This window comes from Pseudanabaena sp. UWO310, from assembly GCF_006861605.1.
GTDB lineage: Bacteria > Cyanobacteriota > Cyanobacteriia > Pseudanabaenales > Pseudanabaenaceae > Pseudanabaena.
In genome coordinates, this window is record NZ_SELU01000019.1 from 1 (window position 1) to 57,671 (window position 57,671).

Annotated in this window: 41 protein-coding genes and 1 pseudogene (1 of these 42 running past the window's edge); 8 read left to right on the forward strand and 34 right to left on the reverse strand. The window is 41.7% G+C overall.

The genetic code is table 11. From position 1 onward, the window contains the following. Nucleotides 1–128: 128 nt before the first annotated feature. From PseudUWO310_RS23250 to PseudUWO310_RS08195, 6 genes and pseudogenes are all read right to left on the reverse strand, one after another. Nucleotides 129–326, reverse strand: a pseudogene (locus tag PseudUWO310_RS23250) (transposase); the annotation flags it as partial. A 379-nt stretch (nt 327–705) separates the two neighbouring features. Continuing rightward, nucleotides 706–999: a hypothetical protein gene (locus PseudUWO310_RS08175; RefSeq protein WP_142600192.1), complete on the reverse strand. Its 294-nt coding sequence runs from the start codon at nt 997–999 to the stop codon at nt 706–708. 135 nt (nt 1,000–1,134) lie between these two features. Next, a complete protein-coding gene (locus PseudUWO310_RS08180) occupies nt 1,135–2,277 on the reverse strand; it encodes a ricin-type beta-trefoil lectin domain protein (RefSeq protein ID WP_142600193.1) in 1,143 nt (380 codons plus the stop codon). Nucleotides 2,278–2,367: 90 nt separating this feature from the next. Beyond that, on the reverse strand, nt 2,368–4,089 hold the full coding sequence (locus PseudUWO310_RS08185) for a GspE/PulE family protein (RefSeq protein ID WP_142600194.1): 1,722 nt from the start codon (nt 4,087–4,089) through the stop codon (nt 2,368–2,370). Nucleotides 4,090–4,103: 14 nt separating this feature from the next. After that, entirely contained in the window at nt 4,104–4,457 is a 354-nt protein-coding gene (locus PseudUWO310_RS08190; protein ID WP_142600195.1) for a hypothetical protein, read from the reverse strand. A gap of 74 nt (nt 4,458–4,531) precedes the next feature. Next, nucleotides 4,532–5,287, reverse strand: a complete 756-nt coding sequence (locus PseudUWO310_RS08195; RefSeq protein WP_142600196.1) for a CHAP domain-containing protein — start codon at nt 5,285–5,287, stop codon at nt 4,532–4,534. Between the two features lie 321 nt (nt 5,288–5,608). Between PseudUWO310_RS08195 and PseudUWO310_RS08200 the strand changes: the two genes are divergently transcribed. Next, complete coding sequence (locus tag PseudUWO310_RS08200) at nt 5,609–7,054, forward strand: hypothetical protein (RefSeq protein ID WP_223805579.1); 1,446 nt, start codon at nt 5,609–5,611, stop codon at nt 7,052–7,054. A gap of 2 nt (nt 7,055–7,056) precedes the next feature. Here PseudUWO310_RS08200 and metG read toward each other — a convergent pair whose 3' ends face one another. The 16 genes from metG to PseudUWO310_RS08280 all read right to left on the reverse strand — a co-directional run bounded on the left by metG (nt 7,057) and on the right by PseudUWO310_RS08280 (nt 28,487). After that, nucleotides 7,057–8,622, reverse strand: coding sequence for a methionine--tRNA ligase (gene metG / locus PseudUWO310_RS08205; RefSeq protein WP_142600198.1), 1,566 nt, complete (start codon nt 8,620–8,622; stop codon nt 7,057–7,059). 70 nt (nt 8,623–8,692) lie between these two features. Then, nucleotides 8,693–9,904: a methionine adenosyltransferase gene (gene metK, locus PseudUWO310_RS08210; RefSeq protein WP_142600199.1), complete on the reverse strand. Its 1,212-nt coding sequence runs from the start codon at nt 9,902–9,904 to the stop codon at nt 8,693–8,695. Between the two features lie 273 nt (nt 9,905–10,177). Further along, complete coding sequence (locus PseudUWO310_RS08215; protein WP_142600200.1) at nt 10,178–11,515, reverse strand: hypothetical protein; 1,338 nt, start codon at nt 11,513–11,515, stop codon at nt 10,178–10,180. A gap of 186 nt (nt 11,516–11,701) precedes the next feature. After that, nucleotides 11,702–12,472 (reverse strand): hypothetical protein, encoded by a 771-nt coding sequence (locus PseudUWO310_RS08220; protein ID WP_142600201.1) that lies wholly within the window; start codon nt 12,470–12,472, stop codon nt 11,702–11,704. Beyond that, entirely contained in the window at nt 12,472–14,622 is a 2,151-nt protein-coding gene (locus tag PseudUWO310_RS08225) for a response regulator (RefSeq protein ID WP_142600202.1), read from the reverse strand. Before PseudUWO310_RS08225 ends, PseudUWO310_RS08220 begins: the two co-directional genes overlap by 1 nt. A 106-nt stretch (nt 14,623–14,728) precedes the next feature. Beyond that, a complete protein-coding gene (locus tag PseudUWO310_RS08230; RefSeq protein ID WP_190315949.1) occupies nt 14,729–16,288 on the reverse strand; it encodes a hypothetical protein in 1,560 nt (519 codons plus the stop codon). 45 nt (nt 16,289–16,333) lie between these two features. Continuing rightward, nucleotides 16,334–17,053, reverse strand: a complete 720-nt coding sequence (locus PseudUWO310_RS08235) for a hypothetical protein (RefSeq protein ID WP_142600204.1) — start codon at nt 17,051–17,053, stop codon at nt 16,334–16,336. Beyond that, entirely contained in the window at nt 17,041–18,456 is a 1,416-nt protein-coding gene (locus PseudUWO310_RS08240) for a hypothetical protein (RefSeq protein ID WP_142600205.1), read from the reverse strand. The genes PseudUWO310_RS08235 and PseudUWO310_RS08240 overlap by 13 nt, the downstream gene beginning before the upstream one ends. Before the next feature lie 51 nt (nt 18,457–18,507). Further along, complete coding sequence (locus PseudUWO310_RS08245; RefSeq protein ID WP_142600206.1) at nt 18,508–21,171, reverse strand: methyltransferase; 2,664 nt, start codon at nt 21,169–21,171, stop codon at nt 18,508–18,510. Nucleotides 21,172–21,177: 6 nt separating this feature from the next. Next, nucleotides 21,178–22,356, reverse strand: coding sequence for an ABC transporter substrate-binding protein (locus tag PseudUWO310_RS08250; RefSeq protein ID WP_142600207.1), 1,179 nt, complete (start codon nt 22,354–22,356; stop codon nt 21,178–21,180). 48 nt (nt 22,357–22,404) lie between these two features. Beyond that, nucleotides 22,405–23,955 carry an ATP-binding cassette domain-containing protein gene (locus PseudUWO310_RS08255; RefSeq protein ID WP_142600208.1) on the reverse strand — a complete coding sequence of 517 codons (1,551 nt, stop codon included), beginning with the start codon at nt 23,953–23,955 and terminating at the stop codon, nt 22,405–22,407. Nucleotides 23,956–24,097: 142 nt separating this feature from the next. Continuing rightward, the gene (locus tag PseudUWO310_RS08260; protein WP_142600209.1) at nt 24,098–24,997 is read right to left on the reverse strand and encodes a branched-chain amino acid ABC transporter permease; all 900 of its coding nucleotides are present in this window, start codon (nt 24,995–24,997) and stop codon (nt 24,098–24,100) included. Beyond that, nucleotides 24,994–25,863: a branched-chain amino acid ABC transporter permease gene (locus PseudUWO310_RS08265; RefSeq protein WP_142600210.1), complete on the reverse strand. Its 870-nt coding sequence runs from the start codon at nt 25,861–25,863 to the stop codon at nt 24,994–24,996. Before PseudUWO310_RS08265 ends, PseudUWO310_RS08260 begins: the two co-directional genes overlap by 4 nt. A 128-nt stretch (nt 25,864–25,991) precedes the next feature. After that, a complete protein-coding gene (locus PseudUWO310_RS08270) occupies nt 25,992–26,336 on the reverse strand; it encodes a tyrosine-type recombinase/integrase (RefSeq protein ID WP_142600211.1) in 345 nt (114 codons plus the stop codon). Nucleotides 26,337–26,339: 3 nt separating this feature from the next. Further along, nucleotides 26,340–26,933 (reverse strand): tyrosine-type recombinase/integrase, encoded by a 594-nt coding sequence (locus PseudUWO310_RS08275; protein ID WP_142600212.1) that lies wholly within the window; start codon nt 26,931–26,933, stop codon nt 26,340–26,342. 12 nt (nt 26,934–26,945) lie between these two features. Next, entirely contained in the window at nt 26,946–28,487 is a 1,542-nt protein-coding gene (locus tag PseudUWO310_RS08280; protein WP_142600213.1) for an ATP-binding protein, read from the reverse strand. Between the two features lie 519 nt (nt 28,488–29,006). On the opposite strand from PseudUWO310_RS08280, the gene dpdA reads away from it, so the two are divergent. After that, nucleotides 29,007–31,121, forward strand: a complete 2,115-nt coding sequence (gene dpdA / locus PseudUWO310_RS08285; RefSeq protein ID WP_223805580.1) for a tRNA-guanine transglycosylase DpdA — start codon at nt 29,007–29,009, stop codon at nt 31,119–31,121. Between the two features lies 1 nt (nt 31,122). After that, on the forward strand, nt 31,123–32,886 hold the full coding sequence (locus tag PseudUWO310_RS08290) for a hypothetical protein (protein WP_142600215.1): 1,764 nt from the start codon (nt 31,123–31,125) through the stop codon (nt 32,884–32,886). Nucleotides 32,887–32,893: 7 nt separating this feature from the next. Here the strand turns inward: PseudUWO310_RS08290 and queD are convergent, their stop codons facing one another. The 4 genes from queD to PseudUWO310_RS08310 are packed head-to-tail and all read right to left on the reverse strand — an operon-like array spanning nt 32,894 to nt 34,571. Next, nucleotides 32,894–33,274 carry a 6-carboxytetrahydropterin synthase QueD gene (gene queD / locus PseudUWO310_RS08295; RefSeq protein ID WP_142600216.1) on the reverse strand — a complete coding sequence of 127 codons (381 nt, stop codon included), beginning with the start codon at nt 33,272–33,274 and terminating at the stop codon, nt 32,894–32,896. A gap of 59 nt (nt 33,275–33,333) precedes the next feature. Continuing rightward, on the reverse strand, nt 33,334–33,603 hold the full coding sequence (locus PseudUWO310_RS08300) for a DUF4926 domain-containing protein (RefSeq protein WP_142600217.1): 270 nt from the start codon (nt 33,601–33,603) through the stop codon (nt 33,334–33,336). A 4-nt stretch (nt 33,604–33,607) separates the two neighbouring features. After that, nucleotides 33,608–33,940: a DUF6883 domain-containing protein gene (locus PseudUWO310_RS08305; RefSeq protein WP_142600218.1), complete on the reverse strand. Its 333-nt coding sequence runs from the start codon at nt 33,938–33,940 to the stop codon at nt 33,608–33,610. Nucleotides 33,941–33,992: 52 nt separating this feature from the next. Beyond that, nucleotides 33,993–34,571, reverse strand: coding sequence for a bacteriophage CI repressor (locus PseudUWO310_RS08310; RefSeq protein ID WP_142600219.1), 579 nt, complete (start codon nt 34,569–34,571; stop codon nt 33,993–33,995). 116 nt (nt 34,572–34,687) lie between these two features. Here PseudUWO310_RS08310 and PseudUWO310_RS08315 point away from each other — a divergent pair, with 116 nt between their 5' ends. Genes PseudUWO310_RS08315 through PseudUWO310_RS08335 form a run of 5 tightly spaced genes read left to right on the forward strand, consistent with a single transcriptional unit; the run spans nt 34,688 to nt 42,412 of the window. Continuing rightward, nucleotides 34,688–37,081 carry a DEAD/DEAH box helicase gene (locus PseudUWO310_RS08315; protein WP_142600220.1) on the forward strand — a complete coding sequence of 798 codons (2,394 nt, stop codon included), beginning with the start codon at nt 34,688–34,690 and terminating at the stop codon, nt 37,079–37,081. After that, a complete protein-coding gene (locus tag PseudUWO310_RS08320; protein ID WP_142600221.1) occupies nt 37,078–38,391 on the forward strand; it encodes an AAA family ATPase in 1,314 nt (437 codons plus the stop codon). Before PseudUWO310_RS08315 ends, PseudUWO310_RS08320 begins: the two co-directional genes overlap by 4 nt. A 2-nt stretch (nt 38,392–38,393) precedes the next feature. Next, complete coding sequence (locus tag PseudUWO310_RS08325) at nt 38,394–39,104, forward strand: HNH endonuclease (protein WP_142600222.1); 711 nt, start codon at nt 38,394–38,396, stop codon at nt 39,102–39,104. Continuing rightward, nucleotides 39,101–40,015: a tRNA-guanine transglycosylase gene (locus tag PseudUWO310_RS08330; protein ID WP_142600223.1), complete on the forward strand. Its 915-nt coding sequence runs from the start codon at nt 39,101–39,103 to the stop codon at nt 40,013–40,015. The genes PseudUWO310_RS08325 and PseudUWO310_RS08330 overlap by 4 nt, the downstream gene beginning before the upstream one ends. Before the next feature lie 51 nt (nt 40,016–40,066). Continuing rightward, nucleotides 40,067–42,412, forward strand: a complete 2,346-nt coding sequence (locus tag PseudUWO310_RS08335; RefSeq protein WP_142600224.1) for a DEAD/DEAH box helicase — start codon at nt 40,067–40,069, stop codon at nt 42,410–42,412. A 182-nt stretch (nt 42,413–42,594) separates the two neighbouring features. On the opposite strand, the gene PseudUWO310_RS08340 is transcribed toward PseudUWO310_RS08335, so the two are convergent. The 8 genes from PseudUWO310_RS08340 to PseudUWO310_RS08375 form a co-directional block, all read right to left on the reverse strand. After that, nucleotides 42,595–43,275, reverse strand: coding sequence for a hypothetical protein (locus PseudUWO310_RS08340; RefSeq protein ID WP_190315952.1), 681 nt, complete (start codon nt 43,273–43,275; stop codon nt 42,595–42,597). After that, on the reverse strand, nt 43,268–44,377 hold the full coding sequence (locus PseudUWO310_RS08345; protein WP_142600226.1) for a hypothetical protein: 1,110 nt from the start codon (nt 44,375–44,377) through the stop codon (nt 43,268–43,270). Before PseudUWO310_RS08345 ends, PseudUWO310_RS08340 begins: the two co-directional genes overlap by 8 nt. A gap of 147 nt (nt 44,378–44,524) precedes the next feature. Beyond that, the gene (locus PseudUWO310_RS08350) at nt 44,525–45,712 is read right to left on the reverse strand and encodes a PD-(D/E)XK nuclease family protein (protein ID WP_190315953.1); all 1,188 of its coding nucleotides are present in this window, start codon (nt 45,710–45,712) and stop codon (nt 44,525–44,527) included. A 9-nt stretch (nt 45,713–45,721) separates the two neighbouring features. Further along, nucleotides 45,722–51,151, reverse strand: a complete 5,430-nt coding sequence (locus PseudUWO310_RS08355) for a DUF3883 domain-containing protein (protein WP_142600228.1) — start codon at nt 51,149–51,151, stop codon at nt 45,722–45,724. A gap of 81 nt (nt 51,152–51,232) precedes the next feature. Further along, nucleotides 51,233–53,581: a UvrD-helicase domain-containing protein gene (locus PseudUWO310_RS08360; RefSeq protein WP_142600229.1), complete on the reverse strand. Its 2,349-nt coding sequence runs from the start codon at nt 53,579–53,581 to the stop codon at nt 51,233–51,235. Nucleotides 53,582–53,711: 130 nt separating this feature from the next. Continuing rightward, complete coding sequence (locus PseudUWO310_RS08365; RefSeq protein WP_142600230.1) at nt 53,712–55,460, reverse strand: hypothetical protein; 1,749 nt, start codon at nt 55,458–55,460, stop codon at nt 53,712–53,714. A 33-nt stretch (nt 55,461–55,493) separates the two neighbouring features. After that, nucleotides 55,494–57,317 carry an ATP-binding protein gene (locus tag PseudUWO310_RS08370; RefSeq protein ID WP_142600231.1) on the reverse strand — a complete coding sequence of 608 codons (1,824 nt, stop codon included), beginning with the start codon at nt 57,315–57,317 and terminating at the stop codon, nt 55,494–55,496. 9 nt (nt 57,318–57,326) lie between these two features. Further along, nucleotides 57,327–57,671, reverse strand: the final stretch of a protein-coding gene (locus PseudUWO310_RS08375; protein WP_142600232.1) for a hypothetical protein. 873 nt of this gene lie beyond the right edge of the window; the window shows 345 of its 1,218 coding nt (coding positions 874–1,218); its start codon lies beyond the right edge, outside the window — the gene reads right to left on this strand; the stop codon is at nt 57,327–57,329.

The following is a 57,671-nucleotide window of genomic DNA, read 5'->3' on the forward strand; positions in this document are numbered from 1 at the left end:
TACATTCTTGCAACAATTCATCGAGCAGTTCTTTGCGTATATTCATCTGTTTTGGTGTTAGTAGTTGTGTGTCTAGATTGTCTCTCTGTATATATCCCAGACTTTACACAAAATACTCTACACTCTCGCATCACCCACTTTTTCGAGATATTCCACATTGCCAAATAAACTAATTTGAAAGTAGCGTCATCGGAAGAAAAAATCTGTTGAGATTTAATCACTTTCTGTAACCTGCTATTCATCAACTCAATAGCATTAGTGGTATAATAAATAGCCCTGCGAATCTCAGGTGGAAAAGCAAAGAAAGGGATAATATTCGCCCAATTCGTGGCTCAGCCGTAATGCTCTGTAATTCTCCATTCTGTTCTGAGCTTTAGAAACTGCTTGAAAAATTTTGGGCGTATTTAGATGTAGATGAAAATCATGTTTTATCTATGTTTTTATCCTTTTGCTATGTCACCATAGGGCTGAAAGTATTACATTTAGCCCTATGGTAGTGATTGAGTTTATCCACCCAAACTAGAATACGAGTAAACAACTAACAAATTACGCCTAAAAGTCGTAATTTGTTAGTGCGAAAACTTTTCAAACAGTCTTTTAGATAGAAATTATCAAAATTAGCGCCTAAAACCACTGCCAGAAAAGGCTTTGAAGAGATGTGTCCTTCTCAGACACGAATCGTTGTCACACATTTACTTGCTCCCCTTATTGAGCAGTAGAAGGTGGTGGTGTAGGAGTAACGAAAAGCGTAGGTGTAGGAGCAATATAGGGTGTAGGTGTAACATAAGGTGTAGGTGCAGTAACAGTTGTACCTTTTCCACAGATACTACTCAAATCTAAAACTCTACCACCTGAGATTTCAATGTAGCAAATCGGCTCATATTTAAGAGATTTACTAATTTCTGGATATGGATAACGAGCCAATGATGGATGAGTGAAAGCGCTTAAACTTATTAAACTAAATAATCCAATCCTTAATAAACATTTTGCATTTTTCATGATCTGAAGCAAGATAAATCGAGGTTAAATGAAGCTTTAAAAAACCAATAAATGGCTAATAATAGGACTCACGCAAAAAGACCTGAAACCCTAATTTTCCGTAGGGGCAATTCATGAATTGCCCCTACGGAAATCCTATTTGATAGAAAAACCCATGTCTTTCAGAACCGCTATAGTGAACTTTAGATCGTTCTCTGAATAATCCTCAAGTGTAGCTGCACTCATCAAGTCTCGTTTTAGTTTTGAGTTTCCTTCCCAAAAGTGTCCAAATCCATACGTGCGTTCAGAAACAGAAAATCGCGGGACTTCCACATCTCCTTGTAAGGGAACTGAAACAACATTCTCGTATGGGAAAGTGGAATTATAGACCGCAATGATATTGTTACCTGTTAAATAACAATTTGTGGAATTTGGACATTTAACATTATTGTAAAATTGTGGGAAACGTTGCTGTCCAAATCCCATATAATGCGCTAACTCATGCATAATAATTTTCTTCTGGCGAGCAGGAGTAAATCCAAAAAAATAATCAGGATTAATTCTAAGTGTTGGAGCACCAGTTTGTTGATCGTAGTCAGAACGTGCATAGATATTCTTACCAATTGTCCTGTCCTCAATAACACTGAAAGTAAAACCATTTTGAACAGGACTACCCAGAGGACCACTCTGAATCTTTGACATCCATGTATTTACTGCATCGGTAGTAGCAGTTCGACCAAGAGCAGACTTGGAACTATTAGAGAGATAGTTCCAAGTAATAAGAAAAGTAGAATTAGCAGACCACTTTTGAGCATTCGTTCCATTACAACTATAAATTTGTACAGGAGTACCAATAGTACCAATCCACCCATTTCTGACATCCAAACATTTCTGACTCACAGGGTTGCGGATCTCACCTGAACTGTTAATAGTCCACCTCTGAGCATTTGTGCCATTACAGTCGTATAGCCACACAAGTTGTCCATCTGTGAAAATTTGTCCAGATTGAATATCTAGGCACTTCCCAGCAGCATTTCTAAGTGTTTCTCCAGAAACTTGCCATTGTTGTGCTGTAGTGCCATTACACTCCCAAATCTGTGTAGCTGTGCCATTGGTATAAACATAGCCATTTTGAACATCCAAACATTTCCCGCCAACGTTTTTGATGGCATTATAAGCAGTCTGAGCTTCTACCAGTGAAGGAGAAAACATTCCCAATACTGAGCCAAAAACTGAGAGTACACCCAATACAGATAATGGAACGAGGGAAAGGCGGGATTGTTTCTTTTGTGATTGCATTAGTTTGAAATCCTTAGTTATAAAAATTGTCAATCAAGACTTGAACATGATGGGGATGCATAGAAGAATTACAAGCAAAGTTCCCAAAGCTCAACTGGCATTGAGCAACTTAATATTGTTGTGAATTTCTTTAGACAAATTCCGCTTAGCCAGAGCAGAACGAGGCAGCACCCGCAAAACCTCAGCGATCGTGGTGATGCCAGACATAACCTTCGCGATCGCTGCTTGGCGAAAAGACTGGAAATCACTGCTATGGAGATAGCGCGTCAATTGCGTCATCGACCCCTCATAAATGATTTGCCGAATAGAATCATCAATCTCCAGCAATTCGATAATTGCTTCTCGACCTAAATAGCCAGTATCAAAACATTTAGGACAGCCCTTACCCTTACGAAAGTTTTGATGACTCACCTCACCCCGCACCAAACCGATCGCCTCCAACTCACGATCAGATGGCCCATAGGCACTAGAACAATGGGGACAAACACGACGCACAAGGCGTTGAGCCACCACACCCAGCAAAGCATCGCTTACCAAACTAGGATCGAGTCCCATATCCTTAATGCGAGGAATCGCGCTAGGTGCATCATTGGTGTGCATCGTCGTTAACACCAAATGCCCCGTTAGCGCCGCCCGAACCGCCGTTTCCGCCGTTTCTGCATCGCGAATTTCACCAACCATAATGATGTCTGGATCTTGACGAAGAATCGCCCGTAAGCCAGAGGCAAAGGTCATGCCCGCTAACTCATTAACTTGAGTTTGGGTAATATTGGAGAGGACATACTCCACAGGATCTTCCACCGTCGTGACATTGACATTTTCCGTAGCGATCGCCTGTAAGCTCGTATAGAGAGTACTAGTTTTACCCGAACCTGTTGGGCCCGTGAAAATAATCATCCCTTGTGGTTGACTGAGCCAGTTTTGATAAGTATGGCGCGCCTTTTCCGTAAAGCCTAAATCCGCAATATTGGTAAAGGGATTTTCTTGAGGCAATAGCCGAATGACAATTTTCTCGCCATTGACACAGGGCAAAGTACTCACCCGCAGATCCAAATCCTTCGCAATGTTATCTTCAGCAGTGTACTGCTCACCAATACGACCATCCTGAGGGCGGCGACTATCAGCAATATCCATTTCCGCCATGACCTTCAGCGCCACGATTACTTTGCGACTCACTTCTAGCGGTAAAGTTTTGATATCGCGGAGAATGCCATCAATACGGAACCGAATCCGCAACCCCTTATCGGTAGGCTCTAAGTGAATGTCACTAGCCCGACATTGCAAAGCACTAGCGAGAATCGCTTTGATTCGCCCGATTTGGTCTGTGGCTTTAGCTAACTTTAACTCGGCGGTTTCTGCGATCGCCATCGGTTCGAGATCGTCCCCAAAGGGTAAATTTCCCTCACTAATAGAGATATCAGAAACACTACCAATACGGATATTTTGTTTGCGAAACCAATCACGATAACTCTTTTTGCTAATCGCAATTATTTCCACATTCATTCCTAATCGCGAACTGAGACTCTTAATATCTTGAACAGATAATTCCTCTGGGGAACCCAGAAAAAAGCGCCCTTGCCATAGTAGCAAAGGAATAATCGCAGGTAGTCCCACTTGATTACCAATCTTTTGAAAAAAGCGATCGCTGACTTCAGGATCGAGCAGATTAACGGCAACTGTACCATCAGAAAATACCAGTTGGGCTAGGGCATCTTCGCAGGAGATTTTGCCCGATTTCATCAATTGCCAAGGACTTGTCGGCGTGGCAAAGGGAATTGCGGAATTAGCTGAATTAATAGTTTGAGAATTCATATTAACCTTGAAATTTAACCTTGAAAGTCAGAATTAGCATCAGGTAAACCTGCGGGTTGTTGATCGCAAGTACCTGTTTGTTCGCATCGTTGATTCTTTTTGCAAAATTCCGAAAGTACTCGTGTCTTTTCAGATGCTTCACCTAATTCGACATTACAAATATTCGGGCTGCGAAACCCACAGATAGATGAGAGGTCTAGTGCCTGATTAGGAGAGAGCTGAGCAAAACAGATCGGCGGGTTGTTATCGAGAGAAGAAGGGGAAATATTGGGGAATCTCGTTAATAATGGTTCTGCAAAGCTAGGACTTGCGAATAGAAGCGGGACAAATGAGGCGATCGCTACTTTGTTGGGAAGTTGTGTAAACATGAAAACCTACAAATTTTCTAAGAAATATTAGCTATATGTACGGCGCAAAGCGCCGCACATATAGTCGTCAGAGGTTATGGCATTGGGCGAGAGCCAGGAGCATTTCCATAGACAACAGCACTGGAAATCCATTGATTAGTACCTGAGATGCGATACCAACGAGCATCTGGTGTACCCAACCACAAATCTCTCTCAGTAGTGCCGTACTGCCAAGCATCAAAGTACACTCTTTGATTACCGCCAATGCGTCGGACAACCCCGAAGTTTGAACCAGGGCCAGAGCGGACATTGATGCCGCTAGAAGCACTAGTTCCAGAGAAGCTGACGTAACGGATCGGATTGGTTGGAGGTTGGGGAGTATTCCCTTTTACCCAGTAAGAGACATCAGAACGCCCGTTTACAGGAGTTCCAAAATCTACTATGGCAACGTTGGAGCAGTTAGATTCAGTGAACCAATTTCCACCTTGGTTAGCCCCCCGCACAGTCAGATAAGTATTGCCACTGCGGACTGAAGTTCTCTCGACAATTCCCACATGTCCGTAGGTAGTGTTAGCACCACGAAAGGTGGGTTGCATAATTACAATTGCACCAACTTGAGGATTACTGATACGGGTGAATCCAAGATTGGGCAGGCTGTAGATCATGTCTTTGGCATTACCTACGGAAACAGTGATGCCAAAACGGTTCTTGACATATCCAACACATTCGCAAGTGCTGGCAGCTTCGCTAGGACTTGCAAATATTTGAGAGAGCATAACACTACTAGGAACAGCAACAGCTAAGCTAAGGAATGCTGAAACTGCGGTCTTTTTGATATCGACAAACAACATTTTGTTTTCTCCAAAGAATACTTATTTAGAACCTGACATTGGTCGTCTATAAATAATGGTTTCAAGCAATTCTTCGTTATTTAAATAACTGAAAAATGTAGTAAATGGAGTCCTTTTACTAAAAACATTCCAGTTACCAAGTTACAAAGTGGTTTACTTGAAAGTCAAATAGAAACTTTATTGCTCGACCTGATAGCAGTTTATAATTTGGCTTTGGAGAGATTGCGCTACAAATGTACGTTATTTGTACCTAATTTGAGCTAAAATTCAAAAATCAACTGAAATTAATGAAGCAGAACTTAGTAAATGTTACTATTTAAATTGACAGAAGAAGGACTTAAAACAGCTAGGGGCGCTTTAAAGAAATGGGGGAGTATAGCTAACTTTAGTAAATTTAAATACCTAGACAGAAAAAGTGTCACTAAGGTTCTTGGCAATACAAAGACACCACCTCAACCAGTCAGTGCTGAAACTATGAAAACTATTGGCATTAAATTAGAGATTCCAAGATGGCAAGATAATTGGATGGAATTTTGTGAGGCAGTTCAAGATAAGACTCTCCAAATCCATGGTGATTTTACTCATAGCATCATTAAACAGAATGACGATTGGGAAATAGATAAGGTTGATTGCTCATCAACAAAGCCTTTATACTGCCAAGGCAATGGAAACCAGAATTATTGTTCCTATTGCTCTTCACTTATTACTAGGGTGCAAGAATTTGTGATCAATGACCAAACGGATGTTGGTAGTTGGGGTAAAAATAGAGCAAGATATTACAAGTTTTGGTACAGCAAATTAGAAAATGAACAAGCGCAAGAAGCACTTTTAAAAGACTTTATGTCTGAAGGTAGTATATTTGGTCTTTACCAAGTTGTACGAGGTCTAGTGGCATCAGGAATTAGGCTTAATCGTTATGACGGTGTAGGTAAGAAGGTTGTAGATTTTTTGCTTGATCGTCAGCGAAAGGGCGGGGGGATTGGGCGCTTTGTGTCTATAGCATATTCCAAAGAGATTCATACCTCATTTCGCTATACTGCTTATGGTGTAATGTCAATGGCTTCCATAGAAAATACACCTAGAGAAGCCATTAGAATTGGTCTAGAATTTCTTAGCCGATCTAAGCTTCCTGAAGATCTGGAAGATGATCCTGCTCCTTCAGCAGCGATTGCTATTTTTCTATCTTTACACCAAAGAGCCATAGAGGAAAATTGGGAAGATAACTATTTAGGGGGACATTCTGATTATCGATTACAGTTCGCAGCTATGCTAAATAATAGTAATCTTACTAAAGTATTAGAATTTTTAGGTTCTGATAAGAAGTATATTATATGGAAACCTTACGCAGAAGCATCTCGACTTGGATTCACTACAGCTCTGGCAACCATTGAGCCACTTGTACCTTTCTGCGATCGACCTACGGCTTGGCAGCGATTTGTTGGTACATTAGCATATATTGCTCGCTTTGCGATTGATGGAGCAATTCCATATAATGAACCGCCAGAGTCAAATAATCCAGAACTTGATATATCAAGTAAGCAGCCTGACATCGGTATTTCCGCTTATTTTGTATACTTGTGTTCGACTCCATCAATACGATCAAAGTTGCGAGAACACCCAGACGGCAAGCAAATTCTAGGTTTAGCAGATAGCTGTTTTCAATTTGTTGTAGAAGCTTCAAAAGATTTACAGGACAGACCGATCTCGAGTGACACTCTCTCGACTGTCCTGCATATGAAAGGATGTCCTAGTAATACAGAAAGATAGTCTCAGTCCTGAATAATAATACGTTGAAAGATTGGTTTAGCTCTCGGCAAGAGTTGACCACATGGCAATAGTCCCCATTCTGCCTCTTGCCATGTAAAAAATGCAGCGCGATCACAGTGATCCTCTGGGTAACCAAGATGGATGTAAATTTTACTTGCCAATGTAGGAATAATGGGGTACATCAAGTAAGCATAGAGGCGAAGTGACTCTAGCACTGTGTAGAGGATTTCGTCAACTTGTGGACGATCACCTGTCTTCATTAGTTCCCATGGAGTTAACTCTGTAATATAACGATTGCTAGCATCAATGAGAGAGAAGCATTCTTTGCAGGCTTTAGTAATCGCGATTTGTTCATACAGAATTGAAATTCTATCACCCAAATCCTTACCAATTACTTTCAAAACATGATTTGATGAAATCTCTGCGGGTTTGAGTGTAGGAACTTTTCCGTCACAGTACTGATGTATCATATTGACTGTACGACTGAGTAAGTTCCCTAAACCGTTGGCTAAATCAGCATTTAGTACATCAACGAATCGATTTTCAGAGAAGTCACTATCTTTACCAAATTCGATCTCCTTCATAAAGTAGTAACGTACTGCATCTGCTCCAAAGCGATCAATCAAGTCATAGGGATCGATTATATTACCGAGGCTTTTACCCATTTTCTGACCATCTTTAGTCAAAAATCCATGCCCAAAAACTTTTTTGGGTAATGGCAAATCAGCCGACATCAGCATCGCGGGCCAGTAAATAGTATGAAACCGTAGAATGTCTTTACCAACGATGTGGAGATCGATGGGATAAAACTTTGATGTTGCATTCTCTAAAGTTGGTTCATCTTCAGTTTCTAATAGGGATGTGATATACCCTAGCAAAGCATCAAACCAGACATACAAACTATGCTCAGGATCTGTCGGTAAAGGAATACCCCAGTCTAGGTTGATTCGCGAAATAGAGAAATCTCGTAGTCCTTGAACAATAAAATTTAGAACTTCGTTGCGACGGCTTTCAGGCTGAATGAAATCAGGATGCTGTTCGTGGAATTCTATCAATTTCTGCTGATATGCCGATAGGCGAAAGAAGTAGTTGGGTTCATCGCGCCAGTCGCAGGAACGATTGGTATGAATGGGGCAGATATGATCTGGTAGCAAATCTTTTTCGCTCTTAAACTCCTCACATTGCACACAGTAATAACCCTGCTGATTTCCCAAATAAATATCACCAGCAGCATCAACACGCTTGAAGAATTCAATCACGATCGCTTCATGCTTGGGTGAAGTAGTACGAATAAAGCGATCGCTCTGAATATTCATTAACTTCCATAGTTTTAAGAACTCTTCAGCCATTTGATCGCAGTGATTTTGGGGCGATAGTCCATGCAGTTGTGCTGATTGCTTCATCTTTTGACCATGCTCATCAGTACCCGTAATCATCAGAACTTCTTTGCCCATTTGCTTTTGATGCCAGGCGATCACAGCAGCAGCAATCGCTGGATAAAGACTACCCATATGGGGTTTGTCATTGGGATAAAACAAAGGTGTTGTAACGGCGTAGGTTGTTTTCATAGTTTACCTCAATAAAATTTGCAAGGAGAATCTAATCAAGGGGAGTGAAGAAAACACTCCCCAAATCGATTCAGAGCAGAGCATTCTGCAACGCTTCAACCTTATCTAGGCGTTCCCAAGGTAAATCCAAATCGCTACGACCGAAATGACCGTAGGCGGCAACATCTTGGTAGAAACGACCGCGCTGTGCAGGTAAGTTGCGAAGGTCAAAGGTTTTGATAATGGCGGCTGGTCGCAAATCGAATAGGTCACGGTTTTCGATAATCTGACGCAGTTTAGCGTTATCCACCTTGCCAGTGCCGAAGGTTTCTACAAAAATGCTGGTGGGTTCCACTTTACCGATCGCATAGCTCACTTGTACTTCGCACTTATCAGCAAGCCCTGCTGCAACAATGTTTTTGGCAATATGACGGGCAGCATAGGCAGCCGAGCGGTCAACCTTAGATGGATCTTTACCAGAGAATGCACCACCACCATGGCGAAAGTAGCCGCCATAGGTATCGACGATGATCTTGCGACCTGTCAATCCAGAATCGCTTTGAGGTCCACCGATGATAAACTTGCCAGAAGGATTGCACAGAAATCGCTCCATCGATGGTGGGCGAATGCTAAATTTTTCGCATACAGGTTTGACCAACAGTTCAAAGAGATCGGCTTTGATTCTCTGTTGTATTTTAGAATTGTCGGTGACTCCATCAATTTTATCGGCATGGTGTGTGGAAATCACAATAGTATCCACACTGATAGGCTTGCCATGCTCGTCATAGTTGACAGTGACCTGGCTTTTTCCATCTGGGCGTAGATAGGAGAGCATGTCTTGATGACGCAAATCTGCCAAGCCATGAGTAAGAGCGTGGGCGATCGCACTAGGAATGGGCATTCGCTCAGGAGTCTCATTGCAAGCACCACCAAACATCAAGCCTTGATCACCTGCACCAATCGAATCTAGATCTTCAACTCCTTGTTTAAACACGCCATCACCAATATCAGGAGATTGCTGGCTAATTTCGAGTTGGACGCGGACAGTATCGTAGGAGAATCCTTCGATGTTCACATAGCCGATTTCATGCAGCTTCTTACGGGCAATTTCCTCAATGTTAATCGTCGCTAGTGTTGTCAATTCACCTGTGACAACTAAAATATCAGTTTTATCGAGGCAGTCGATCGCTACCTTGCTTGCAGGATCTTGAATAAGACAGGCATCTAAAACTGCATCTGATACTTGATCGCAGATTTTGTCAGGATGCCCTTCGGTTACAGATTCGGAAGTAAATTGATACATATTTGGTGATTCCTTTTAGTTAGTAAAGTTGGTGTGCGTTCGGCATACAAAAATTGTCTCTCGACAACCCTATTAATTTGTTTGCCAAATGTTCTAGATTTGTCCGTTGTTTGTACAATGTGTGAATGGGGTTGATGTAGCTCCTAAATGCAACTCTAAAAATAGGGGTTGCACAGATTGAAAAAGAAAAGGCTTCTGCGATAAAAATATGCAGAAGCCTTGATATAAAAGGAGATTAGTACGTGTAACTTTCGTAACTGAGTTTCTCTGGAGTTATTTTTTAGCGATCGCTTGAGGAGTTACTTCCCGATCAACTGGGTAGAGAATGATACCTGTAATAAATGTGGGAACGTAGATAACACAGGCTTTCCCAGTTTCACTGTCAATTTCAGTTTGTAGTTCGAGTGTTGCTGTTTCTTGAGTGTCTTTTTTAAGGTAGGCTCTTGCTCTTGTTACAGGCAACTTAAGCTTTGATTGCTCTTTGACAATCTCGGCTTTTTGTTTGCGTCTACCACTAGATTTGTCAAATTCATAAGCCATGTCTTCAGCGACATAACGTTGCATTTCCTCATCTAGCTCAAAGGAAATGTCATCATTGTCGTCAGAATCATCGATCGCTCCATAAGCATCTGCGGCTGACTGATTGAGGGAGTACTGACTGATACCTGCCCCAAGATTAGATACTTGTCCTCTACGATCTTTATATACATAGTCTTCTTCGCGAATTAAGGGTGACTCTCCTTTTTCGGCACGATAAGCCAACATAAAAAAGACACGAAACTCAGAACTGCCAACCTTTATTGGTGATGGTAACAATCTTGCGGAGTTAGGCTTGCGGATAAATGTACAGATATACTTGACTGTGCCATGATCTAAATTTCGCTCGGGCTTTTTAGAACCTGTAGCTTCTTGAGCCAATACTTCGAGAAACTGTTTCACACCTTTCCCAAATGCCTGTTCTCTTAGGAATTTATCCACATATCTAGCGCGATCGCTGCCGTATTTCTCACATAACTTGTGCAAGCGAAATTCATCACCTTTTTTGATTTCCGATACTTTTGCTAAGTCTTCGTACTGAGAGCGTTCAAGACCCAGACCGATAAATAGTGCAGGCTTGATATTAGCTTTAGGTTCACCTAGAGCCAAGCGAATCTTTTGAATGAGTTTTTTATATTCCTCAATTGAACTACTTGGATTTCTTAAACCAAACTTATCAAACATAGCAATTACATTTGTCCCGCCGCTAAGTTGCCCCCTTTTTTCCAGCGCAGTGATCGCAGCCTGTTCGGGGTCACTATGTTTCTTAGCTTCATCCAGAGGCATCTGGGAAATGACAATAAATTTAATATCGGGTCTAATTGCATAAATAAGCTTGCGGACATCACTTCCTTGAAGGTGCTGGCGATCGCCGTCAGGGACATCGGGTTCTAATAACAGTTCATCAGCCAAGACAATCTTGATTTTATGTCCATGATCTTGACGTACCGTCTCGACTGCGACCTCACCAAACGAGATGGCAGTACAGTCTAATCCTGCATCCGTTAGTACTTCCCGCAGTTCGCCTCGCCATCGCCTTTCGTCATCCAAGATTAGTATTGAGGTTTTTGCCATATAATTTTATGCTCAAGTCTTTATACTTTAGGGAAGCATCCTATGGACTAGATTGATAAAATTGATGAATTATGCAATGAAATCCAGATGGGGATACGATTCTGGCTATAATATTCTTTGAAACTCAGTTTTGAGTTATTTTAGCTCAATCTCTTACAGTTAGTGCAAATTAGTGATTGATCTGGTTTAGTCGCTCTTGAAACCAGCTAAACCTTCTACAGTTCTGTAAGCGCGATCGCGCCATTGTGTGAAGACAAATCTGAGATCTTCGGCTTGTTCGGGTTCGCAAGATTGCTTTGTTTTAATGTCTTGTATGAGAGATTGGAAATGAAAAGAAATATTTTGGGGATTGTCATCACGGATTTGAATTTGATGATGACGTGCATCTGAGTTATTTGCTAACATTGCATTAAATGTATTTTCGAGCTTATCAAGTTGCAGTTTAAAATCTAGGTCTTTTGCTTGAACAAGACGTTGCAGAGTTGGTAGTAAAACTTCAGTGAATTGAGCATCAAGGTTATTTAAGATCTCTTTTAGATGATTCTGAAGAGCTTCTAGATTACCGTCTTGTAAGTACTTGATTTTGATGACTTTATCTAGTAATTCGACAACCTGCCAAGGATAGCCCCAGACATTGTGAGAATCGGAACCACCATATTTAAGAATCCGAAATTCTTTTTTTAAGTCGTCAAAGGAGCGATGGGTGAAGATGATAACGATAACTGCACCGCCAAAGCCTTGTAAGCGTAGGAAACCAAGATGATTGATAAGTTGGGTTTCTGTTAAGAGAATAACTGAGTCTCGTGGCAACTGTTTTGTTGTCGCTTCATCTATGCGATCGCAAGTAATTTTCTGCATATCCAGAAGAGTTCCTATTACTTGGGCGGCAGCTAATACGGGTGGTGCCTCGGAGCTATCAGCGATCGCTATTACTGTTTTGATTTGTTCGTCTGGCATTACAGTAACCTTCCGCGTATAGGAATTTCTTGGAGGAGGACAACATCCTCTCCTGCTACTTGTCTCAAGTAACGAATTACTGTTTTTTCAATAAACTGCTTAGCCATGAGAGATGATTTGGCACAAAATTCGATCATAATGACTGTATCGTCTATCTTTTTGGCTGTTGCATCATACCAACTACCTCTTATACCCAGTTCATGGCAAGTGACACCACCAAAAACTTGCGTTAAAGGTTTAATAATTTCTTCACTAATTTTTTGACTAGCCTCACCGTGAGCTTTCATACAATCTACTAAGTTTAAATATTTATCAGATTTGTTTTTTAGAAGACTAGCAATCGGAATTAGTACTTGATATTTAGTGTCATAGTCATTAAGTCGTTTGAGTTGATGAACGATCGCACCTCCTAATGATAGATCTGGATGTAGGTTGTCAGTAATCCACATTGGTTTTCTGAGTATCATGTCAGATCCGTCTTGAAGATTTAGTGGTAATTTTCGGTAGTAGCCCGCAAAGGAATCGTTGATTCCCTCAGCAATTGGTAGTATGACTAAAACAGAGGCATGAGGATTAAGATGAACTACTTGAGAAATTTTTTCAATCAGACAAGTTAGATTGTTTTGTGGCTCTGATTGATTAACAGATGATTGGTCAAGATCGATGATGATTACATCACTTTCACATATCCTTTCTTTGTTGCTGTCAATATCTTCAATTATTTTCAATTCTATTCTCCGATTTTCAAGCCAATTGTGTAATTGACGTTGGATATGTTCAAATTGGAATGTCTTATCATCGGATGTAGTTGGAAGCAGACTGCTATAGTCAGTCTGAATATTTCGAGGACATAGCCATGTGACACGATGCAATATGGAGGCTTCTTTGATTTTTTCTTGAAGACTTTCTGTTGTGAAAGGTTTGAGGAGATAAGCACTACCGCCTGCTGTATAACTTAGTAACTCTTGAGAGCGAAAACCTGTAATTACTAGTCTTGGTACATCAGGATGTTCTCTGGCAGTACCATACAAAATCCAATGTCCGCCAAAACAGTTGTTTACAATTTTAGGCAATGTTTCAGATGGACTGCCAAGATCAAGATCAAAACAAGTTAAGATTTCCGCAGGAGAAACTCCTTCTTTTTTAAGCTGCTTGAGCAGATCGTAAGGTTCTTTTTCACCTTTCTTAAATAACCCAAAGTGTTCCCAGCAGAACTTTACATTGAGAGTCTCAACAACAAATTTAGAATCAACTAAGTCGGTATTTCCTACTTTTTTAAATTCTTCTTCGAGTACTTTCTTGAAATTTTCGTTGTCATCCAAAATGATTATTTTTTTAAATCTTGGTGACTCAAGCTTGCTAGACTCTACTAAATTGTCTTCAATTGCAGGGGTATAGAGGGCTTGAGCAAGTCGGTATGTTTGACAATCTAGTGCGGCAACTTGCTGAGCAAGAACTAAACGCTTTTTCTCATCATTGTCAGTAGCATTTAACTTTATTCCCTTTATCTCTTCAATTTTTGCATACAATTGACAGCGATCTGCACAGGGGAGACCTGAATGACTATTTTGAACTTCTTTTATTCTAGACTGCATGGATGTAGAGGTTGTGCGATCGCTGTTTGGATCTTGCATTTCATCTCTGTTACCGTGTCCCACTGCATTCTGGATTGCTTTTGCAAATTGATGACATTTTGCCCATTGAAGGTGTTTGGCTGCATCAGTAAAGTTATATTTTTCTAATATTGTTGGCTTTGTAGTTGAGAAACAGGCACGGAGAACATCAGTGTGATTAGAAAGATCTAGAAGATTGAAATGGCGAAAAACTTTGCGCTCAGGAGGGCTAAACCAAGGTAGGTCAAATAGATTTAGTCCTAGCTCTTGATATGAGTAGGAGATCGCTTCACTCTTACTAAATGTCCCCGCAACACAAATGGGTTCTTGGCGATCGCCTTTCAAGAAATCAAGCAGTTTCTGAAGATCGATGGATGTTAATGGGTAAGGCTCAAGTGGTAGATGATTTTCTAGATCTGGCAGGAGTTGGAATACTTGCTCGATCGCTTTAATGACAATACTGGCTTCGCCTGATGTTTGATGAGGAATTTGCGGGAAACAGAGGTATTTGGGTTCGAGGCGATCGCTACCGAGCATAGTTATTTTTGGGCGTGTTTAGGTCTATCTTGGCGGAAAAATAGCAGATTAAATGGCAGAGCAGTCCGACCTTTGCTTTCATTAAATATGCCGAATTTAATCGCAATTAAGACTTGTTTTTTAGATCTATCAGTTCTGGTAAAGTTATTTCATGGATATCGATTGCCCTTTCAAATAGTTCCCAGACTGAATATCCTGCTTGTAAAGCTTTCAGAGCACTGGTATCAGTAACATACAGATTATTGTTATCTGCACATTTTAACTCATTATCATGTACAAGATCTTGTGATGCTCGAATCATCAACTGCATCTCTTTAGACTTAAGTAACCCCTTACTTTTTAGGCGGTGAGTAATTTCTGGTTCCAGATCTCCATTAATTAGCAAATGTTGCAGTGAAAAAACTGAAGTCATTAGCTTACGATGATCGCCAAACCCTTTTGGTAAATTAGGGATAATTTCAAATCGATCTCCAGACTTCTTCAAGCCAATGCTATTTGCTACATAACAAATTGGTGAAATAGATGAAGACTTAATTACTCGAATAAGCTCACGAATGGCACAACTCACAGTAAAGCTACTTTTTTCTAGTAGTTGGAATAATAAATTTGGATCGCTGGGAATTGGAACATCCCATTTATGACCACATCCTTGACGAAGCAAAACTGTTCCCAACTCATTTCGGAATTCTCTTTTCGATTGAGAACACTTTAAATGAATTATATCAAGTGTCTTATTAAACTCTGGATTAATCACTCGCTTAGAACTTTCACCACAATTAGGGCAAGAAAAGGAAAAAGTCCAAGGTGTTTTACTTTCTAGTAATTTCGATAATATTTTCATGCTTTTTGGATTATGCAGCGCCGATATGACCTGCAACACATCACTATTTGCCCCTAAAAACATCAACTCTTCTTTAGGTACAAACTGAAAATATAAGCGAGATTTAGAAATTTCAATACCTAACTCTGCTAGTAAAATCTGACCAGTCAAATAAAACTGAATAGCTTTTGCCTCTGGCAAAGACTTAGACGACTGAATAGCTTGCTCAGCAATACTTTGATCTTGGCTAATCCAGTAAATATCTTTTAAACTAGTATCAATTTCAGAACTAAGCAGATCGACTTGAGATATATCTGCACATCGCTTTTTCATGGATTCTTCATTCAGTCCCCACAATTGATGTTTCACGTATCGATAAGGCTCAATATCTGTATCTAAGTCACAAATAATACTAATTACTGGTGCTTCAATGCCATTTTTAAGATCCACCTCACTCAGTTGTAAAAGCTTTTGGACGATTTCTGCACTAGAAAAATCATATTGACGTTCTGCATATGGACAAAATCGATCAAGAAATGCTGTGCCAACCCCCGCAAGAAATAATCCTCGAAAAATAGAGGATATTTCATATAAGGGGGAAAATGAGTTAGAGACTTCTCCACCAATCAATACGGCGTAGTTATTAATCTTTTCATTTACATCACAAACGGTCAAAGCGACCGAATCACCTTCTTCCACAACCTTGTAAAGATGCTGAAAGTTAATTTCTCCGTCATGTTGAAGTAGTCTGTCAATAAAAGCAGCAACTCCATCGATGTTCTGGCTAACTAGTGACTGAAAAAATCCCATCATACCTAACCTACAAAAATATTTAGTGTTTGACACACTGTTAGGCAAAAATTTTGAGGGCATTGAAACCAAATAAATTATCTACACTTTTAAACATTGTAAACAAATCTGTCGTAGTTTTTGTTCATTGGCTACTATAGAACGATCAGACTGCTGTATTACCTCAATTAGTTCCCCAATTGGATTATTCGGTATTTTTGTATAGTGAGTAAAGTAACGTTGCAAGTCTTCTATAGTATTAAAGGGGCAAAGCCACCAGTCTCTTGTGTTCACGAGATCGCGATGTTTAGGGTTAACTATCGGATTATCATAGACCTCTAGGTATCCTTGGCAGAGCAGTTGTAAGGCTATTAGGGCAGGATCGAACCAGCGAATTAAACTCGGTAAGCTGTTCTCTGATCGACTTGGATCACAAGCCCAGTCCCATAGTTCCCTTATTTTCTCATTTGTTAGTACAGTTGCCACATTATCAACATCTAATTTTGATAGTATGTGATAAGCAAAATTTGAGTTGGATTCCCTCCCAAGTCCTCCAAATCCTACAGAAATTTCTGTAGAAATGGTAGGCTTATAGCCTTTATCATCATCTCGATAGTGCCACAGAGCTAGCTTTGCTGGTTCGACTGGTAAGGGTGAGGGTTTAAAAAATTCGCTATCAGATTGGTAATAGAAGCACTCGTAGGTTTTCATATCACGAGATAAACATCTGTAGATTTTTATTTTTGGTAGAGATTTTTGACATTTTTTAGTAATTTCAGTACTACGTGCCTGATTACTGTCAATAATTATTAGATATGACATACTTTAAGCCTCAATATAGTTTTCGTGCCATCAGTACTAGGATAAATCTTTATGCCATTATCTTTAGGGAAAATTTCATTTGTAGACATAAGGTCTAATCTTCTGTCTTGTCCATTAGCCAACCAATTAAACGTATTAAAAATGATTGAAAATTCACCAGTTGTCATGGAGTTAGTCTCAGGAATATCAGAAACTTCAAAAAGATCGGGGAATCTTTCAACAAGGATATTAAAAGGGATACTTTTTATGTAAGCGTTATTTAGTAGTTGAAGAATAGTTTCGCCAGTAGTCTTATCACTTCTCCCAAAGATATTAAGCCCGTCAAGTGTAATTGTCATACCTTTATCACAAAGTTTAATTGAGCTAATCATCAATTCTTTTGTTTTCTTGTGAATAACAATTTCCTGAAATAGTCTTTCTAGCAACATCATGCTTAATTTAGCAATTTTCTGTGATTGAAGAGGTAGAACTGGGTTTAGCAAATAGCCAAAGCCATTATGGGAAGTTGCAAATTCACTGACATATATAATTTCAGGTTTTACTTTACTGGCAAACTGAATGTCTTTTCGATTAATTACACCTAGCAAAATAAAAAAAGAACCAAATAAGGCTAAACAGTTACTACCATTACCGTGAACACATGCATCAATTCCTGATAAATGCTTTAAACATTCCTCAATCAATGTGCCTTTATCTGGCAAACTATCAAGAAAGCTCCTATCTGTTACATCTAAACCTATAAGGTCTGACAGATCATTAAATCCATTTTCTTTCTTAGAAATTCCATGCCAATTAACAGTTTCGGTTTTTGTCAAAAATTCTTTGAGGGTTATGGATTTACGGAGAGGGGGAGGAGGCAAAATAACTTTTCGTAAGTTATCATAATTGAAAGGATTGTTGTTCTTATCAAATCGATGAGTAAGCTTTTCTGGATCATCTAACAAATCCACCAAGGAAGTCTCAAAAGTATGATCTCTTCCTTTAATAACAATTAAGGAAATTTTAAGCTTATAAACTTCAGCAATATAAACCATCCAAAAAGCTAGTTTATATTTTTTATGTAAATCATATCCGCAAAATTTTTGGTATTTTTCAATAAATTTTTCATTGCAAATTTCTTTGATTTTCTGATGCTCTTGTAAGAATTGGCAAATTTCATCTACTTCCTCATAAAGCAAAAAATGTGAAGATCCTCCTGATTCACCCAGATGAAGATTGATACAAATATAAGGGTGCTTGTCCAAAAGGAATTGTACCCAATCTGTAACTTGGCACTTTATATTTCCTAATTCATATGAATATGGGTAATATTCTAAACCTAGTTCTGTTGCAATTCTAATAACAGTATTTAAATTTTGATTATCAGAATCATCAAGCAAAAGAATGCTACGCACCTGTGACATAAGAATTTACCATTGAGCCTTTCTTTCCTATCCTTTTAATTACTTATTCTCTCAAATATCAAGTTCTAGTGAAATAGGTATCTGAGTCAGCCAGAGTGAACTGCATTTCAATTCCTCTGTGTTATTGAAATGGGGGTTCCAAATACTGGCTTCTCTCTCTAGTAAATCAGAAGGAGTAATCTGACCAAAAATAAAACTACTCGAAGCATCATTGCCCAGAAGACTGCATAACTTTCTGAGTATTGAATGACTACGATTTCTTATATCTTCTGAGGATGTGGGAATATAGTTGTTAATCAGCCGTACTCGATTGTTTTCAATTAAGATAGTAACCTTCTGATCTAACCTTCTAACACTAAATTTATCAAGAGCATTGTTAATAGTAGTAAGAATTAACTTGATAGATACTGTAAAATTTTTACTGCCAGTAATACAAACATTTCTAAATGTATCTTCAGGATTGTAAATAACTGTTATTCTGCTTTTTATTTGCTCTTGCTCATCGAGGATCTTTGCAAAAATCGTATTATTCTGAAAATTCCATTTATCACTATTCTTTTCAACTGACCTTCCAACTGTGAAAAGTGTAGAGGCAAAGATTAAATATTCAATCAGTTTATCTAAAGGTTTAGAGATAAAAGATTTTAGGCGATCAGTTGGAATTGCCACAGAACTTTCTAGCTCATAGGAAGTAGATTGAAGATAAACAATATCTTGAATAGTATCAATAATTTCAGGTGTAGCTTCATAACGAAATTCAGAACGAAGTAAAGGCAAGAATCCTTGAATTAGATAGGTAATATCTTCACGAGATTTGTGAAATTCCTTGTCACTTGCACGATGATAAGCATAAGAAGTAATCAATGGCATTAAGTCCTTTTGAAGATCCAAAGACAAATCTCGCAACATCAGCCATAGTTCTTCCTTAGATATATCTGGTAAAAGTTCACCAAACATAATCAATGCACCTACAGCAATATATTTTTCTTGCTCAATGTCAAACCTTTTAATATCAGGATCTCGAATATAGATAGGAATAGTTATCGCAAAAGTTTCATTTTCAAATTTGCCTAGTTCATGTAAAAAATAATGTGCCTGATTTGTCACATCAGGAACAACATTATTCTGCCTTTCAGGATCAAATCTTTTTGGAATATAGCTTCTTGGATCATAACAAAAGTAAATACTATCTGATGACTCTACGTCAGATTTGGCAATTTCAGGCTTCAACGAAGGGAAATAAGTTGGGAGAGGAAATTTCGGTATTTCATCACTAAAACTGATTAAATAACTATCCTTATTCATGGGAGTATTATTATCTCTAGTAACATCATTACGCGGTGGTAACCACTGATTAGTGTTGTTAGCACGGAAAAAATTGGGTGCAAAAAAAATACTGCTTTCTTCGTTGTATATTTGTTGTACAAGGGAGTAGTAGTCATTAAAGAAGGACTGTACTTTCTCTATTGAAGAATTCCCAAATTGGGATAGCAATAAAGAAAAGGTGAACAATTCTCTTGGATTATCTCTATCGGCTGGACAGAATAGCGCTAACTCACAAAATAAAAAATCTTTAAAATACTCACACAAATACTTAGAACTATGCACTCCATAATAGGAATTGAGCTTGTAGTTTATATACTGTGAAAAAGGAGAAATGACAGTTTTTGACAATACTTCCTTGAAAGCCTCTTCATTTCTATCTCCTCCAAAGGCATCTTCAGCCTCAGCGAAATTAACTTTGGCTAGGGGATTTTCGAGATTACTGACTGGGTTGGCTAATGTGGTGCTATGTAAAAATATTCTATACTCCCAACTCGGATTGTACTGCTTAAACTTGGGATCAACTTCTGCAAGAACTTCCCCCAATCCTCCAGTTTTGCTAGCTTCAAAATAAATAAATGCTAGATTTTGGTAACTATCAGAAACTTTATTTATCCAATTAGATAGCTTTTCTTTTTCTTCAGAGCAAATGAGTTTGGCATAATTAGCATACTGCTTCTCCAAAAATTTCTTAGTCTCATAAATGCCGTCATTAATGTGAATGTATCGAACACTTGATTCAGAACCAAGAACTTGAGTTAAATTTTCTACTGCAATAACACTGCCATCACGCACAGGAGATAATATGCAACCAATGATCAATCCATCAGAACGAATGTGAACCTGTGCAGACTTAATCCATCTATCAAACCAGTGCAAGCAAAATTCATCTGTACTACCCCAATGAACAACCTGCCCATGAAGCCTAGGATATGTGGGATTAAATGGTGGATTCATCAGAATGACATCTTGAGACTCTGGGGTTAATGAGCTCACAGTATAAAGTTGTCTTTCTAAGAATTGGATGGATTTACATTGATTATCTCTAGCGTTATTTCGTGCAATCTCCAATGCTATTTCTAACTTATCCAGCAAATATATTGATGAAATTTCTCCATCAGTAGAATTTAGCAATCGATCAGCATAAATACCGAGTACTCCCGACCCTGTGCCAACATCTAAGACTGACAGACCTTTTCCCCTAGCGTCTCGCAATGCCATGACAGATTCGGTCATTTGCCGACAGACAAAAATTTGCTCCTCTGGGATAACGGGACAGATACCATCTAAATCTAGATATTTCAAGCTACCACACTTGATCAGCAGACCATCAAAGAATGCATATCCTGCTGTTAAATCAATAACTGGTTTAATATAGTTCTGCCCTATCATTTGCTGTTACTCCTTCTCTGGAACTAGTTTACCCTTCCGAAATACCCCAATCTCAATAGGAGTCTTTAGATCTTTATCTTGATCAAATGATAATGGTCCTGTGACACCTTCTGTATTAGTTGATTTTATAGCCTCAACCCACTGTGCTGGTGACGCAGGTTGCTTTACTCGCTTCGCCACATCATTCAACACAATCGTCATATCATAGGCATAAGCATCTGGGTGAGAGGGCTGGCGACCAAACTTAGTTACAAACCGCTTGCTCCAATCTAGATATTTTTGAGTAGGGCGTAGCATATAGGTAGGCGCAACCACTCGAATACCCTCCACCTCATCTGCCCCCAAAGTGTCCCCTGCATTGATCATGTCATAAGTGCCGATAGTATTGCCATCTTTAATCACACCCAGAGGGCGTAATGCTCGCACCGCACTTACCAACGTAAACGGAAATCCATTCAGAATCAAAGCATCAGGCTGAAACTCTTTGACTTTCAGGGCCAAATCCTTAAAGTCTTTTAAACTAACTTCATAGGGCTCTACCAATACATCTTGTACGCCCAAAGCTTTTAATTCAGGCACAACAATCTTATTGATCTCCTCAGCTCCATAGGATACATTCGCATACAAAATCACTACCTTTTTGGGTTTACGAGCCTTGATAAATTCAAAATAAATAGGTGGTTCAATCTTGTAGTTAATCCAAGTCCTGAAATTCGTCTTTGAGTCCCTAGTTATAAAAGCATCAAACGCCCACACAATATGAGGTGTTCCCTTGGCTTCAACAAGCGAGTTAATCGCCAACGTTTGCGGCGTAAAACCCGATACATATACATTCGGCTGATCTAAAAATTGTTTTTGGAAGACCGTTACTGCTTTCTTAGGATCTCCCGCATTATCTTGCCAGTCAAATTTTAACGTTGCTGCCAACTGGTTCGATGCCTTCAGGTCATCTCGTGCCATCAATGCACTATCTTGAAGTCCCTTACCATAAGCGCCTAGTTCTCCCGTCAAAGGTAAATTTACACCCACAGTTACCGTTTGAACTGTTGCACTTGTGGGCGTAGTCGTCTCTGGAGTGTTTGGCGTTGATTGGAATAAACTACAGGAAGATATTCCCACAGTCATAAATGCCGATGCTACACCTAAGCTCAACCCAATTCCTAATCGTTTTGATAATAAATGCATTATGTTCTCCTATACATATTTTAAGACAAATTTTAGTTTGTGGAATAGTTACAGACCCATCGGTATCGCAACTAAACATCCTATCTCACTAAGCTGTTCAATTAATTGAGATTGTACATATTCCAGTGACATCGGGTCTAAAGCTAAAAAAGGTTCATCTAACATTCCTACTACAAAGGGGTTTCCCTTCATAGCACAGGTCATTGCCACCCTCTGTCGCTCCCCACCGCTCAACTCCGATACTCGACGCACAAAAAAAGTTCTTAATTCTTTTGGTACTTCACGTATCTTCGCTAACCGTAAGCTTTCAGAAACTCGTAAACCTGTAAATACATTTTTCTGCGACTGTAAAAATGTTATGCCCAACTGCACTCGCTCCCAACTCTTTAGTTTTAGTACTGATCTCCCGTTCAGAAAGATTTTCCCAGACTCAACTGGCAATAACCCTAATATCGCTTCTATTAAAGTCGTCTTACCCCAACCATTAGGGGCTTGCAACAACGACAACTCACCCTTTCGCAACACAAACGACAAACCCTTCACCTTACCATCATCACCCTGCACACCCACAACCAAACGCTTACCACGATACACCACCAAATCCTCAACCTCAAGTACCACCTCACCCACCACTCCCGCAGGCGCAACCGTCGTTAACAAAGCCCCACCCACAAGCCAGCGATCCTCAATTTTTCCATCAGTACCAGCCAACTCCTGCAACCAACCATGAATACCATCAGATACCGATCGCTCAAGTTGCAACTTAGCCCATTCAGGCGTATCAACCCGCAGCTTACCACCCTCCAATGTCCAAACCGTCGTCGCCAGTTCCAGTACACGGGGAATATTAAACACATGCTCCACAATTACCAGCGTCAGCCCCGACTCGCGTACCAATTGCGCCAGAGCATCCATTACTTCCGCAATTCCCGCCGCATCTAGCCCCGCCAAAGGCTCATCCAAAAACAAAATCTCCGAACCTGCCTGAAGCGTCCGCGCGATCGCCACACGCTTTGACTGTCCTAGAGACACATACTCCGCCAACGAATTTTCACGCCCCACCAACCCCAAAGACTCCAACCGCGCCACCGCAGTCTTATCGTTTCGGCGTGATTGCTTACCGACCGCCAAAGGTTGAGCCAGCGATCTCAAAGGATTTTCACCAATCTGGTTAGTAGCAGCCACCGCCACATTATCCAGCAAACTTTGCTTCAGAAACAGCCGTACATCCTGCCACATCCTCCCAATCCCCAGAGAAGCAAGGCGCTCAGGCGTAAAATAGCCAAACAAATTTAAACGCTGCCGCAATGACAGAGGAAATCGAAACTGTGCCTTGCCGCGATCGGTTGACACATCGATCTTTCCTGCATCAGGTTCCTGATTACCCGTCAGAATATTTAACAACGTGGACTTGCCCGAACCATTATCACCCCGCAAAAGGGCGACCTGACCGCGACACAATGACAAGGAAACTTCATCCAAAACTACCTGACCGCCAAACGATTTACGCAGATGCTCGGCACGCAACACCACATCGCCGTCTGTAGTACCAGACAAACCCACAACAACTCCTGTTTGTAAATGAATCGACATTATCATAATTAACTGGAGATTTTACGCGAAGCAACCTAAATACAATTTATAGAGTTTCAGAAAAACACATCAGCAGTAACAAACACTCAAAATCTCTGTAAACCTTACCACACAGGCATTATTACTATTTTGTCTCTGAAACCCAGTTTCAATCAATGCGGTAATCCCCAGCAATCCCCTGTGGACGAAACTGCATCATCAGCACCAGTAGCAACCCATACACACCCAGCCGAATATTTGCCGCCACCGCATCGGGAATCGCCGCAAAGCGCAATGCTTCAGGAATCGCCAACAAAATAAACGCACCCACTAAAGGTCCGCGAAAATTTCCCACTCCGCCGACCAAAACCATACAAGTCATCAGAATCGACTCATCCAACGAAGCCGTACTCGGATCGATATAGTTTACATAAGCTGCATATAAAGACCCAGCTACAGCCGCCATTCCACAAGCGATCGCCACAGCTTGCATCTTTGCTAAGCGTGTATTCTTACCTAATCCCCTTGCTGCCAGTTCATCATCTCGCACCACCTTAAGCAATCTCCCCCAAGGAGAAATCAGCAACAACCACACGATCAAGGCACAAAGCAAAGCCGTGACAAAAGCCAATCCTGCCATACTGCCAATCGAATCCAACTGCCAGCCAAATAAATTAGGTCTGGGAATTCCTGAAATCCCAAACGGCCCATTTGTCAGATTTTGCCACGTACCAACCTCAGCCTCAGGACTAGACCAGTTATACAAAAGACTAAATAGCAAGGTCTGCACAGCCAGCGACACCAACACAAAAAAGTCCCCCTTAAACCGCAAGGCAGGAAGAGAAATCGCCAAACTCATCACCGCCGCCAATAAAACTCCCAATCCCACAGCAGGGAAAAATCCCCAACCCAATTTTACCGTTGCCAAAGCATAGGCATAGCTACCCAAAGCAAAGTAACCCGCATGAGCCAAGGTCAATAAACCGCAGTAACCCATCACTAAATTCAGACTCAAAGCCACGATCGCATTGATATTGAAGTAGATAAAAAGATGTAAGAAATAGTTCATGACTCCGCCTCCAATCGTCCTTTTTGTCCCAAAATACCTTGAGGACGCACAAACAGAAAAATTGCTAATAGCAAAAATGTCACCGCTTCTTGCCAACGTGCCGATAAGAACCAGACTACCTGCGATCGCAACACACCTAACAAAACTCCGCCCAAAGCTGCACCCAAAAATGATTGTCTCCCACCAATAATTGTCGCTACCACAGCCAACAGCAAAGCTGACAAACCACCTTGTGGATCGAAACCAATATCATAGGCAACTAATAAACCGCTAAGCGATCCGAGCAATCCCGATATGCCAAAAGCAATCAGCCTAAGCGATCGCGCATTATAACCCTTCAGCATAAACTCTTTAGGATTATCAGCCAGCGCCCGAAACTGTAAACCCAATTGGCTAAACTTTAACCAAACATAAAAGACACTCAGCACCAAAACCGATGAAATTGCAGCGATTACCTGCGCCTGTGTAATGATCGCGCCCACTATCGTATATGTTGCATCCAATCCCATGCGTAACACCTTAGTTTCATTACCCCAAATTATCGCGATCGCCTGCACAATCATGATGTACAAACCCAAAGAAGAAACTAAATGCGCTCCCGAAGAAGCCATCTTGCGATCGAGGGGCGCATGATTAAGCCACTCACAGATCAAAGACAGCAAAATTCCTATACCTATAGAAAACATTGCACTCCAGTACCAAGCCCATCCCCACTGCAAACTCATCCATGACAGAAAAGGCGCGATCGCATAAATCCCTGCTAACGCAATATAAAAAATGTGTGTTGGCAAGTAAACCACTGTAAATGCCAGAGCCATGACAGCGATCGTCAAACCAGTAACTAGACCATTTATAAGAATCTGCACGCTTTCAATTCACTATTCACGATCAAAACTTTCTTTATATTGTGAAGCTTTTATGCAATAAAACATGACTAAATCTACCAGTCAATCAATATTTTGCCAATTTTTAGTTTAATTGTCTCAAACTCACATTAGTCTAATTTTTCGACCGCCTTCAGAAAAGCCAGTTTCGCGGCAATTTTGTTCTTACGATTTGTATAACGCCTAAAACTCCTGACATCACGATATCGCGTCAACTCCATCGCCAAAGAAGGATCTAACTCATACTTCACAATCAAATTCGTAGCAAACGTATGTCTACCGCGATGCAAATGCAAATCAATCCCCGTCTTCTCAGCCAAATTATCCATCACATGACGAATCCCCCAATAGGTCAACCGCTTACCCTGACTACGATTAGAACAAGAAACAAATAAAGGACTATCAGGTGATAACTCCCCTTCCTGCTCCCGCCGCCAATCCAAATAAGCATCCAAATCCTAAATACCCAACTTAGTCAAAGGCACTTCCCCATTACTATCCCACTTTGCCTCCTTAATCACCAACTCCCCTTTCACATAATCCTCAACATTGAGCCGACAAACCTCCTCCGCAAGCAACCCATACAACAAAACCGAAAACAACGCCCGATCGCGCAACATCACATTACTTGATGAGATAGCCTCATAAATCCGCAAGACCTCCTCATCCTCCAAATCCTTAGCCACAGGATCGGGCAATCGCTCTTGCTGAATGCCAATCGTCGAATCGGCTGTCACATATTCTGAGAGCAACATCCATCGATAAAATGATTTAAGAGTCCGCAGTACCCGATTCACCGAACTCAGCGCCAACTCACGTTCCTTTAGCAAAAAAGTTTTAAATTGTGTGACTTTGCGCCGACTCACATCCACACAAGCCAAATCGCACCAATCCATAAATATCCGCAAGTCAGCTTGATAAGCCTTACGACTTTTGGGTTGCAAAGATCTTGATGCTAAAAACTCATCAACCCTTGCTTGTCGTAAGTCTGTAGTGGCGATCGCTTTAGGCGGTTCACCGTAAATAACTAAAATTGTCTCTGATATTGACATAGCAAGCAGTCTTTAGCCTCGAATTACAATTATTTCCCGACCTGCGGGACTAATGACATTCTCCGTCGTAGTCCGATCGCTTAGCGGCGGCAAACCCTTACGGCGATCGAAAATCACTAACCATCCTGTATTCAAACTCAAACCCGACAAATATTTATCTAACTGCTTCAATCCTTCCTTGATTGGATCTGGTCTTTTATCAGCCCAAACTTTCAACTCCATTCCCAAAGTTACCTTACCATATTTCAAACAAATATCCATCCTTCCCGAACCAATGGCATATTCCCTTTCCAACGTGCCACCACCATTCACAACACGGTGCAAAAATGCCATCAATACAATATGAGGCGCAATCTCTGGATAGGGCGTACTTCTAAATAATGGTTCTCCATGCTGTCGCCAGAATAATAAGAACGCTTCCAACAAGCGATCGGGCAAAAATTCACCTTGCTCGCTAAGCCAGACTGGTTGAAGATACCCAATAGAGGCAGTCGTTACATAGGCAAGCACTCTAGGAAGTACTTCCTGATAAATAGGATTAGCGATCGCCAAACCATTTTCGTTAGTACAAAGCCCTAAATCTAAAACGTAGCGAATATCATCCTGTGGCACATCTGGCAGTTCCTGCCCCGCAAGAATAGGTTGAATCACTGCTCTCACTCTATCTTCTCTTAGTCTTTCCGCAAGGCTATCCAGATGCGTATCCTGTCTCTTAATCAGTATTTCCTTCGCTTGATTCACCAAGTCAGCAGTAATGGGAATAGATGGATCTTTCGTAATATATTCGACAATTTCCTTAGCGATCGCATTGACCAACCAAGGCTGTCCCTGCGTCAAATGAAAAGCCAAATCAACCGCTTCAGGAGTAAATACTTGTCCCGTTGCATCCGTATGCTGCTGGTAGAGCTTTCTCACATCCTCAAGGGTAAAGTTACTCAAGGTAAAGGAGCGCACTTTGATATTAAAAGGGCTGGAAGTATTCAGGCGATCGCTTCCCCCTGATGCATATTTATAATCCCGCACATCGCGCATACCTACCAAGGCAACTGACTGTGGAAATCCCTGTGGACGACGTGGGAATCCATCCCTTAACTGTCGTAATACCGTCATCAAAGTTTGATTTTGTAGAGAATCAATTTCATCTATGAATATTACCAATGGTCTTGATGAAGCCTCCGACCACACCTTTAAAAAATTACCAATACGCTGTAGCTGATTTAGCTCTTGGGTGGGTGGTTTCAGTTCGTCTGGCAGCCAGAAATCAGTCGCATCTCGCCATGCTGCTAAAATTACTTGTTCTGCTTTTTCAGGCTCATCGGGGAAGGTTGACCCCACTTCTGCGGATACCATTACCGATGTATATTCACCACTAGCTGTGAGTTCCTGCGCTAGGGTCAACATTGCTGTAGTTTTACCCGTCTGACGTGGCGCATGGATAACAAAGTAGTTACGCTGGTCAATCAGCTTCTTTATCTCAGGCAACCGCTCTGTGGCTGGCAACATGTAATGAATATCAGCTTGACAAGGACCAGCAGTATTAAACCATTTTTGCATAACGACAGCTAACTAACGGGCAGATACCCCTTCAATATATAACAACGCGCCAAGCAAAATCCTGAAACCTTGAATTTACGTTGGCAGTAATGAGTATTTATACTTATTCATATAAATTTAATGGCAAATAAGTGGCAATTATTTGCTCTAAGATTACTCTATGACAACTACTTAATTTGTCATAGAGTAATCTTAACTGTTCCGCTCATATGGGTAAGTAGGTGAAGTTAGTTAAAAAGGACAACTGAGTTCCTTATATTTAGTAAATGGATTTTTTAAGTAAAATCAAACTTCACCTAATTCCCTACATGAGCGAACTGTTTTTTGACTAAGCGATCGCACAAAGCATCGTCAAGTTTGAGATTTTGTATAGCTAACACTTAGAGATCCGTAAGTGGCTAAATGATTCGCGTAGTCCTATTCAAAAAGTTGTTGAAATGATTAAAGGGCAGTGTAAGCTAAGAGGCTATGCCAAAATCTACAACAACTAAATACAAGCATCTGGACAACTATTGACCAATGAGTATGAAAAAAAATAATCAACCTCGCATCTTAGTGATTACTTCCTGTACGGGAGAAAAGGTTTTTAAGCCTGATGAGCAACTAGGGGTTAAGGACTTTGAGAATAGGACTCAACTTGCTATTGAGGAGAAGAAGCTGGCTCAATATATATGTTCTGCATCTGAAATGTATACGGGGATGCAGCATTTGCGGTTGATGGAGGGGATAGGTTTATTTCGTAAGTCTCTGGGGGAAAAGTCTATAGATGTGAACATCCTTTCTGCTGGTTATGGGTTGATTGCTGCGGATCGAGCGATCGCACCCTATGAAGTGACTTTTAACAATATGAAGGGACATGAGGTTGATGCTTGGTCAAAGCTGTTGGAAATTCATGAAGACTTTGAAAAAGCGGTTCGAGATTACGATCTGGTGTTTTTATTGTTGGGCGAAAACTATCTGCGATCGCTAAATCTCCCTGTTATTACTAGACCAGACCAGACGTTTATATTTCTTGCTTCGCAAAGTAGTAGAAAGTGGATTAAGGGATTGGATGCGAAAACCTATGTGTTGGGGCTATCCAATGCCGATGCAAAGAAGTATAGCTATGGATTAGTTGGTTTAAAGGGATTTTTGTTTAAAAAGTTTGCTGAAGTGGTTGTGCAGCAACCAGAATTGCTAAGCAAGCTTTATGTAAAGCCTGAAGAGTTTGCACTTTTGCTGGAACCTAAGCAGGAAAATATTGACCAGTTGGAGTTGACGCTTGGCGTGCCTAGTGTGGCTGTAAAGTCGTCTAAGAAAAAGGGTAAGTCGGCGATCGCGGAAGGTGCTGAAGAGGAGGAGGAGAGTTCGGAGTTTTTGCCAATTCCTGATTTGCCCCCTGCACCGAATTTGCATTTGGGAATGAAGTATTTTATTCCTGAGTGGGATGATCATGTTGATCCGACTTATAATTTTTTGACGGATACGCTTACGCCCGATCGCGATCCCCATGAGGATGAAGTGTATGCCCACGAAATTTATCCAACACCTAACTATGATGCGATCTTGGTGTCAAAGGTGGTTGTGGAGGCTAGTAAGAAGAAGCGGCAAAAGATTGAGGAGATCGGGATTCACAAGTTCATTCGCTTTCAAGGGGAGGTGATGGGGGACTGTGGGGCTTTTGGCTACATTAAGGAAGATGTGCCACCCTATAACACGATTGAGATTTTGGACTATTACGAGAAGCTAGGTTTTAACTATGGTGTGAGTATTGACCATTTGATTGTGGGACCTTTTGCGGAGGTGGGGGTGCGGGAGATGCGCTACGAGTTGACGCTTAAGAATGCTCAGGAGTTTATTGAGCAGCATCGGTTAGGGGGATATACTTTTACGCCGATTGGGGCGGCGCAGGGTTGGAGTCCTGAAACCTATGCGGAGGCTGTGAAGCAGTTGATCAATATGGGCTATGACTATATTGCGCTGGGTGGTTTGGCTCGCGCCACGAGTAAAGAAATTATTGAGATTTTAAAAGCAATTCATCCACATTTACAGTCCCATGTGCGGATACATTTATTTGGTGTGGCGAGAATTAGTGCGATTCCTGTATTGCGTCATTTAGGGGTGACGAGTTTTGATTCGGCGAGTCCGTTGCGGCGGGCTTGGTTGGGTTCGGGCGCGAACTATCATACGCTGGGAACCAAGATGTATAGTGCGGTGCGGATTCCGCCTGTGAGTCGGCATGGGGTCAGGATTAAGCGTGTGATTGAGGCGGGAGTCTCGGATAGTGAGACTTTGCAAAAGTTGGAGCAAAATTCTTTGCAATTGTTGAGGGAGTTTGATAAGGGTTTAAGGGGATTGGAGGAGACGCTAAATGTTTTGCTGGAGTATGATGCGCTTTTGGAGTTGCCGAGGGATGGTTTGGTCGATCCTGCTTTACAGGCAAAACGGTTGGATAAGCATCGGGAGATGTATGCGGATTTGTTGATTGACAAGCCTTGGCAGCATTGTGATTGTGTAATTTGTAAGGAGGTGGGTGTAGAGGTGATTATCTTTAGGGGTAACGATCGCAACCGTCGCCGAGGGTTTCACAATACTTTTGCTTTCTATAAGCGTTTTCAGGAGTTGTTGGCTTCTTTGCAAGGTAAGGATTCTTAATATGGCAAATGAAACGAGAGGAATTTTGTTTGAAACGATCGCTGAGGTGGCTTTGCGAAAGGCTGTCGCGATCGCAGGGATTGCGGGGGAGGTGCGATGGAATCAGAAGCCTGAAGGGATGAGTATTATTCCTGATTTTACGATTGGTGTTGATAATACTTGTCTTAGTCATGTAGTTCTAGTTACTGCAAGTGGATCTTCTAAAAACACAGATATGAAATCTTGGCGCAACTTAGGAGAATTACAGGAGGTTAAAGCTCAAATTTCCACTATTCCCGCAGTTATCAGTCTCTACTTTAAATCAGAGTTTAAAAAAGGTCTGCTTACGGTAGGAGAAGCTCTTTATGATGCAACTCTTCATATTGATCGACAACCTTACTTTGTTGAGATAGAAAAATGGGTGTTATCTCTTTCTCAACAAGGTAAAATAACAAGAGAAGAAAAACAGTTATTGCTCGACCATGCAATAAGTAGTAACTTATCTCTCAAGCAATCCATAGAAACACTGTCCGAAGATCTAGCGCAGGCTTTAACGCAACGTAATGCTAGTCTTGATCCTCTTTGGCATCTTATGGCTGAAGATTATGCAAAACCTCATCATCCGCCTACAGCAAAGACTACAACCTTGCGGCGAGGATTGGGTAAATTGTTGGTTTTAGAGCCAGTTTTGCGGCAGATGGTCTATGCGGGTTATACAAAGACAACTGGAATTCCTAGTCAACACTTGCCAGAATATGTATTTGATTTGGGCTTTTTTACAAAGACATTGGGAGGAGGAAAACTCACGGATGATGAAATGAAAGGCGCGATTGAGTTACTCGGTGCAGAGGCTTGTGAGGCAGTTTTACAAAAAGCTCCTGCTCCTATGCAACCATGGATTAATGAATTACGCCAATTAGAGAATATTCCAAAATTTTTAAATTTTTTCACTAGAGAATTTGATCAAGTTTCTCATCCAGAAAAATTAACGGAAATGCTTTTGCAGTGTCATCGAAACCCTGAAGAGTTTGCCCAAAAATATGAGATTTCATTTGTAGGTAATTTAAGCCGCAACTGGCTATTTACGACTCTAATGGACTTGGTAAAAGCAAGTACAGGAAAAGTACAAGGATTTGGTTATGCACAGTTATCTACTGAAATAGGAAATTCAGAGCATATTTCATCTGGTTATCTGACAATTGCAGATTGGGCAAATCGGGTTAGAAATACAGAATTACCGACAGAAGTTTTGCAAAATGTATCTAATGTCCTAGCTTTGAAAATTCGCAATATGCAAAAGTTAAAGATTCTCAGTTTACAAACTCAACTGATAGAAGCTACCAGAAAATCTGTTATGGAAGATAGACTTATCCCATACTTGAATTTTCAGCCATTGCTGTGGTTACTGGAAACTGAGCTAGACAAACAGGGTAAACCCTACGCTAAGAAGATTCCCTATGAGGGTTGGGTGAATGAATATGCCAATGTGGGCAAGAAAAGTGCAACTACTCCATTTGTAAAAGTTGGTACAACACTCATTCACTGGAAAAGTAGCTATGCTAGTCATCCCAACGACAAAACCAAAGAACTCTCAGCGAGAGCAAGAAGCATCAAATATCAATACCATCCCACAACCAAAACCTTCTCGCGTCGCCAAGGAGTAGATCGTCTTGCCCTGATCGTTGATGGCGATTGGAAAGACAATCACCTCCAAACCCTTACTAATTCTGGATGGGACATCATAGTTTATCCTGACGAGATCGCCAGCTTGGTGAGCAGATTGTAGAAACTAACTAAGCTTCATCTTCACCAAAATATATGCAACTTGATGTACAGGTTTCCTGAATCTCCACAGAATACAAACCCTCTAGCCCATCTTGTTTCAGGTAATTGAAAATCCATCTAGCCAACTCCTCACTAGTTGGATTTTCAAGCCCAGTTGATTCATTGAGGTAATGGTGATCGAGATAGCGATCGCGCATTGGTTCTAAGTACTTCTTTATAATTCCATAGTCGAGAACCATACCCACCTGCGAACCCTCAGATTTGAGGGAATCGCTTTTGATCGAGACTTTCCCCACAAAAGAATGACCATGCAACCTTTGACACTTACCATCGTGATGCGGGAGCTTATGCGCCGCATCAAATCGAAATTCCTTAGAAATTATCCACATATAAAACTTAATCCAGATCGGGATCGATACCCATTGAGCGTAACTTCGCAGCAAGTAAGTCAGGCAGCAACAAGCTCATACTGAAGCACAATAAATTCATTCGCTTTTAAGTATGCCATCGCATATTCACATCCATAGGAATCCGCAAACTCAACTAAGTAGTAATTTTCATTATCTTTTGGGCGTATTTCCACAATTGTTCCCACTAACCCACTAGGCAAATAAGAAGCTGATTGATAATCCGATTCAAGAAGTGTAAGCCTCTCAGCAGGGATGGGTTTAAGAATAGCCACAGGGTCGAGTAGCTTTTTAGTATTCTTAGTATTCATTGTTCTATCGCCTCACAAAAGCAGTGATCAATCTTGGATAATCAGTTCCTATGGCAATTTCCCAAGTGGTACGGAGTTCCACTCCCTCAGAGTTAGGGATTATCCAGTCCACTTTGTATTGTTGCCCAAATGCAGTAGTACTTTGTTGCACAACTTCACCTTCTACAGCAGCTACTTGAATAAGTTGTAAAAGCTGCTCAGTATTTTCCATTGTAATTCCTAGCTTAGCTTGAAAAACTCTGGCTTTGTCCTTACCTTTAGGGTGGTTAACATTTAAGCAATAGTCAATCAACTTGCGTATAGGAATATCGGCGCGATCGCCATTAGGTAATTTCATACTGGATTAGTTTTGGCTAAGGGTATTATTACCTGTTTTGTTTGCTGATAGTTTACTCCTCCGCCAATAACTTTTCGAGAGCAGGGAAAAGCCGATCTAACTCGCGATCGTCGATTTTACCAATACGCTCTTGGAGCCATTGCTTTTTTTCATCTATGTTAGTAGGACTTGACAATAAAAAAATTGGTTCTTTTTCTAAATCTACACAACTAGAAATTTTAAAGAATTTTTGAATTTCCTCTTTGTGTTTCTTGGCTGGAATGTGTTTACGCTTTTTCCAATTAGAAATTACTTCATCACCAATATTTAGGCGTTCAGCGAGTTCACCTTGCTGCCCATACCTTAAAATTTCATTGAGTAAGTACAGTATATTTTCCTGCCAGATATTATATTGACTCCTGTATTTCTCAAATAAGTCACCAAGTATTAGAACTTCTAAGTCATCCTTACTTATTTCAATATGTTTTCCGAGTTCTTGTTGCTCTTTGTCAGATAGCTTTTCCCCATTGAGTAGCTCTTTTGCTCTTGTCTCACTACTGTCAATCCAAGTGGCAAGCACTTTGCTCCACTTTGAACGTGGATGTTTTTGACTCCATAGTAAATAGCATAAATTTTTCGATTGATCGTCCATACAACTTTTTTTGAGATTGAAAATCATCAACTCAGATTTTTACTTTTAGTGTTTTTGTCAATAAACACTAAAAGTAGTGCTACACTTTTAGTGAGAAGTAATGCTTGTTGATAATTATGTCCAAAAGTTTAGCAGTCTCAAGCCGTAAAACTAGCTGCACTTCGCCTGTACAACAGCAAATCCTCGATAGCGGCATTTTGACATCGGGATTTAGTTGTATTTTGCAAATGCCCACAGGTAGCGGCAAGACATGGCTAGCCGAACAGGCGATCGCCCACACGATCGCTAGAGGCAAAAGAGCAATCTACCTTGCTCCGCTAAAGGCTTTGGCATCAGAACTAACGACAAAATGGCAAACCACCTTTGCGCCTCATCTTGTTGGCGTATTTACGGGAGACTATGAAAACAGTAACTATCCCGTGCCTTACGAAAAAGCGCAACTGATGGTAATGACTCCTGAAAAGTTTGATGCTTGCACACGCAACTGGCGATCGCACTGGGCTTGGATTCCTGATGTCGATCTGGTAGTGGTAGATGAATTTCACTTACTAGGCGATCGCCATCGTGGGGCAAAGTTAGAAGCTGCCTTAATGCGATTTTTGCGTTTAAATCCCTTTATCCGCATTTTAGGATTGTCCGCAACCTTGGGCAATCGCCGAGAGCTTGCCGACTGGTTAAATGGGGTCGAGTTTTACGCTAGCGATCGCCCCATTCCTCTGACTTGGAAAATCGCTCATTACAAACGCGCCCAAGACAAACCAGAGCTACTAGTCCACGAACTTGAGCGCAATTTGGCAGTGGGTGGCAAAAGTCTAGTTTTTGTCCAAAGTCGTCGTCGCGCCGAGTTCCTATCGAAACTATTGCAAGAACGCGATTGGCAAGTTGCCCATCACCACGCAGGAATAGAAAAGCAAGAACGCAAAGAGATCGAGCAAAATTTTCGTAATGGCAAATTAGAAGTTCTGGTGGCAACGGCAACCTTAGAAATGGGACTTAACCTACCTGCCAGACAGGTAATTCTCTATGACCTGCAAGGGTTTGACGGAATCGACTTTGTGCCGCTACAGGTGAATAGTGTGTGGCAGAGAGCAGGACGAGCAGGACGACTAGGACTCGATCTCGAAGGTGAAGTCGTATTGTTAAGTCCCTCTTGGGATAGTCATGCCGATCAGTATCCTCAAGGGAAATTTGAGCCGATTAAGTCGGGCTTAGCAAATGTGAATGCTCTCGCAGAGCAGGTAATTACAGAAGTTGCCAGTGGATTATGTCGCACGGTGACACAACTGCAAGGCGTATTTGGGCGATCGCTTGCGGCAAAACAAGGGACTTTGCCCTCGGTCGAGAAAGTCGTGAGAGATATGCTAAAAGCCAGAATGCTGGAGGAATGGAAATCCGATGAACGCACCTATCTCAAAGCCACTAAACTAGGCTATGTAGCGATGCGCCATCTCCTATCGCCCCAGACCGTTTTGCTATGGGTGAGAGTCTTGCGATCGCCTTTGCAGTTAAACTTTTTCGATCTGATCTTGCTAGTGGCAAGTTGTCCCGACTATCAGCCTCTCATCCCTGTCGATTACGAGCAGCTTGAAGATCTAGGCGAAACTCTCTCCAAAGAACCATCGGTTTTGCTGGGATGGGAACGCGCAAAACTGCGATCGCTTTTGGGAATTGACGGCAAACAACTCTTAGCAGCAATTCACACGGCTTTAATTGCAAGGGACTGGACGAGATCAGGTGATGGAGTGGCGATCGCTGAAGCAAGAGGTTGCTATGCCTTTGAGGTGGAATGTGTTCGCGCCGCAATGCAGAGATTGTTGTTAGCAATGGCGAATATCTGTACGACGATCCAATCTCCAGATTTTGAAGATCCTGAAGTTATCCCTTTGGCAGAAAAAGTCAAAGTATTAGAGCGCATGATCTCTGGTGGCTTAGATGAAAGCACTGTAACCCTGACATCAGTTTCAGGTATTGGCGCAAAATTTGCTAAACGTCTCAAGGAATTGGGTATTCATGATCTTGAGGATTTAGCACTTACAGAGTCCTCAGAAGTTATTACTGAGGGTATATCTCAGAAACGCTTACAGAAGTGGATTGATGCGGCGAATGAAATGGTAGGAGATCGCTTTTCTGCTTTTCGCTATCGAGAAGAAATTACAACTAATACGATTGTCTCTAATACTTTCCCTGATGCGATCGATCCTTACCGCTTGCGCCGAGCCTTAGAATTGCGGGTTACAGGCAATGAAGGTAATGTTTATCGGGTGGTTGGTGGGCTAGATCCGCATCTGGTCACTTGTCATCAGAATATTTATGACTGTGATTGTCCTGATGCAGCTAAGGGTAATGTTTGTAAGCATATTCTGGCAGTCCGCATCTTTCGTCATGACCAGTTTTTGCTAAGCTCATTAAAAAGTATTAAGCAATCAACCGAGGGGCTTGACCTCAAGGGGTTGTGGTATGACTACCCATCTGATGTAAGCAATAAGGCGATCGCGCGAGGACTAACATGAAAATCCGCCAGCTCGAACTAAAGAATTTTCGGTGTTTTGACCAGAAGACCTTTGAGTTTTCCGATCAATTCAATGTCTTCATTGGCGATAACGGCAAAGGTAAAACGACTTCTGTAGAAGCATTAGCATTAATAATTGGTGCATTCGCTTCAAAGCTTTATAGAATATATGAACCAAATATGTGGCTCAGTCGGATTCAAGATTCAGATATTAGACAAGTTAGGAATAATGGGAGAGTTGAGAATAAATTACCTGTTGAAATAGTTTGTAAATCTGTAATTAATGAATTTGAGATTAAGTGGTCAAGTTCTCTCAAGGCTGTGTATGGAGCTACTGCACGCTCTACTGGTCATGTTCCCTCACTATCTTCAAATATTACTGAATTTATAGATAATTTAAATAGACAAGTGGAAGAAGTTAGAGATACACCGCTTCCCTTAATAGCATATTATGGAACACGTAGGCTCTGGGTGGTGAGTAAAACTCAATCAGACTTTGATAACATGAAAAACGCATTAGCAAGGGAATCTCGCTTTTGGGGATACACTGATTGCCTTGAACCTAGATCCAATTTAATCCTTGATTGGTTCAAGTTTGAAGATGTTCAAATCTTAGAAAAGGCAGTTAAAATTCATCAAGCAATTTCAAATGCCCTATCGACTTCTCAAATAGATGGCTGGGTTGAGATGAATTATGATGCTAATGAAGATACTTTAATTGTTAGATCGCTTGATGGTAAGTCGCAACAATTTGTAAAATTGAGTGATGGTGTTAAAAATATGATTGGAATGGTTGCGGACATTGCATATCGTTCTATTGTTCTAAATCCTCATCTAGAAGCTAATGCACCCAAAGAAACTCAAGGAGTAGTTCTGATTGATGAAATTGATTTACATCTTCATCCTAATTGGCAACGTCGAGTTGTTGATGACTTAAAACGTACATTTCCCAAAATCCAATTTATTACAACTACTCATTCTGAGCATATCATTCAATCTTTGAGAGAAGGCGAACTAATTGACCTCAATAATCCTGACTCTATACCAGCAGCAGAATATGAGAATAAAAGCATAGAAGATATTGCTGAAAATGTTATGCATGTTCCTCAAACGCACAGAGCTGATCGTTATCAGAAAATGATGGATGTAGCTGAAAGATACTATCAAATGCTAGAAAATACTTCCCAAGCATCTCCAGAAGAAATTGAAAGACTGAAGATAGAGCTAGATGACCTCATTGAGCCATATAGTGATAATGTTGCGTACTATGCTTTTTTAAAGATGAAAAAGCTTGCAGCATTGGGAGAGTAAATATGCGTCCAGTCGAACGTGGCAGTGTACCTACTAATCCAACAACAGGAGTCCGAATATCTTTTAAAGAACATGGTGATGCTAAGCCCGAACTTTTACAAAGGATAGGGAGATACTGTTCTTATTGTGAGAAACCGCTTACACAGTTAATTGATGTTGAGCATATTTTACCAAAAACACATTTCTCTAAATTAGAGACTAATTGGCATAATTTTTTGATTTCATGTAGAGTTTGTAATGACATTAAAGGACATTCTAAAATAAAGAGAAAAGATTTTTATTGGTCTGATGTAGATAATACCTTCAGGATTTTGGAATGTCATTTGAGTAGTGGAGCTATAAGTGTTAATCTTTCTCTATCTATTACAGAACAAGTAATTGCAAAAAATACAATAGACTTACTTGGTTTAGATCGAAAGCCTGGACACCCTAAATATAAGTATGGATCAGCAGATGTCCGTTGGCAAGAACGTCTTACAGCTTTAGAGATAGCTCAATCATCCTTAAGAGATTTGCAAAATAATGACACACCTCAAATGAGAAATCAAATTGTGCGTACTGCTCAAGGACAAGGTTTTTGGTCAATTTGGATGACAGTCTTTCAGAATGATCCTGATATGTTAAACCGTTTGATAGCTGCTTTCCCTGGAACTTGTAAGAGTTGTTTCGATCCACAAGGGAAACCTATACATCGTCCAAGAGGAAGAATATGAATATAGAAAATCGTAAATTACAAACTCGTAAAGGCGCGATCGCATTTCCTGCCTATATCCCTGTCACAACTTTTGGACAGAAATATCCACTCGACAACTTAATTCGTCCTTATTTGCCGAGACTTGCTCCCGCAGTGATGGTCAGCCATTACTATGCCAAACAAATGACTGCGGCTCAGTTGCCTAACTTGCCGATGTTGGTTGATTCGGGAGGATTTGCGGCTTTATTTGAGAATGCCAAGATCGTCAAACGCGATCGCTTAGGCATACTGGAAATCAAAAATGTGGAAACTGATGAAGTAGAGGTGATCCACCCAAAAGCCGTATTGGAATTTCAAGAACAAGTTGCCGATGTTGCCTTTACCCTCGATTTTCCGATTCCGCCTAAATTAGACAAAAAGGAAGCAAAACGAAGACAGGAACTAACAATCGCTAATGCACTATGGGCAATTAACAACCGTCGTCGTCGCGATCTTCCCCTTTATGCTTGCGTGCAGGGCTGGGATATAAAGTCGGCGCGTGCCTGTGCTAAGGCTTATGTCGGGCAAGGATTCGATGGTATTGCCATTGGTGGGCTAGTGCCGCGATCTCAGGATTTACCCTTAGTTTTGGCGATCGCCGAAGCAGTTCGCGAAGAGATTGGTGACTTGCCTCTACATGTTTTTGGATTAGGTAAACCTGAATTAGTTAAGGAGCTTTTTCGAGTTGGTGTGGATTCGGTGGATAGTAGTTCCTACGTGAAGTATGCTGCTGATGGGAAGTTGTGGAGCAATCCTAGTTTGACCTTGATTGAACCGACTCCTACCGATCGCTTGCATTTAGCACTTCATAACTTAGCAACGGCAACGGGAGCTACTTTACCTTTAGCAGCATCTGAGCAGTTATTAGGCTTGTTTCGTTCTTTTAGATAGGGGTTGTGATCCTCAACTCTCAAGGAAATTAGAAAATTAATTGTGCGACAAATGCAACAAATTTTTTGCGGTAAATCAGGTGAGTCGCTTAGTCCTAGAAATGCTGATTGGCAATCTCTCAATCTCGATCCAGTTTGGCAAAAGGCGATCGCGATCTTAGCGCCCAATACCACTCCCCGACAGGTGCAGATAAAGGCTTTGGGAGAGATGCGAGTTTTAGAATCGCGCCGCAATCTGATTGTTTCATCTCCGACCAATAGCGGCAAAAGTTTGGTGGGTTTGCTAGTTCTCTTAGAGGCAATCCATAGCGATCACCGAGCGATTTTGATTGAGCCACTAAGGGCTTTAGCTAGAGAGAAAGTGGATGAATTAGAACTTACGGCTAAGCGATTAAGTAAGGTCTTCGGGAAAAAGATAGCAGTGCGGATTTCGACAGGAGACTATCGCATTGAAAGTGAGTTGCCGAGCGATCCGCCTGTAGGTGGTGAAATTATTGTGGCGACTCCTGAGCGGCTGGAAGCACTTTTGCGAAATCCTGCTCATGGTCAGTGGCTGTCAACGATTGGGGCTGTATGTGTTGATGAGGCGCATCTGATTGGTTCCAAACACAGAGGAGCAACTCTGGAGTGCTTAATCACTTCTCTATTATGTTTACCGATGCCACCGAGATTGGTTTTGCTATCGGCAACCTTGGGCAATCCTGAGAAGTTGCAAGCTTGGCTTAGCCCTTGCGATATGGTGTCGGTAGCAAAAAGACAACCTCCTCTTGCCAAATGGGTATTGGCATTGGAGAAGGAAGAGGATGCGAATATTGTTGTGGCAGATTGGCTGGAGAAGCATTTGCAAACGCCTGAGTCACAAGCTTTAGTTTTTGTCTATCAAACCAAATCGGCGGAAAAGTTAGCGACATTTTTACAAACGGATCGGAAGATTATTGCGATCGCTTACCATGCCAAGATGAGTCAAACCCAGAGAGAAAAGTCTCGGCAACAGTTTGTGACGGGTGAGGCGAAGGTAATTGTGACGACTACAGCTTTGGCTATGGGGATTAATTTGCCTGCGACCCATGTGTTAGTTAGGGACAGCACTTTTCCGATGGAAGGTGCTGTGAGCATTGCCGATCTGTTGCAGATGATGGGTCGCGCAGGACGAGGTAATCGTGAAGGTGTGTCTGCCGTTGTGGTGCGTGAGGGTGAGGGTTGGACAGCAGAGACGCTCACCACAGCTTTGCAGAGTGAAGAATTACCTGCGATCGCATCGGTATTTGAGCAAGATCGAAATATTGGCTTCAAGAAAAGTGTCGATCGGGAGAAGACAAAGACCGCACCCACGGCAACGGCTTTTTTAGCTGCTTTGTTGTCTCGATGGGACGATCGGGGAGCAACCCTTGCTCAACTGCAAGCATTTTTCGGGCGATCGCTAGGCGGACAGCAGTTGGTCAGTCAAGTGCCGATCGCCTTGCGTTGGTTGGAGGGACAAACCCTTGCCTATGGCGATCCAGAGTTAAAGACCTATCGCCTCACTGTGTTAGGTAAAAAGGCAACCTTAGCAGTGCTACCTTTACCTGTGGCTTCTGCCTTTGGGCAATTAATTCGCGACTTGCTGACGGTTGATCCTGCTGACGAGTTGTTGCAAGCGTGGCGATCGCTTGATTTTTTACTTTTGCTCTATCTCCTATCCGAGCGATCGCCAAGTTTGCGTAGGTATAGTGTGAAGTTGGTGGAAGCGGTTGATAGTTGGTGTGAGGCTAATCCAAATTTGGTTCCATTGTTGTTTCGCAAGTGGATGCAGGGCAAGGTGGGATTTTCCAAAGCAAATGAGGTTTTAGGTTCGCTGGGATTATATCCGCCGAAGTCGGGTAAGTCGGGGGATGAATGGGCTGTGAAGTTGTGTTACTCAGCGATGTTTCATGCGATCGTACTGTGGGAAAGGTCACAGGGTTGTGGCATGACGGATATTGAGCGACGGTTTAAGGTGGAGGGTTTGGAAGGAATTGAGGAGCGTTGGCGGGATGAGTTGTTGTGGTTGCTGTCGGGGATCTCGAAGTTGTTGGATGTGCGGACGTTTTACTATCATTTGCGGGAGGAATGTCGGGCGGATAGCGATCGCATTAAGTTAGTAAAGCGTTGTTTTGCGATGATGGAGATGCAGGTTTACGAGTTGATGGAACATCTGAAGTATTGTTCTCCTTTAGGGGTAATGTTATGCGAAATGCGCCGACTTGCTCCGCAAGGGAAGCTAAAAATTGGGGTGCGATCGATTCGGAAGTTGGAGGAGTCGGGAATTGAGAGTTTGAAGGATTTGGCAAGGTTGAGTGTTGAGGAGCTTGTGGGGTTGGGTATTCAGCGCAGGGTGGCGGAACGGTTAAAGGGTTATGCTCGCAAGCGAAGTTTGTAATCTAGTGGCATGGGTTAGCAATTACTTCTCCAATCTCTTAACTGAAATGGCAGTCCCTAAAACCTTTTTATGCTTCTGCGTAACATGAGTTAGGATCTTACGAGTCCTTGAATAATCAACCCAAGTCTAGTCTTAATTTTTGTCTCATCCAACTGTAACTTCCTTTAGGTTGCTAAATAGTTTCATCGATCTATGGATTGCAAAATCAACTTAATATCAAACAAAGTAGCAATCACCGTAGAAACCTTGCCAACAAGATTTATATACTCTTCCATATCCACCTCACGCTCATTCCCATCCAAAGATGGATGCGCCGCCTTGTTACGAATCTGTAAAAGTTCGTCTACCTGTGATGATTCCATGCCTAGCCTTTTCCTAATCGCATTCCTATCAAAAGTTCCATTATTTTCTGGCAATCTTCCAATTTGCTCCTGAAAAGCTTTGTAAAGTTGTCGATTTGGCAAAGGTCTTTCACGAGATGCAGCAATACTTTGTTGAGAGTTATTGGATTCAACCAACAGATCTACAGAACGTACTAAATCACTGATGCACTCCAGTAGTTTTTTGATGCCATCTGTCACTTGACCTTGGGCAATAGTTACCTGAGCCACCTTGATCTTATCTCCTATTTGATCGAGAGTTCCTAATCCAGCTACAGATACCGACACACCAAGATCTCTAGCCGTACTATAAATACTTGCTTCAACTGACCTGCCAAGACGTAAAGCCGCTTCTGTATAAAATTCTTGTTCTACAAGTGCTTGTGACTTTTTTAGCTCCCGATAAACTGCAATGTCTGACGTTTCAGCTCGGTTAATAATATCTTGTAGAGCTTGGATCTCTTGCGGAAGCTTTTCAGACATAGACTTTGGCGATCCGCTCATAAAAGGCTTCTTTATCTTCAAAGAGAAATTCCATGAAGAGAGGACGCTTTTGGGCAAAGTCCCAAGGTAAAACTGTCCAACCCGCAGATTCCAACACATTTATAAAATAATTCGTTGGTTTATTATCCTCAGTCCTTTCCAGCAAAATTAATAAGTCGTCAACCTTGTTTTCCAATAAAGCTCTAATCATCCATGCATCTGAAATTAACTGTCTAGCTCGATTATTTTCATGGGCAGGTTGAGGCGCAAACAAAATTTTAATAGCTACGCCTCTCCCATCTGGAGATCGCCAAATTAGGGGCTTTGGTGTAGGCAACTTGTAGTTCTGCTGTAACCATCTCTCAGCGACTTGTGGATGTTCAAACTCACCTCCAAACCTTGATTGGATTGTATTTTGAATAATCTTCTCAAACTCATTCTTAAATCTCGAAGATACTTGTAGTGCTTGCTGATCATTTCTTATGCTAGAAAGATGTTGTAGATTTTGAGTTCTATTTTCATCCAAGCAATTTCTTGCTAAAACCCTCAAACTTTCTCCAATAGAATCTGTAGCAACTTTATCTGCTAAAAGACTAGAGAGATTAAGCGACTCTCGCCACATAGATTCTATATCCTGAGACTCTGTGATATGAAAGTCTTTAGAATCCCCTCTATCTAAAATGTCTTGAACTAACTTGTTAAGCTTAATAGAACTTCTAAACTCATTAAAATCTGGCAACTCTTCACCATCAAGAACTGCATCAAAGAATAAAGAACCATTCTCACCTTGATTAATTTCTAGTTCATGCTCATTTTCTCGGATTGTAACTGCAACAACTGGTATATATCGCCCATATTGGCTAGCAAGATTAATCCGCTGAGCCAAGATATTCTTTGCCTTGTACTGCCACATAATCCGATTAAACCAAATAACCTCTATTACGATTGGGAATGGTTCAATCACAAGAAAGTCTATAGGTTCACTACCAAGAGAGATCGTTTTTTTATCTTCAATAAATGTAGCGCCAGAAACTGTTAGCCATTCACCTACACGACTCTTCAGATTCTTGAGTATTTCTACTTTTTTAGTTGTGTATTTCATGTTTATCTCCTTGCTTCATGTTTGCTGAACACACCACATAAAAAGACTTACTGCCTACTTTAACTCATTACATAAAATTCGCCCACCAAACTCAGAAATATTCACAAACAAATCTTTGTTTTACCTTAAAGATTGAATTAGACAACTTTACCCATCCTTTACCAAAGGCAACTTTGGCTCACTCTCAGCAGTATAGCTAGGGCAAAATGTCCGAGCATCACAGGCAGTACAAGTACTCTCATCCTCCGCATTCTTCTCCCAAGTAGACAGCACCCGTCCATGCTTCAACTCCTTACCCCGACACACCTCAATGCGGGCAACTGCATTGTCAAACTCCTGCAACGCATGAGCAATAGTTTCCTCTGTCACAGGCAACAGGCGCAAAGCCCGTTTCAGCCGAAACTCAAATGGCAAAGTAGGAATCGGCTCATCCTTGCGACCTTTCCACTCCCGCAAAATGCGTTCCGCCTCACTTCCCTTTTCTGGCACTACATCCGTCTCCCCTCTAGCAATCTCCTCGCGCAATCGCCGCAAATCTCCCCTCGTTGGCAGCAACTCATTCAAGTAAATAATCGCCCCAGCCATTACAGGCAAACTATCCTCCTGTGCCTGCCGCAAATGGGCATAGGTTTGGGCTTGCCAACCGTAAATGTCCCAAAAACTTGGCTTATTTGGGTCAAATGGCTTTAACGATGGACGACGCATCCCCTTATAGTCGAGAATTACCTCAAACTCACTGGGCGGACGCAGCGATCGCGCCTTAAAATCTGTCAAAAGCTCCTTTACCAATAGGTTTCCCCACAAATCTGGGTCGTAAAGTTGCACGTTAGTTACCACATCGATCACACCCATCATCTCGTAGCGATCGGCTTCCCGAAAGCGATACTCCTCTGGAATGAGATCAATTGGCAACGATCGCGCACCCGTCAGCCTCACCTCCGCTCGGTGAATCAATGGAAATAGCTCTGCTCCCAACTCATTCACAGCAACCCTTGCTCTAGCGTTACCCAACTCCTCCAAGTCCTCTCCCCAAGGGAAAAGCTGCTGGGCGGCTAGTCGTTTCTTGATCAGATCGCAAATTTCAGTGATCGTCTCCTCAGACCAAGGAGGCAAGTTCTTCTCTCCCCTTCTCCGTGACTCATCAAATCGACGATAGGACTCTTCCAATACTCCGTGAATAAATTGCCCGAACCAAGCCTGAACGGGACGAGTCGATGGCAAGTTGCCAATCCGCGTATAGCGGTACTGAAGCCCACAACGCAAGAATCCCAACAAATCTCCCGTCAAGCTATAGGACGGTAACGTATACACCACAGGTCGCTTAGAAAGTTGCATCATTTAACCTCAATTAGTTTGTTTGTCAGTATCATCATTTGCCAGTTGTCGCCAGCTATCGTCGTAATAGAACTCACCGACCCAACCCACAGGATTTTGAATTGTAATTACTTTTGCGGCATCGGTTTCGGCTTCCTCAACTACATAGAGCCAAAAGTCATCTTGCCGAATGTTTCCTTCCTCAAACTGTCTGGATGACATACAGACTCCTCGTTTAGTCCATTTATTCCGTAGCGACTTCACTTCGATATAGCGCACCTTTCCAGTCTGCCTGTCTATAGACTCAACATCATATCCAGGATGATTTGGGGCAACTTCATTCATGTCTTTGGGATCTCGCCCATGCTGACGCTCATAATCCATCACCTTAGCCATACCCGCAGTATCAATTTTCCGAGCCTCTGACTCTGGGATATCTTCTACACTCTTCTGCGGTTCGATCTCTAAGCCAGACCGAACTCGCACGCCATTACGATATTGCTGACTCGGAGTTATCCTTTTGGCAAGCGATCGCAATTTAGCTCGCCCACCAGATCGACTCCTAGCAGTTCTACTTGGCAACATACTCGGCATTCTTTCGGCTGTGGAAGACTCAGCAACTGAGCTAACCTCGCTTGTCTGAGCGGTATTTTCAACATTCCCTTGACTAGGAGACTTCACATCTAGAATACTTCTCGGTCTTGTAGTGGACGCTGGAGGCTGAGCAGGTTTAATGATTGGACTTACGGGTACTGGAGTTGGAACAGGATTATTCTTGTTACTAGGAATGGGTTTGGGAACAGTTGATTTTGCAGGAGTATCGCTAGGTGGTGGATCTGACTTAGGAATATCGGTTGTCTCATTGATGCTCTCAGTAACTGCTTCTTCGGGTTCAATATTCTCTAAATCTCCAAGAGAATCATCACCAAAAATATCATCAGATTCTGCTGTTTCTTGGACATCAGGCAACTCCAAGATTAGAGAGGGAGGTAATGGTTTTACTTTGAGTCGATCTAAAAACTTCTCAATCTCAGAAGCTTTACTATTCAAGATCATAAACAACCGCTTGGTATCACTTAGTTTAAGATTTTGGAGATGCTGATTTAAGCTCTCAGTCAAGCGATCCTGCATCAAATCTTCGCTATCTTGGCTAAGATAAAAGACTAGCTTATGTTGCTCAAAGTAGTAACTGCCTTCCACTCCTGACGCAATACAGTCTTGATCAAGCATGAGGTTGGTACTAATCTTGGCAGCAGCTTGAACTGAGACTTTGCTCAGCCAATCTAGGTCTACCTGTACGTTTCCATACTGGTCTAAAATAAGCCGCTTCAAGCCCATGATAAATTCAGGCGATCGCATAAGGCTTTGCCATTTTTCACATATTTTATTTGCCTCCTGATCATCAGAAGGATTGATTTCCTTAGTAACCTCATTAACATCTTTTGCTAGAGAACGACTGCCTAAGGTGATCGCTAAGCTATGAGGAACTTGAGGATGTAATATCTTTATCGCATTGCGGTCTCGGACAGCCTCAATTCGCCAAGGCGCATCAGGGATCAGAATCTGGTCGGGAGGTAATAGCAAATTGTCTTCAGTCAGCAACAGCAAATCGTAATCTGAGGCAGAAAGTTTTTCTTTTTCTAATTCCTGTGTCAGAAGTTGTAAAACTTCATAGGCACATTTCGCATCGACTTCACTCAAAGCGTTACCTTTACAGTCATCTGCCAACTCAGCCATAAAGTCAACATAGTCATCAATTTCAGGAAATTTCTTCTGCCCAAGCAATTCATAAACTTGAGAGATTTGCGGCTGAAGAATTAAAAGTTTTCCTCTTCGTTTGCCAAAGTAAGGCACTTTATTCTGAAAAGTATGATTTGGAAGCCAAAACTTACCCTCTGCATAATCCCACAAGCATTTAAGCTCTCTAAATTGATCTTGTAGCCATTCCCTCTCTTTTAAATCTTTACTATTGCAGAAAGAATTGTACAAATAATAATAAATAGACTCAATTGCCTTGTGAAAAGCATCATTATCAATCCCATTCCCATCAGATGTATTCCACAAATTTATGAGCAACTTGAAGTGAGCGACGACAGAATGCTTGTCAGGATAGCTAAAGCCAAACGCAGATTGAAAATCTTTTGATGGGAGCCTACCAACCAATATTAATGGCTTTTGACTAGCAACCAGATTGCCATAGTTACCAAAACAAACTTCATTGCTACGATAAAGCTTATTCACTGGAATTTTAAATCCTATAAGTCTCTTCAGAAGTTCTTGATTACACTCCGCAGGAAGCCATTCTTTTTGCTTTAAAACATTAGCCAAATCATTAAATAGCTTATATTTGCTCAGAGTTTCCCAGTTCTTTTCGAGGTAGCTAAATATATCTTGCAAAGACCTTGAGATTTCTGGAGTTAACCCAAATTTGGCTTTTTGAATTTGACCATCAACATAGTTTTGCAAATCCGTAGCGCTAGGTGCTGTTTGCATCCTTAATTCTTGGAAAAAGTCAAACCATTCATCCTGATTTTTATATACTTCCATATCAGGAGAGTATGCTCTTTCTCTCAAGATCTTTCTTACTGCATCATAAACTTTCGGATGATAAATTATATTTGCTGCCCTTAGCTGTCCATCAATACAACGAATTAGCCGAGCCTCTCTGACTTCCTTCTTTAAGTCAGAACTAGGATCACCGCTCTTTGCCTCACCCTCCGCAAGATGTAAGTAATTTTTAATCCACTCTAAGGCTTCAATCTGTTCAACATTACTTAGGTTGATATAGTCTCTCAACAAATAGCGAAGCATTGTTGCATGGTTTAGTGGCTTTACTTTTAGATAGTCATACAAAATTTTCCAATCTTGATTAGTTTCACTAGCCCCTAAGCGCAACAACTGCAATTTACCAGCAATTTTAGGAAGTTTATAGCCAGTGGGGACAAAAACTCGCTCATTTATATCGGTCAATTCTCTTGAAATAGTGGGATAAATTGTTAACTGGCGTAATTTTGTTTTGCGTCCTTCGTCATTTTTGCCATCTCCATATAACCAAGTGCGATCGCTACATAGATAGTCAACTAGCCTCTCATAAACTTCTCGGATGTAAACTGGCAACTTAGGCAATCCTGCTAGTTTGTCAATTACCTTTGGCACGGAGAGCATATCAATCATTTGGTGAGGATGCCGACTGCGGAAAGTAGCGATCGCATTCTGTAACTCACCTTGTGCGGCAAATAGTCTCACCCCAAAGTATTCCAACATCTCTAGGATTTCTCTAGAGAATTTAGTGCCATACCATAGGGGTGTTGCATCATTTGCTCCTACATACAATAAGCCATCTCTACAAGGTACTAAAGGGATTTGCTTAAACTCAAGGGGAAAGATCTTGAGATCCGCTAGATATTGATAAACCAAAGCTAACCAATCTGTACTAGGAATCGCTTGCCCATCGGGTTGCCACTCAACTGGATTACTACCATCTGGAGAAAGTAAAGCCTTGAGCCTCTTGGCTACTTCCACAGGCATAAATGAAGTAATTCCATTAGACTTTTCGATATCTCTTACTTGAGTAACCAACTCATCATCTAAGAACCACTCAGGAAAATCGACAAAGATCTGCTCTTGCAGAATCTCATAGTCATCTGGAGGAGTAATGTAGATAAATCCCGCAGTGCTATATCCAAAACTCTGCAATGTCCCATCTGCCAAGATTGCCAATGGTAAGCCGTGGACATCTCGAGTCCGATCGCTAAGGCAATATTTGAGCAAGCCGATCACCCACTCTTTTTTACGCAAGCAAGCTCTAGGGGCTTGATCTAATGGCATTCCTAATGGGTGTCTTGTTTGTAATTGCGATCGCATATCTGAGGGTTGAAAAGTGGCAAGGGGCTTGGCAGCATCCTTAAATACTGACTCAATCGCTAAGGGCAAGGGAGGATCGGGCAAATCAATTTTCTCTAACCGTAAAGGCTCTAGCAGATCGTCCCAACCTTTTGGCAAAACCTTGATCGTTTTTGGCTTCACCCAATGACTATCAACCACCTGACGCTGACTCTCATTCATAGCAGGATGGGCGATCGCCGATCGCATTACTCTGTGAGATTGGATTTGCTCAATCACAAATTTTGGTAGATCTTTGAGCGTTGGATTGCTACTGCTGATAGGAAAAAATGTGTAAAATCTCTGAGGATCTTGTTCACCTACGTCTTCAACTAGAGATTTAATTAAATTGGCATAGGCATGGGAGAGTACGTGCTTTACAAGTAACAAATTCCATTCTGCTCTAACATTTCGCTTCTGATCTAAATGATCTGCTTTTCTAGTTAGATCTGTCCTAGCTTCGTCTAGGTCAAAGAATCCGTGAACGTGAACTGGTAAGCCAGTCGCAAAGTTTAAGGGGAGAAAGCAATATGCTTTACCTTCAATTGAATCGGCTTTGACATTAGCTTGGGAAGTTTTAATTTTTGCAGCAACTCCAGCCCAAGGAACAGCTTTCTCCTCACATTTAGCCATCAGAGCTATTCCGCTTTGGATCTCCTGTTCGTCAGAACGAATAACATTGCAGACTCGCCATGTTGAAGTAAAGGTTTCTTCTTGATTTTGTGTCTCAATTTCTTGCAGGTAGGAGATCGACAATGAGGATGATGAGCCAGACTGAAGTAGAGAAGTTAATTTGTGACGTTCTGCAAATACCTGTTGCTTATTTTTGGTAGTGACTCTCAATAGCTCACAAACCTCTCGATCCACAATTTCACAGACCCTGATCTCGTCAACAGATTTGAGAAATAGTAAAATATCTTCAGAAATATTTAAAAGTTCGTCACGAAAATTCTGGATTGTGTCTCTGTCAAATATTGTGTTTGAGATAGAGTTAGCGTTGCGCTGAGGTTGGACTCTTAAGGGCAAGCGAAATACAGTTGAGTTTGCAAGGGCATATCCTTGAGGAAGTCCTGATTCATATAGTTTGAGAAAATCTTGAATTTCTCGATCTGCAAGTAGCCAACCTTCTCCACCTCTTGGGAAAACAGTGGTATGCGGATCGAAAAACTTAATTCGATCTAGAGAGGCAAAGCTGGGGTAATCGGTGAGATGGTAAACAGAGTTAAAGCCTAGACCAAATCTACCTGCCTTCGTGAGATCCGTTTGCTTACTGCCCTCGCCAATCTTTTGAATTGCATCAAAATCTTTTTCTTTAAATGCGGCATCATTAAAGATGAGCAGTGCAGGTTGTAAGAACTGCTCCATGTTTGGCTCAGGAAGATCGTCAATATGATGATTTCTCCAATCTAAAGTGATTTGGACAGTCCTTGCCTCCGCGTCGTCAGCATTTTGAATAAGCTCTTTAACGATGCCTAATCCCCCTGTATAGGCGCGAATTAGTCTTTTAATGGTTGAAATTAGAGAAACTGTCTGTCCTCCACCCAAACGGTTGTTTTGATTCTGGTGTGGTGTATTCATAATTGGGTTTCCTGAAATACCTAAAATTTTGTAAAAGCCTTTACTAGCTGTTTTTGAATGACGATCGCAATCTAAATGTCTTCAAATCTCTATGAAAGGTCGATTTCCTCTCCAAGTGGATGTGCCATCACGATTCCAACCAGTCGCCACATTAGATACTTTGTCCTCAGGTAGGGTGGGCTTCAGCCCTACCAATAGCAAAACTTCTTGGGGACGGCTATACGCCACAAAGTACTGGCGATACAGGTCGTCAAAGGTGCGATCGCGCCCATTACGACTTGGTGCATTCAAATCGGTGTGGGGACGCAGTAAGTCTTCCATTGTGTGTGGGGTTCCCCCCTTTTCTGGGAATCGCTTGAACTTGTGGGCATGGTGATTGGTTTTGAAGTCAGACCCCACATCAACGATGGTTAGAGGAAACTCTAGTCCCTTAGATTGGTGAATAGAGAGGATACTGAGCCGATCGCGTGGAAAAGCTTCCATCAAGTCCTCATTGACTTTGACTGTGCCAGAGGCGATCGGGGCAAGGAAATTGCGTAACAACTCTTTGACGGAGGCTTCAGATAAGCTTAAGTTGTCAGGATTGGTGATGATTCTTCCTGAAAACTTGCCTACCTGTTGACAAGCTGAAACTTGACGAGTAAAGACTTCTAGGTAAATTTGCCCTTCTGGATCGTCATGGAGAAAGGGGAAGTAGTGGAGCAGTCCGTAAATGAGTTCGAGGACGGGGACGCTCGGAGACCAGCGAAATCCTGCTTTTTTGGGGTTGCGTTCTGCCCAACTTTGAGCAAATGCTAGAAGTCCATTAGGGGCATTTGGCGAACTGGCAAGGTCGATCGCAATTTCTCTCCATTTAGTGAAGACAGGCACAATGTCGCTTAGGTCTCTGATCGTTGTTTCGATCGCACCTGCTGGATCGAGACACTCTAGCAATAGTCCGCCGAACTGGGCGACTACCTCGATTTCGGTGAGGTCTTGTCCCCTTGGGTTGAAGACTTCTATAGTCGAGTTCTCTGCTAACTTTTGGCGTAGTAGCAACGGTAAGCGAGGATTGCCACTGCTGTTGTACTCGGCGGGACTGCTGCATAACAAGGCGCAATCGCCAACGTCGCCACCTGCTGCGTTGCATTGGATGGTGCTGCCGTCGGGTATGGCGTACCCATCACCTCGAAAGATTGTGGCAATGAAGTCCGCTAAGTCCTTGGCGAGGGTATCCATGTCTTGCCTAAACATTCCTAGTATGGGTATACCAGCTTCGGCATTTGGGCGGGATAGGAGGCTGGGTTTGTTTTTGACTCTGACGGTTTGGTAGCTGAGGTCGAGGGTGGCGTAGTTGTTGACGAACTGAATAATGTTTTGGGTGGATCGGTAGTTGATTCTTAAGAAGATGGTTGTGGGTTTGTTGCCAAAGACTGTTTCGTACCGATCGCTAAAGTTGCTAAAAAGCTCGACGGTTGCGCCTCTAAAACGGTAGAGACTCTGATCGTCGTCACCAACGACTGCGATCGCGCCATTGCAAGCCTTGGCTAGTTCAAAATAGATGCTTTCTTGGAGTGGGTTGGTATCTTGGTATTCGTCAACTAAGACGATTTGAATCTGCTGAAAAAATTCGGTGAGTTTTCCTGCTTGCAACCGTTGGAGGACTTCGTACTCTAGCAGGGCAAAGTCTACCATGAGCCTATCGCTTAGCTCTTTTTGGTAGTCAGCGATCGCTTCGCCAATCTGGTTGAGTGCGGATCGTTCTGTGTCAGATGTGCCACTAGCCAGAAAGCTGTCCCAGTCAATCCGATCTTGAAATCTGCGATCCCAAATTACTTGCAGTAAGCCGACTTTTTTGCCGATGTTCCAACCCCATTTAGCTCCTTGGATGCCTAAGAGATATTCGTCTAGGTCACTGTCGCGATCGCGCCGATTGTTGAATAGTCCTGCTCTCAGTAATAGGGTTTTGGATACGAAGTCGTCGGCGAGGATCGGTGGTTGGGTTGCGGGGTCGCGAAAGTCGCGGAGAATTTGTTCGCAAAGGCTATCGATTGTTCCTGTGAGGATTTGGTTGATGTCTACTTTGGTGAGTTGGGCTTTGGTTGGTTCGGCAATTTCTGGGTCTGCTTGTAGTGCTTCTATCAGTTGAAATCCCCATCCAAGAATCCGCGATCGCAGTTCGGCAGCAGCTTTTTTGGTAAATGTGGTGGCGATGATCGCTTTTGGTAATATCCCGTCAACTAGGATCAGTTTGAGAATCCGCAGGCTGAGGCAGGTGGTTTTTCCTGTGCCAGGTCCTGCAACGATAAAGAGTGGTGCGTCTGGTGGTTGGGCGATCGCTTGTGCTTGTTCGTCATTGGGTAGCTTGCGAAAGGTGCTATAGGCGCGATAAAAGTCGTTGAGTGTGATGAAGCTTTTTGAGGATTGGGGGACAGGATTGGTGGATGTCATGCTTGATTGGGTTTGGAGTTTCAGATTTTGGGAGTTACAAGATCGATCAGTAAAAAGTTAATTTTTGGGATGCGTTAGTTGCTATCCATCTTGTTGAATTAGCTTCAGAAATCTGGCAAAAGAATCTATCTTAAGAATTAGAATCAAATAAAAAATTAGAAATGTAATTAACTAAACTATTTAGTTCATCAAAATAAAAAGCTCCATTCCAACCCGCAGATGCCAACATCTTTACACGCTCGTCTGTACTTTCTATAAGAAAATTTCCATCAACTAACAATAAACATTTAGATTGGTGATAGTCTAATCCACTTCCCCAAGCAGCTCGTAAGCGACCAGAAACTTCTTTATGCTTATGAGTAGCTTCATAGGTTGATACAACAAATAAATACACTTGTCTATTCCCCCAAGAGATTTTAAAGTTAAAATCAGTTCTTCCAGCATTTTTATTTTTAATTTTATGTGCTAGAGGATGTCTAACTGAAAAATTTTCTTGTATATTAACTTCTGAAGGCAGTTGTTTAGAAAGATAGCTTCCGACAACTAGATCCAATACAGATAGCTTTTTCATTAAAGTAATTCTTCTATCCTTTTGTATAGTATCAATAGATAGTTTTATATATTCCCACCCTTTTATATATTTACACATTGTATTACATAAAAGAGATATTTCGCTTTTTGAGAGAGAATTTACGTTGCCTGAAGCAAATTTAGACAATGGACTAATTCCACCTATATAAGGAATATTTAATTCACTACTTAATTTTTTAAAACCATATTTTTTACCTTTGGTATGGTCTCTTTGAATTATTACAAAATAATCTAACGGCCAGCATCTTAAGCGTCCATCTTGATCATTTAACAAGACTTCCCTTAATGAGTCTTCATCCTTAGCGAATGTCAGTAGTTTAATCCTTTTAGAAACCAATTCATCATTAGTAATATCTCTATAATGTTCATAGAGAGATGATGCAGAATTATGCGTATTTTGTAAAGCATTGTCAATAATATACAACTGGTCTATACACCACTTTCTTCCCATTTTTAATAGCTGTTTTAAATTCTCATTTAATTCAACATCTTTGGTTAAACTTGTTTTGATATTTAGTAAATCCAATTTTTTTAGTAAACCTAATTCGCGAAGTGAATTAGGTTTACACCCTCCATCTTCATAAACATCGAATACATTGTTGATATTGCGGACTCCAATATTTAGCAAAGCAATTAATGCAGGCTTGAAGAATGTTTCGCGTATTTCACAAACATGGAAATTTTTTGATAAAATACCAGCATTTGAAGAGATTGATAGAATTTGAAGTAGTTCTGGATTTTTACTATGTGAATTGATTATTTTTTGAATAATATTAGACAAATCAAGTATTGCCAACCTAAATTTTTCGTCTTCCAATTCTAAAGATTTTGACGCAAAAGATATTGCTGATTTTCCACTCCCAAAACTTAGTATTTTCTCATCTTCAGATACATAAGATTTCAAGGTTTTGATGCAGTTAGAATTATCTTCATAAATAGAAGCAAAGGCACACATTTCATTAATTAGATCTACCAAATTATCATCTGAAGCCAAATTTTTTTCAAACAATATATGTAAAAAAATAGCTTCTGAGTACTCTTCAAAAACTTCATATATGTCTTCATGAATACGCCAAAACTTCATTTTTGCGGCTTCATGAGATCCCCAATATGTGACTCCAACGACTAGGATTAATTTTCGTTCTTTAAAAAGAGCAAAGTCCTGTTCTGAAATTAATCCTTTTAACTTTGGATGCCACTCAACAGTGTGATTTGTAATTTTTTCTAATGCAAGATTAACAAATGATTCATAAATTAATCCTTTGATTTCTGTACTTTTTGAATTCATTTTTATCTTAATTCCATTTACATACTAATCTAACTAATCTTCCAAAACCAACCGATCAAAATCGGGAATCTTGACAGGCAAAGGCACATCCTTATAAGAAGCCGAAACCAACGCTTGACCCTTACTCATCACCTGCAACTCCCTCTCAAACCCCGACAAATCCGCCGAAGCATTCCTAATTGCCTCCCTGCGTTCCTGTTCATTACCCAAAGCCATCGTCAACTCCGTATTAATTTGCGTCAAAACCCCAGCATCAATTTCCGAAACCTGCTGCGAAACTACCGTCAAACCAATCCCAAACTTCCGACCCTGTCGCGAAATATCGCGAAACACCGAGCCGAACTTCATCCGTTGCGGATTCAACACACTCGGAGCCTCCTCCACCACCACATTCACATAGGGCAAGCGATCGCTAGTCCTGAGAACCCCATTCTCCAAATAAGGCAAACGCCCATCCTCCAACCTCAACACCAACTCATCCGCCAGCGATCGCAAACCCACCTGATCCTGCTCATCATCATTACTCAGCGATCGACGAATGGCGATCGGTAAATCCTCTGGATCGGTCACACTGCGAAGCGATCGGCGCAACCCAAACAAAGTCCTTGCCACCACCGTCGTTAGCAAAAACTGCTCCAACTCACCCATCAAAGTCGTATCCACCACCAACACCCGACCCTGCTCCAACGCACAGATAATCTCAGGCAACAAAGACTCATACCCATAACCACCATCAGGATCGAACGGCAAAAATAACCTCGTCTGACCTCGCCGCAAAAAGCTCAAACGTCTCTGCACTGCGGCGATCGTTCCCGCCAAAAACTCAACATTCCCCTCAAAGTCATTCTCTGCTCCCTGCGTATCACCCATCAGCGATCGGCTAATCCACTGCTCACCCCAACGCGCAAACTGATACTGAGCAAAAGCCACCTGCTGCTCACTAAAATCCGTAATCCCAATCAAATCATCAGGCAACACATCCGCACGAGACAAAAATACCTGTCGCGCCAACGGCTCATTCCCCACTTCCCTCGCACTCAGATAATAAAAAGGCTTAACCAGTTCCGCCTGCTCAGCCGAGCTATAGCCCGTCACAATCCCATGAATTCCATCTGCACCACCCGTCGCCCGATGCCAATAGCGGAACTCATCATGGGGATCGATCGCCAAAATACTCCCCTTCGTCTGTCCATTAGATTGCTGAAGCCTGTTGTAGTCCAAAACCGACTTCAACAAAACCATCATCAAATTACTCTTCCCTGCTCCCGTGCGCCCAAACACCCCAATATGGTGCGACAACGCATAGGCAGGCAAATACACTGGCACATTCTCCAAGGCTTGCTCTCCCGCCAACAGATGCCCCATAAATAGCCCTTCTCTTCCCAACTGACTCGCCAACAGTTCCCGCAAAACTGCCGCACTCTCTCGCGTCACCTGATAAACTTGCGTCAAATGCTCAGGCAACCGTCGCGGACGGAAAAAAGTCCAACCATCCTCCGCCACCTCCGCATAGCCCAACACAATCCCCTTCAATTCCAGCAACAACTCTTCCTGAAAGTCTTGACTAAAATACGAGTCAGGCATCGTCAAGCGGTTCCGCGCAATATCCGCCATCTCCAAGGAACGGTTAAGAATATTCGCATACTGCGTCGTCCGAAAAATATAAAAGCGATCGCGATGTCCGCGACGGCTCGGCAACAAAAACAAATCCCCCACCGCAACATCCGTATTGTGAGCAATCACCGTGAGCTGATAGGTATCACTTTCCGCCAACACCCCAAACTCTCGCCCCAACTGCACCAGCAACTGATCGAAACTAGACTGCGACTGATTATCTGTAATATCGTTTGCGTACATTCTCTACTCCTACCGATGTCCTGTCGCTAAAGAAGGGTCACGAAATAGCGACGGACTCATTCCCGCCGAAACTGCCTCAGCAATCAACTGCTTCCGCATCGCTACTCGTTCCGACTGCATTAACGATGCGCGATCGTGAGCCGCCTTAATCGGATAGGGATAGCCATAAACCCTCTGGTCATGGCAAGCATAGTCCAAGTCCTCAAAAATCTTCCGTTCCCTCGCGATCGTCTCCTCATCCGTCCCACCCTTCACAAACCTCTCCCAATAATTCACATCCATATCTAGCCGCAATACTGATGTCGAGCGATGAAATCTCACCAAATACGAAACTGCTCCTGCGGGTGGCAACCG

Excerpts from the sequence above, each read along its gene's own strand:
- PseudUWO310_RS08360 (WP_142600229.1), bottom strand. The coding sequence starts at position 53,581 with ATGACATCCACCAATCCTGTCCCCCAATCCTCAAAAAGCTTCATCACA.
- PseudUWO310_RS08220 (WP_142600201.1), bottom strand. The coding sequence starts at position 12,472 with ATGCCAGACGAACAAATCAAAACAGTAATAGCGATCGCTGATAGCTCC.
- PseudUWO310_RS08305 (WP_142600218.1), bottom strand. The coding sequence starts at position 33,940 with ATGAAATTACCTAATGGCGATCGCGCCGATATTCCTATACGCAAGTTG.
- PseudUWO310_RS08185 (WP_142600194.1), bottom strand. The coding sequence starts at position 4,089 with ATGAATTCTCAAACTATTAATTCAGCTAATTCCGCAATTCCCTTTGCC.
- PseudUWO310_RS08310 (WP_142600219.1), bottom strand. The coding sequence starts at position 34,571 with ATGGACGATCAATCGAAAAATTTATGCTATTTACTATGGAGTCAAAAA.
- PseudUWO310_RS08240 (WP_142600205.1), bottom strand. The coding sequence starts at position 18,456 with ATGTCACAGGTGCGTAGCATTCTTTTGCTTGATGATTCTGATAATCAA.
- PseudUWO310_RS08355 (WP_142600228.1), bottom strand. The coding sequence starts at position 51,151 with ATGAATACACCACACCAGAATCAAAACAACCGTTTGGGTGGAGGACAG.
- dpdA (WP_223805580.1), top strand. The coding sequence starts at position 29,007 with ATGAGTATGAAAAAAAATAATCAACCTCGCATCTTAGTGATTACTTCC.
- PseudUWO310_RS08330 (WP_142600223.1), top strand. The coding sequence starts at position 39,101 with ATGAATATAGAAAATCGTAAATTACAAACTCGTAAAGGCGCGATCGCA.
- PseudUWO310_RS08175 (WP_142600192.1), bottom strand. The coding sequence starts at position 999 with ATGAAAAATGCAAAATGTTTATTAAGGATTGGATTATTTAGTTTAATA.
- PseudUWO310_RS08315 (WP_142600220.1), top strand. The coding sequence starts at position 34,688 with ATGTCCAAAAGTTTAGCAGTCTCAAGCCGTAAAACTAGCTGCACTTCG.
- PseudUWO310_RS08370 (WP_142600231.1), bottom strand. The coding sequence starts at position 57,317 with ATGTACGCAAACGATATTACAGATAATCAGTCGCAGTCTAGTTTCGAT.
- PseudUWO310_RS08290 (WP_142600215.1), top strand. The coding sequence starts at position 31,123 with ATGGCAAATGAAACGAGAGGAATTTTGTTTGAAACGATCGCTGAGGTG.
- PseudUWO310_RS08250 (WP_142600207.1), bottom strand. The coding sequence starts at position 22,356 with ATGCATTTATTATCAAAACGATTAGGAATTGGGTTGAGCTTAGGTGTA.
- PseudUWO310_RS08225 (WP_142600202.1), bottom strand. The coding sequence starts at position 14,622 with ATGCTCGGTAGCGATCGCCTCGAACCCAAATACCTCTGTTTCCCGCAA.
- PseudUWO310_RS08275 (WP_142600212.1), bottom strand. The coding sequence starts at position 26,933 with ATGTCAATATCAGAGACAATTTTAGTTATTTACGGTGAACCGCCTAAA.
- PseudUWO310_RS08280 (WP_142600213.1), bottom strand. The coding sequence starts at position 28,487 with ATGCAAAAATGGTTTAATACTGCTGGTCCTTGTCAAGCTGATATTCAT.
- PseudUWO310_RS08325 (WP_142600222.1), top strand. The coding sequence starts at position 38,394 with ATGCGTCCAGTCGAACGTGGCAGTGTACCTACTAATCCAACAACAGGA.
- PseudUWO310_RS08255 (WP_142600208.1), bottom strand. The coding sequence starts at position 23,955 with ATGATAATGTCGATTCATTTACAAACAGGAGTTGTTGTGGGTTTGTCT.
- PseudUWO310_RS08215 (WP_142600200.1), bottom strand. The coding sequence starts at position 11,515 with ATGGCAAAAACCTCAATACTAATCTTGGATGACGAAAGGCGATGGCGA.
- metG (WP_142600198.1), bottom strand. The coding sequence starts at position 8,622 with ATGAAAACAACCTACGCCGTTACAACACCTTTGTTTTATCCCAATGAC.
- PseudUWO310_RS08335 (WP_142600224.1), top strand. The coding sequence starts at position 40,067 with ATGCAACAAATTTTTTGCGGTAAATCAGGTGAGTCGCTTAGTCCTAGA.
- PseudUWO310_RS08180 (WP_142600193.1), bottom strand. The coding sequence starts at position 2,277 with ATGCAATCACAAAAGAAACAATCCCGCCTTTCCCTCGTTCCATTATCT.
- PseudUWO310_RS08350 (WP_190315953.1), bottom strand. The coding sequence starts at position 45,712 with ATGCAACTTTCTAAGCGACCTGTGGTGTATACGTTACCGTCCTATAGC.
- PseudUWO310_RS08320 (WP_142600221.1), top strand. The coding sequence starts at position 37,078 with ATGAAAATCCGCCAGCTCGAACTAAAGAATTTTCGGTGTTTTGACCAG.
- PseudUWO310_RS08235 (WP_142600204.1), bottom strand. The coding sequence starts at position 17,053 with ATGTCATATCTAATAATTATTGACAGTAATCAGGCACGTAGTACTGAA.
- PseudUWO310_RS08340 (WP_190315952.1), bottom strand. The coding sequence starts at position 43,275 with ATGTCTGAAAAGCTTCCGCAAGAGATCCAAGCTCTACAAGATATTATT.
- PseudUWO310_RS08300 (WP_142600217.1), bottom strand. The coding sequence starts at position 33,603 with ATGAATACTAAGAATACTAAAAAGCTACTCGACCCTGTGGCTATTCTT.
- PseudUWO310_RS08345 (WP_142600226.1), bottom strand. The coding sequence starts at position 44,377 with ATGAAATACACAACTAAAAAAGTAGAAATACTCAAGAATCTGAAGAGT.
- PseudUWO310_RS08260 (WP_142600209.1), bottom strand. The coding sequence starts at position 24,997 with ATGAACTATTTCTTACATCTTTTTATCTACTTCAATATCAATGCGATC.
- PseudUWO310_RS08190 (WP_142600195.1), bottom strand. The coding sequence starts at position 4,457 with ATGTTTACACAACTTCCCAACAAAGTAGCGATCGCCTCATTTGTCCCG.
- PseudUWO310_RS08245 (WP_142600206.1), bottom strand. The coding sequence starts at position 21,171 with ATGATAGGGCAGAACTATATTAAACCAGTTATTGATTTAACAGCAGGA.
- PseudUWO310_RS08365 (WP_142600230.1), bottom strand. The coding sequence starts at position 55,460 with ATGAATTCAAAAAGTACAGAAATCAAAGGATTAATTTATGAATCATTT.
- PseudUWO310_RS08195 (WP_142600196.1), bottom strand. The coding sequence starts at position 5,287 with ATGTTGTTTGTCGATATCAAAAAGACCGCAGTTTCAGCATTCCTTAGC.
- queD (WP_142600216.1), bottom strand. The coding sequence starts at position 33,274 with ATGTGGATAATTTCTAAGGAATTTCGATTTGATGCGGCGCATAAGCTC.
- metK (WP_142600199.1), bottom strand. The coding sequence starts at position 9,904 with ATGTATCAATTTACTTCCGAATCTGTAACCGAAGGGCATCCTGACAAA.